Genomic DNA, 55,550 nt, shown 5'->3' with positions numbered 1-55,550 from the left:
GGCTGACGCACCCGACCGCAAACTCTATCTCGGCCCCAAGCTGCGGGTGCTGCGCCGCGAGCTGGGCCTCAACCAGACGCAGATGGCGGAGGAACTGGGCGTTTCGCCGAGCTACCTCAACCATATGGAGCGCAACCAGCGGCCGCTGACGGCGCAGATGCTGGTGCGGCTGGCCAATACCTATGACATCGACATTCGCGACTTCACCGCCGCAGCGACGGACGGCGCATCGGGCGACCTCGCAGAAATCCTGTCCGACCCGCTGGTGCGCGACATCGGCATCGCCCGGGACGAAGTGCTGGACGTCGCGGAAAATTACCCCGGCGTCGGCGAAGCGATCGCGCGCTTCTACCGCGCACTCACCGACCTGCGGCGGGTGCCGGGCGACCTGCCCATGCGCGAAGGGAGCGCGCCGCTCCTCGCGCCGCTCGACTGGCTGCGGGAGACGATTGCCAAAGCGGGCAATCATTTCGCCGAACTGGACGCGGGCGCAGAACGGATCGCCGCCGACCTGCCCGAAGACCCCGCCCTGCTCCAGCACGCCTTGCGCCAGCGGCTCAAGGACCGGCACGGCATGGCGACACAGGTGATGCGCGCGGACCTGATGACCGGGACGCTGCGCCATTATGACATGCACCGGCGGCGGCTGATGCTCAGCGAGCGTCTGGCGGCATCGGGGCGTCTCTTCGCCCTTGCCTATCATCTGTGCGGGCAGGAACTGGCGGACCTGATCGCGGCGCAACTGGCGCGGGCCGCGCCGCCCGACGAAGACAGCCGCAGGCTGGCGACCATTGCGCTGACCAACTATGCCGCCGCCGCGCTCATCATGCCCTATGACCGTTTCCGGCAGGCGGCGGAGCAGAGCCGCTACGACATCCCGCTGCTGTGCGACCGGTTCGGGGTTTCGGGGGAACAGGTGGCGCACCGGCTGACGAGCCTCGGGCGCACGGGCGCGCGGGGCATCCCCTTCTTCCTCGTCAAGCTGGACCGGGCGGGCATCGTCTTCAAGCGGTTCGACGGCGACGCCTATCCCTTCGCCCGCTTCGGGGGCACCTGCCCCCGCTGGGACGCGCATGCGCCGCACGGGGCGGGCGAAATGCGGCGGCAGCTCATCGAAACGCTGGAGGGCAGGCGCTTCTTCACTCTGTCCATCGGCCTTGCGCGCCAAACGCCGGACGCCCGTTCGGCGCCGGTGATCGCTTTGGGATGCGAGGCGAAACATGCCGGGCGCATCGTCCATGCCGACGGCATCGACATCGAGCGCGCGGAAGCGACCGGGATCGGTCCGACCTGCCACCTGTGCGAGCGGCGCGACTGCCCCGACCGGGCGCTGCCGCCGGTGACGCGCGTCATCGACCTGCACGGCTATGAGCGCACGGTCGCGCCATTCCCGTTCCGCCGGGTCTGAACCGGCGGCGTTCACTCATATCTGCTGTGAAGAAATGGTGACCCCTACGGGAATCGAACCCGTGTTTCAGCCGTGAAAGGGCCGCGTCCTAACCGCTAGACGAAGGGGCCGCTGCGCACGCCGCCGTGGGGCAGCGCGGTGAAGCGAGGGGGCAATTACGGGGAGACGGCACAGGGGTCAACCCCCCAGTGAAGAAAATGACTGCGGCTTCCCGTGCGCCTCAGTCCGCCCAGGCGGCATCCTCCAGATGAAGCTCGGCGGCGGGGCGGCTGCCCCAGTCGTCGATCTTCGCCTTGCCCGCGACCCAGAGCCGCCGGTCGTGCGGCGCGCCGAGGATCGCCTGGCCGAGATCGGTTTCCGCCTGCCGGAAGGCGATGGTCTTGATCGAGCGCCCGTCGTCGCCCGCCATGACGGCGCGCAGATGACCGTTACCCACGACATCGGCCCTGATGACGCGCATCGGCCCGGCGGCGATCAGGGGAGCGGGCCAGCCCGCGCCATAGGGACCGCCCTGTTCGATCGCGGCGACGAAATCGGGATTGACCCCGGCGGGCGCAAGCACCGCGTCGATCAGGAGTGCGCGGTCGTCGCGCGCCTTCGCCACCGCAGCGGAGAGCCGTTCGTCGAGATAATCGGCGAGCGCGTCCACCCGGTCCGCGGCGACGGTCAGCCCCGCCGCCATCGCGTGACCGCCGCCCGCGACCAGAAGGCCGTGGTCCTTCGCCGCCAGCACCGCGGCGCCGAGGTCCACGCCGGAAATGGAGCGGCCCGACCCCTTGCCCAAGCCCGCTTCGTCGAGCGCGATGACGATGGCGGGGCGGCCCGCCTTTTCCTTGATGCGGCCCGCGACGATGCCGATGACGCCGGGATGCCAGCCTTCGCCCGCGATCACGGCGACGGCGCGGTTGCCCTGCGCGGCGAGCAGCGCTTCGGCCTGTTCCTGAACCGTCGCTTCGATGGCGCGGCGTTCCTCATTATACTGGTTCAGTTGCTCGGCGATGCGCGCGGCTTCGGCGGGATCGCTCGTGGTGAGCAGGCGCACGCCAAGGTCCGCCTGCCCCACGCGCCCGCCCGCATTGATGCGCGGGCCGAGCGCAAAGCCGAGATCGTGGCAGAGCGGCGCGCGGGTGAGGCGGCTGGCGTCGATCAGCGCCGACAGGCCGACATTGCGGCGCTTCGCCATCACCTTCAGCCCCTGCGCCACGAAGGCGCGGTTGAGACCCTTGAGTTGCGCCACGTCCGCCACGGTGCCGAGCGCGACGATGTCGAGCAGGTCCATGAGCGCGGGTTCTGCCCGCTGCGCGAACCAGCCGCGTCCGCGCAGCACGCGCACCAGCGCAGCGCCGAGCAGGAAGGCAACGCCCACCGCCGCGAGGTGGCCGTGACAGGCGGCGTCGGGATGCTCGTCGAGCCGGTTGGGATTGACGAGGGCGAGCGCCTGAGGAAGTTCGCTCGCGCATTTGTGATGGTCGACCACGACGACATCGACGCCCGTCGCGCGCGCCATCGCGAGCGCTTCGAACGCCTGCGCGCCGCAGTCGACCGTGACGATCAGCGTCGCGCCCTCCCCCGCCAGCCGCACCAGCGCTTCGCCCGAAGGACCGTAGCCTTCCATCAGCCGGTCGGGGATATAGGGCCGCGCATCGAGGCCAAGGTCGCGCAGCAGGCGGATGAGCAGAGCCGCGCTGGTCGCGCCGTCCACGTCATAGTCGCCGAAGATGCGGACATGCTCTTGGCCCTGCACCGCGTCGGCGAGGCGTTCGGCCGCCGCGTCCATGTCGCGGAAGAGGCTGGGGTCGGGCATGAAGGCGCGGATGGTGGGATTGCGGTGCGCCTCGACCGCCTCGCGCGTGCAGCCGCGCGCCAGCAGCAACTGCGTCACCAGATCGTCGGGCAGATAGGCAGGATCGCGGCCGTCGGCGGCCCCGCCGCGCCAGCGCCACGGCTGGCCGCCGATCGACCGGGAGATGTTGAGGGCAAAGGTCATCGCCATCCTCTACCCCCCTGTGAGTCGGGAGGGAAGCGCCGTAAATCATGTCGCGGGCGGAACCGTGGCAACATCTTGCGCGTATTGGCTCTTGGCCGGGCATGAACATAAGCGCGGCGCGAAAAGGGGCTGCGCGACGTGACGATGGGACGACAGGCTTATCCTGTCCGGCGACTGCTGGGCCTGTTGCTGATCGGAATGTCCCCCCTCCCCCTGATGGCGCAGACGCTACCCCCGCCAGCGGCGCAGGCAGGCGAAGCGGAAGAGCCGATCCTGCCCGACGACCAGTTCGATGCGCGCCTGCCGAAAGTAGAGGGCGGCGATCCGGGCGCGCCGCTGCCGTCGATAGATAGCTGGATGGACCGGCAGATGCCGCAGCAGTCGAGCGTGCCCACCGCCCTGCCGCCCGCCATCGAACCGGCGGAGGAGAGAGAGCTGGCGCAGCCGCTGCAACCGCTGGGCAGTGTGACCGTGCCGGACAACGCCGCGCTGGGCGACGACCCGAACGAGAAGCTGCCCGAAATCCGATATGCCACGAGCATCGAAGGGTTCGGCAGGACCGGCCTTGAGGACGAGTTTCGCGGCGAATCTGCGCTGATCGACGGAAAAGGCCGGGCGGACACCGCCGCCATGGTGCAGGCGCGCGCCGACGAGGACGAGAAGCTGGCCGTGAGGCTGCTCTATTCCGAGGGCTATTATGATGCGACCGCGCTCGCCAGCCTCGATCAGACGGGTGAAGGGACGCTGAAGGCCGTTGTTACAGTGACGCCGGGCAAGCGCTATAAAATCGGCAATATCGTCATCACCGCGGCGCCCACGGTGCCGCCCACGCTGGTGCGCGACAGCCTGCCGCTCAGGACCGGCGACTATATCGTGGCGGCGAATGTGGAGAGCGCGGAGGCGAATGTCGGCGTCAGGCTGCCGGAGAAGGGTTATCCCTTCGCCAAGGTGGGGCAGCGGGATATCTTGCTCGATCCCGCGACCGTCACCGGCGACTATACGCTGCCCGTCGATGTCGGGCCGCGCGGCAGTTTCCGCAGGATCGCGACGCGGGGCGAGAAGCAGGCGTTCGGCGCCGACCATATGGAGGTCATAAAGCGCTACAAGCCCGGCGAACTTTATGACAGCCGCAAGGTCGACGACCTGCGCAAGGCGCTGGTGGCGACGGGCCTCTTTTCCAGCGTGGCGGTGGAGCCGGTGCGGACCGGGGAGCCGGGACCGGACGGGACCGAATATGTCGACCTGATGGTCGATCAGGAAGCCGGGCCGCCGCGCACGCTGGCGGGGGAAGCGGGCTATGGCACCGGGCAGGGATTCCGCGCGGAAGGGACGTGGACGCACCGCAACCTCTTCCCGCCCGAAGGCGCGGTGATCGCGGGCGCGGTGATCGGCACGCAGGAACAGGGCGTGTCGGGCACGTTCCGCCGGTCGAATGCGGGCAAGCGCGACCGGACGTTCCAGACGGGCATCACGCTCAACCACCAGAATTATGCCGCCTATGAAGCCTTCACCGCGGGCGTGAAAATCGGCTGGTCGCGCCAGTCGACCCCGATCTTCCAGAAGCGCTGGACCTACAGCTATGGCGCGGAGATCCTGGGCACCAACGAACAGGTGGTGGTCGATCCCGCGACGGGGGCGAAGGACCGGCGCACCTACCTCATCGGCGGGCTGCCGCTCCAGATCGGCTATGACCGCTCCAACGATCTGCTCAATCCCACGAAGGGCTTCCGCGCCAATCTGCGTGCGGAGCCGGAAGGCTCGTTGCAGGGCAATTTCTCCCCCTATCTGCGCGCGACATTCGACCTTTCGGGCTATTATCCCGTCGCAGGCGGGATCGTGATCGCGGCGCGCACGCGGCTCGGCACCATCAGCGGCGTGGCGCGGGACGATGTCGCGCCATCGCGGCGCGTCTATGCGGGCGGCGGCGGATCGGTGCGGGGCTTCGGCTTTCAGGAGCTGGGGCCGAAGGACGTGAACAACGACCCCATCGGCGGCCGGTCGGTCAACGAGTTCGCGGTCGAGGGCCGCTATCGCTTCGGCAATTACGGCGTCGTCGCCTTCGTCGATGCGGGACAGGTCTATGAAAGCCAGATCCCAAGGTTCAGCGACATGCGCTACGGCGTGGGCGTCGGCGGGCGCTTCTACACCAATTTCGGGCCGTTCCGCGCGGACATCGCGATGCCGATCAACCGGCAGCCGGGCGAATCCAAGTTCGCCATCTATATCGGCATAGGGCAGGCCTTCTGATGGCGCAGGACGACACCCCTCCCCCCGCCCCGGCCCCCGACGAGGTCGTCGTGGTGCGCGGGAAGCGCCCGCTGTGGCAGAAGATCGCCATCGGCGTCGCGGGCCTGATCGCCGCGCTGGTCCTGCTTACGGGGGCGCTGCTGCTCGGCCTCAATACGCAGCCGGGCAAGCGCTTCCTGATCGGGCAGATCGCCGCGCTGCAACTCGAATCCGGCATGAAGATCGAGGTCGGGCGGATCGAGGGGTCGGTCTATAGCGATATGGTGATCCACGACCTCGTGCTGCGCGATCCCAGGGGCGTATTCGCAGTCAGCCCGCGCGTGCATATGGTGTGGAAGCCGTTCCGATATGTGAACAACCATATCTCCGTCAGCCTGTTGGAAAGCCCGCTGATCGTGCTGGCGCGCAGCCCGCAGTTCAATGTGACGCAGAGCGATCCCAACGCACCGATCCTGCCCGATCTGGACATCGACGTCGACCGGCTGAAGATCGCCCGCTTCGTGCTGGCGCGCCCGGTGATCGGGCAGAAGCGCGAGATCGCCATCGACGGCGTGACCCATATCGCGGACGGGCGCGCGCAACTGTCCGCCAGCGCCATCGTCGACAGCGGCGACCGGTTGCAGGCGAAGCTGGACGCGGTGCCGTCGCAGAACCGCCTCGCGATGAGCGGGACGCTGACCGCGCCGAAAGGCGGCGTCATCGCCGCCATGTCCGGCTTGACGGATGGCGTGACCGCGACGCTCGACGGGCGGGGCACATGGCAGGCGTGGGACGGGAAGCTGGTCGCGACCAGCCCGAAGGGAGAGCTTGCAAGCTTGTCGCTGGCGGCGCGGTACGGCAATTTCGCGGTCAGAGGCCCGCTGCGTCCGGGGCTGGTGTTCGCGGGCACGGTCGGCCGGCTGACCGCGCCGCAACTCGACCTCGACCTACTGGTGGGCCTCAACGAACGGCGCGCCAACATCAGGGGCACGCTGCGTTCGCCCGCGCTGGCGGCGGAGGCGCAGGGGCTGATCGACCTTGGCGCGAGCCGGTTCAGCGCCCTGCGGATCAATGCCGCGCTGCTGACCCCAGGCGCGATCATGGAGAAGGTGCGCGGGCGCGACGTGCGCGCGTCGGTGATCCTCGACGGGCCGATGGCGACGCCTTTCGTCGACTATGACATCACGGCCAGAGCGCTGGCGTTCGATGCTACCGGGATCGAGAATCTGAAGGCCAGCGGGCGCGCGGTGATCGACAGCGACCGCATTCGCATTCCGGTGAGCGCGACGGCCAGCCGCGTGACCGGCCTCAACGCGGCGGCGGGCGGCCTGCTCAACCGGCTGCGGGTGAAGGGCGACTTCGCCTATGCGGGCGGGAAGCTCATCAGCGACAATCTGAAGATCGACAGCGACCGGGTGGATGCGACCGCCATCGTGCTCGCCGACCTCGACAACGCCATCTATCGCGGCGCACTCAAGGGGCGGGTTAACGACTATAAGATCGACGGGGTCGGGATCGTCAACCTCAACACCGATGTGAAGCTGGTGCCCGGCCCGCGCGGCGGCTTTGGCCTTTCGGGCCGGTTCGGCGTGCGCACGGCGCGGTGGGAAAATGCGTCGGTCCGCGATTTCCTGGGCGGCAATGCGGTCGCGAGCGGGCGGATCGGCATGACGCCCGAGGGCAGGTTCACGCTCGAAGGCCTCAAGGGCGCGGCGCCAAACTTCACCATCCGGTCGGGGTCTGGCAGCTATGACACGGACGGGCGGATCGCGTTCGACGCGACGGCATCGTCGCGCCAATATGGGCCGCTGGCGCTGACCGTGCGCGGCACGATGGACCGTCCGCAGGCGGTGCTGCGCGCGGCGCGGCCCAATGTCGGCGTGCAACTGACCGATGTCGTCGCGAAGCTGAACGGCGAGGCGGCGGGATACCGGCTGGAAGCGACGGGCGGGTCGCCCTACGGCCCCTTCTTCGCCAATGTGCTGATCCGCACCGCCAAGGGTCCGCTGACCATTGATGTGACCAAGGCGCGCTTTGCCGGGGTCGACATGAACGGCCGCCTCCAGCAGAGCGCCACCGGTCCCTTCACCGGGCAGCTTGCCATGAACGGGTCGGGCATTAGCGGGCAGGTCCGGCTCGCCGCCGTGGGCAAGGTGCAGGGCGTTGACGTGAACGCGACCGCCAGCAACGCGAAACTGCCGGGCGAGGCCGATGTCGTCATCGGCCGGGCCATCGTCACCGCGTCGCTGCTGCTGACCGAGCAGCCCCAGATCCGCGCCGACGCGCAGATCGCCAATGCGGCCTATGGCGACTATGTCGTGCGCAAGGCGCGGGCGCGGGTCGACTATCGCGGCGGGCGCGGACAGGCGCAACTGGTGGCGGACGGATCGAGCGGCGTGCCCTTCTCCATCGCCGCCAACGCCGCGCTGCGCCCCGACCTCTATGCCGTCGCCCTGCAGGGGAGCGCCGCCAATATCGGCTTTCGTCTGGCGCAGCCCGCGATCGTCCGCGTCGAGAAGGGCGGATACCGGCTCGAACCCGCGACGCTGGTGCTGCCGCAGGGCAAGGTCGATCTGGCCGGGCGCTTCGGCGACGCGACCGCGATGCAGGCGCGGTTCAAGGATTTCGACCTCGCCATCGCCAACATCGCGGTGCCAGGCCTCGGCGTCACCGGGCGCGCAACGGGGAGCCTGGACTTCGCGCAGCAGGGCAGCGGCTTTCCCACCGCGACGACGCGCATCGCCATCTCCGATTTCCGCCGGTCGAGCCTGACCGCCGTGTCCAACCCCGTGTCGATGGCGATCGAGGGCAAGCTGTCTTCGGCGGGCGGCGACCTGCGCGGGCTCATCCGCCGGGGCAATACGACGCTGGGGCGGTTCGTGGCGACGCTGGCGCCTCCCGGAGCGGGCGCGGGCTGGGCCGGGCAGTTGCAGAATGCGCCATTTAGCGGCGGCATCCGCTATGCCGGTCCGGCGGACGTGCCCTTCTCCTTCGCGGGGCTGGCCGACCAGACGCTGCGCGGCGGGATCGCCATCGCGGCGGACTTTGGCGGGCGGCTCAACGATCCGCGCCTCAACGGCGTTGTGCGGGCCAATGCGCTGACCTACGACAATGAGACGTTCGGCACGCGAGTGACGCAGATGCGGCTCGACGGACGCTTTACCAACGACCGGCTGGAGCTGCGCAACTTTTCGGGCCGCGCGGGCGACGGCACGGTGCAGGCGTCGGGCACGGTCGGGCTGGCGGCGGCGAGCGGCTTTCCCATCGACATTACAGCGAAGCTCGACCGCGCGCGGCTGGCGCGGAGCGAGGCGATCACCAGCGTGGTGAGCGGCACGCTGTCGATCACCAACAGCGCGGCCAATGGCGGCCTCATCAAGGGCGACCTGCGCCTGCCCGAGACCCGTTATCGCGTGGCGTGGCAGGGCGGCACCGAAATCCGGCAGTTGACCGGCGTGCGGCGCAAGGGCGACGGCAGCGACCCGCTCGCCGCGCGCACGGCCGCGCGTCAGGCGGCGGCGGCGCCAGCGGTGTGGAAGCTCGACATCCGGGTTCGTGCCGACAACGAAATCTACGTCACGGGCATGGGGCTGGATTCGGAATGGAAGACCGACATGCGCGTCACCGGCACGACCGCCGCGCCGCGTGTTTCCGGGCGGCTGGAGGTGCTGCGCGGGCGCTACAGCTTCTCGGGCCACCAGTTCAATCTGGATGAAGGCGTCATCAGCTTCAACGGGCCGATGACCAATCCGACGCTGAACATCGAGGCGACGACGCGGATCAACACGGTGACGGCGGGCATAAGCGTGACCGGCAGCGCGCAGCAGCCCGACATCAGCTTCATTTCGACGCCGACGCTGCCGCAGGACGAAATATTGTCGCGCATCCTGTTCGGCGACAATGTCGCCAACCTGTCGCCGATCCAGGCGGTGCAGCTTGCCGCGGCACTCAACGGGCTGCGCGGCGGGAGCGGCGGCCTCAACCCGATGGGCAAGCTGCAGGGCGCGTCGGGCATCGACCGGATCGGCATCGTCAGCGGCGACGAGGCGACGGGACGGGGCACGAGCCTGGCGGTCGGGCAGCATATCTCGAACAATATCTATGTCGAGGTGGTGACGGATTCGCGCGGGTTCACGGCCACGCAACTGGAGATCGCGCTGTCGCGGACGCTGAGCCTCTTGTCGAAGACGGGGACCAACGCCGGGTCTTCGGCGAACCTGCGCTATTCGAAGGATTATTGAGGGCGCGTCAGGCGGGCGTGACGGTGATCGACTGGGCGTTCATCGTCGCGCTGCCGAACACGGTCATGAAGGCGATGTCGGTCGCGTCGCGCCCGACCGCGATCCGCACCATCGTTTCCACCGGCGCGAGGCCGGTCGCATCGACGATGTGCCATGCGCCGTCGAGCCAGACTTCGACCACGGCGTGAAAATCGGGCGGGGAAAGGCCGAGGGCGTAGACCGACACGAGCCGCGCGGGAATGTCGCGCGAGCGGATGAGCGCGGCGGTCAGATGGGCATAGTCGCGGCATACGCCCTGCCGGGCGAGGAAGGTGTCGGCGGCGGTCGTCGCGCCCGTTGAGCTGCCCGAGACATAGGAGAGGTGGGTGCGGACCCAGTCGACCAGCGCCTGCACCAGCGCGCCGCCGTCCAGACCGCCGAACTGGGCGGAGGCGAAGCTGACGAAGCGGTCCGCCTCGCAATAGCGGCTGGGCCAGATAAAGGGCAGGACGTCTTCGGGCAGGCTGGGGAGAGGGCTGCGCGACAGGCGGGTCAGATCGACCGGGGGGCGGACGACATCGACGACCGAGCGGTAGCGGCTCAGCATCCGGCCGGTGCCGGTGCGGGTCCAGGTGCGGCGGCCGATGCCGCTGCCGCCGAACCTGTTGGTCAGCGGGCCTGCATTGTCGATGACATGGGTCTGCTCGACGATCTGCTGGTCCGGCAGGGCGGCGGCCTCGACCGCGAGCAGCACCTCGGTCGGTTCGGGAAACTCATAGTCGAGGATCGCTTCGATCGCGACGCGCATGAAGGGGGTGTCCGCTATGTCAGAGGGGTGCCGAATCGGGTGGCGCAGTCAGCATCGGGGGGCGGCGGCGCGCTGGCAAGGGGCAAGCGTCCGCACGCTTAGCTTCGCATATTTCCCGCATCTTTTGTTCTTTCGTTGCGCTGGCGCGATCCTATCGGAAACATGGTCCGTGCCGCACTCATGACGATAAAAGGCCCGCGGCATGAAGGACATGCGGCGGGCCTTTTCGGAATGTGATGCGCAAGGCGGGCGGAAACCCGATGCCCCTTGCCGGATGATCCGTCCGGCGCGGGGCGACGGGCCTATTCGCCATCATCCTCCGCATCGGGTCCGGTCATCATGCCTTCGGCGACTTCCTCGGTCTTGCCCCGGATCGCCTTTTCGAGCCTGTCGGCCATTTCGGGATGCTCGCGCAGGAAGGTCTTGGCGTTTTCCCGCCCCTGCCCGATGCGAACCGAATCGTAGGAGAACCACGCGCCCGACTTTTCGACCATGCCGGCCTTCACGCCGATGTCGAGCAGTTCGCCGATCTTGGAAATGCCCTCGCCATACATGATGTCGAATTCGACCTGCTTGAAGGGCGGAGCAACCTTGTTCTTGACGACTTTCACGCGGGTCGTGTTGCCCACGATGTCGTCGCGATCCTTGATCTGGCCGGTGCGGCGGATGTCGAGGCGGACCGACGCGTAGAATTTGAGCGCGTTGCCGCCGGTCGTGGTTTCCGGATTGCCATACATCACGCCGATCTTCATGCGCACCTGGTTGATGAAGATCACCATGCATTTGGAACGCGAGATGGAGCCGGTAAGCTTGCGCAGCGCCTGGCTCATGAGGCGCGCCTGAAGGCCGACATGGCTGTCGCCCATCTCGCCCTCGATCTCCGCGCGGGGGACCAGAGCGGCGACCGAGTCGACCACCAGCACGTCGATGGCGTTGGAGCGCACCAGCGTGTCGACGATCTCCAGCGCCTGCTCGCCGGTATCGGGCTGCGACACGATCAGTTCGTCGATGTCGACGCCCAGCTTCTTGGCATAAGCGGGGTCGAGCGCATGTTCGGCGTCCACGAAGGCTGCGGTGCCGCCATTTTTCTGCGCTTCGGCGATGGCGTGAAGCGCGAGCGTCGTCTTGCCCGAGCTTTCCGGGCCGTAGACTTCGATGATCCGCCCCTTGGGCAGGCCGCCGATGCCGAGCGCGATGTCGAGGCCGAGCGAGCCGGTGGAAATCGCCTCGATCTCCATCTTCTCGCGGCTGCCCAGCTTCATCGCGCTGCCCTTGCCGAAGGCGCGGTCGATCTGCGCCAGGGCCGCATCCAGTGCTTTCTGTCTGTCCATGTTTCCCGTCTTCTTGGAATCGATGAGTGAGAGCAGTGCAGTCATCGGCCGGTCCTTATGTCAGGCGGGCGTGCGATTCGCCGCGTCGTGCCGATGATGTATCCTTTTTGTTCTACCGGAACAAGAGGGGAACGGAAATTTCCTATTTCCCCGTCCCGCCCGTTGCTTACTGGCCCAGAATCTTCTCCAGCGCGCGTTCCACAGCGCCGATGGTGAAGGGCTTGGCCAGCGTCGGGCGATCCGCATGGCTGGCGGGCAGATCGTCCGCCATGCCGCCGGTCGCGAAGACGAAGGGGATCGCCTTTTCCGCGAGGATGTCCGCCACCGGCCAGCTTTTTTCGCCCTGGAGATTGCAGTCGATGAGCGCCGCGTCGAACCCGCCTTCGCGCGCATGGGCGCAGGCTTCGTCGACGCTCGCCGCCAGCCCATGCAGGCGATAGCCGAGCGCGTCGAGATAATCTTCCAGCATCATGCCGATCATCGCTTCATCCTCGACGATCAAAATGCTCTTCCCGTCCGCCATGCCGTGCCTGTTCCTTGTTTAACAGTCGAATCGCTAGCGGATCGCGGCACGCTTGCACAGTGCCATGATGGCATCGGCGCGCAGAAGCCGTCCTATTCGGCGACGACAGGCGCGCCCATGGCGTCGCGCGCCGCCTCCGCCAACTGGCTGACGGAAAAGGGCTTGGGCAGGAAGGCGACATTGGCGATGTCGATCGACTTGCGCAGTTGCTCCTCGGCATAGCCCGACATGAAGAGCACGGGGAGGTCTGGATGCGTCTGCCGCGCCTTCGCCACCATCGACGGGCCGTCCATATTGGGCATCACCACGTCGGAGATGAGGAGGTCGATCGCCTCCCCGCCGTGCAGCACTTCCAGCCCCTGTTCGCCGTCATTGGCGGTCAGCACCTTGTAACCCTGCCGCGTCAGCGCGCGTTCGGCGACGGCGCGGACCATGTCCTCGTCCTCCACCAGCAGGATGGTGCCGGTGCCCCATGTCTCCGCACGGCGCGAGGGCGCGGGCGCGACGGCGGGCGCTTCGGCATCGGCGCCGGTGTAGACGGGCAGGTAGATGACGAAGCTCGCGCCCCGGCCCAGATCGGATTCGGCGAAGATATAGCCGCCCGACTGTTTGACGATGCCGTAAACGGTGGAAAGGCCAAGGCCGGTGCCTTTCCCCAGTTCCTTCGTCGTGAAGAACGGCTCGAATATCTTGGCGAGGATGTCGGGCGGGATGCCAAGGCCGGTGTCGGACACGCGCAGCGCGGTATAGTCCCCGGCGGGCAGGATCTGCTGGCGCATTTCACGCACCTTGATCGCGGGGACGGCATAGGTCTGGATGTTGAGCGTGCCGCCTTCGGGCATGGCGTCGCGCGCGTTGACCGCGAGGTTGACGATCACCTGTTCCAGCTGGCCGGGGTCGGCGCGCACGGGGCCGAGATTGCGGCCATGGGTGACTTCGAGCCGCACATTTTCGCCGAGCAGGCGGTTGAGCAGGTTGGACACGTCGGCGACGATGTCGGGCAATTGCAGGGTCTGCGGGCGGAGCGTCTGCTGGCGCGAGAAGGCGAGGAGCTGGCGGGTGAGACCGGCGGCGCGGTTGCTGTTGGACTTGACCTGCTGAATATCGTCATAGTCGCTGTCGCCGGGCGTATGGCGCATCAGCATCAGGTCGCAATGGCCGATGATCGCGGTCAGGATGTTGTTGAAGTCATGCGCGACGCCGCCCGCAAGCTGGCCGATGGCCTGCATCTTGGTCGCCTGCGCCACCTGCCGCTTGAGCTTGCTTTCCTCGCTATTGTCCTTGAGGGAAAGGAGCACCGCCGCTTCGCCGAGGCCGCGCACGCCCGCGAGGCTGAGCGCGATGGGATCGTCGGGATTGTCGCGCATCCGGACCGCGATGTCGCCGGACATCTGCGGCCCCACGGCGAAACGGCGCACCGCGTCGGCGACCGCCGCCTGATCTTCCCTGACGACGAGGTCGCCGGGATAGCTCGGCTTTTCGCCCGGCTTGATCCCGGCGGCGCGGGCGAAGGCGTTGTTGACGAAGAGGATGCGCCCGTCCCGGTCCGCCATCGCCAGGCCGAAGGGGAGGAGCGAGAGGAGGGTTTCGATGTAGGAGAGCGCGGAAGTGCCCCCGCCCCCGCCCGGCTCGTCGATGAGGAGGAGGAGCATCGGACCGTCCTGCGCCGACGATTGCATGCCGTTGGGCTGGGCCGCGCGCTTGAGCGGAACCTGAAGCAGGCGGAGCGGCAGGCCGCCCTGCTCTTCGCGCGCGAGGAAAAGGCGGCCCTTGTCATCGACGCGCATCTGGGCGGCGAAGTCGCGTCCGGTGATGTTGGCGTCGATGCGTCCGGCCGCGCGCAGCAGGAAGGCGCCGTTGGCGGCGCGGATGCGCCCTTCCCCGCCGATCATCGCCGCCATGATGCCCGCTTCGCCCAGTTGCCGCCCCGCTTCTCCGGTCAGGAAACGGTGGACATCGTCGAGCGCGCTCGGCTGGCGGACGGGGGTGAAGCGCCAGAGAAGATAATCTTCGGTGCGGCCCGTGCGCGCGGCGTCCACGTCGAGGCGGAGCGCGCCCTGCACCATGCCTTCGTGCACCGCTTCGCCATCGCGCCACGCGGAGCGGGCGACGGCGGAGAGTGCTTCGGTCAGGGCCGGGTCGGCGGTGACGCCGGGCGGGGCGGGATAGCCGGGGAACCATTCGCCGTAGAGGTCGCTGGCGCAGACCAGCCGCCCGGTGCGGTCGGTGACGGCGATCGCCATGCTGGACGCATCGGCGGCGGCGCGGGCGACGGTCCAGTCGGGCGTCGCGTCGGGCGAAAGTTCGGCGGCGGGAAAGAGATGGCGATACCAGACCATCAGCGCGGCGGCGGTCAGGATCGTCGCGCCGAACCCGGCGGCAAGCGGCAGGCTGCCCGCGGCATAGAGGACGAGGCCCGCCGATGTGAGCGCCGCCGCCAGCAGCAGCGGCAGCGCGAGGCGGGATCGCGGCGCGACCGCCCAGGCTTCTTCACCCCGTTTCAAACCCATAAGCCGCAAACCACCCGGAGCCGGACAGCGCCTGCGCTCAGACGCTCGCCTTCCCCAATGCGCTGCTTTGGTGGACCTTGCCAATCCTCAATTTGCGCGCCTGCCATTTGCGGCCCATGCGGTGACGCCAGAACCAGTCGGCGATGACATAGCCGACCACCGCCGACACCAGCGAGATGAGGAAGAGGCCGAGCAGCATGGCGGGCGCGGCTTCGGACAGGAGCCAGCCGGTCCACTGGCGGATACTGGCATGGCCGTCGACCAGTGCCATGAAGCCCGACGCGTCGGCGCTGCGGCCCAGCATCCAGTTGCCGAGCCACACCGACGCCATGAGGATGAGCGGCGTCGTCGCGGGATTGGAGAGGAAGGTCATGGCGGCCGCGACCGGGATGTTCGCGCGGAAGGGCAGCGCCAGCAGCGCCGCGCCCGCGATCTGGATGCCGGGGATCAGCAGGAAGATGCCGACGAAGAGGCCGAGCGCCACCCCGCGCGGCACCGAGCGGCGGGTGAAGCGCCAGAGCGAGGGTTCGAGCACGCGGTGCGCGACCGGCGCGAGCACGCGGCTCTGCTCCAGCGATTCGCGGGTCGGGCAATTGGCGTGCCACCAGCGGGTCAGGCGGCTCATCAACCGTGCGCCTTCATGATGCGCTGCTGGTCGCGTTTCCAGTCGCGTTCCTTGATCGTTTCGCGCTTGTCGTGGTTCTGCTTGCCCTTGGCCAGCGCCAGTTCGACCTTCACCTTGCCGCGGCTGTTGAAATAGAGCGACAGCGGCACCAGCGTCATGCCCTTGCGTTCGACCGCGCCGTGCATCCGCGCGATCTCGCGCTCGTGCAGCAGCAGCTTGCGAGGGCGTTTGGATTCATGGTTGAAGCGGTTGCCGTGGCTGAATTCGGGGATGTTGCTGTTGACCAGCCACACCTGGCTGCCCTTCACCTCGGCATAGCTGTCGGCGATATTGCCCTCGCCAAAGCGCAGCGATTTGACTTCGGTGCCCTGCAGGGCGATCCCGGCTTCGAACACGTCCTCCAGGAAATATTCGAACTTCGCGCGCCGGTTTTCGGCGACGATCTTCTTCTTGTCGAAGGTTTCGGGACGGGGGCGGGCCATGTATCGGTTCAACTCATTTCATCATATAAGCGCGCGCGGCGCTCAGACCAGTCCCGCAATCTCCAGCGCCCGGTCCACCGCCGCCCGGCTCGATTCCGAAGGCCAGGTGATCGGCAGGCGAACGTCGCCCGGCATGTCGGGGCGGACCCGCGTGAGGGCATATTTGACAGGACCGGGTGAAGAATCGCTGAACAGGGCATCGTGCAGGGGATAGAGACGATCCTGAAGCGCCAATGCGCCATCCCAGTCGTGGCTGGCGCAGGCCGCCTGAAAGTCGGCGCACAGGCGCGGCGCGACATTGGCGGTGACGCTGATGCATCCCTTTCCGCCCATCGCGTTGAAGCCCAGCGCCGTTTCGTCATTCCCCGAAAGCTGGCAGAAGTCGGCGCGGCAGGCGAGACGCTGCGCGGTGACACGCCCCAGATTCCCGGTGGCGTCCTTGATCCCGACGACCGACTGATATTCTTCCGACAGGCGATGGATCACCGGCACGCCGATGTCGGTGATGGTGCGGCTGGGCACATTGTAGAGGATGATGGGCAGGTCGCAGCGTTCGGCGAGGAAGGCGAAGTGGCGGTAGACGCCCTCCTGATTGGGCTTGTTATAATAAGGCGCGACCACCAGCGCCCCGTCCGCCCCGGCCGCCTGCGCCGCGAACATATGTTCGAGCGCGATGCGCGTGTCGTTGGAGCCGCAGCCCGCGATCACGGGCACGCGCCCGGCCGCCTGATCGACGCAGATGGCGATGACGCGGTTATGCTCCTCCACCGTCATCGTCGCGCTTTCGCCGGTCGTGCCGCAGGGCACCAGCGCGCTCGATCCTTCCGCAATCTGCCAGTCGACGAAGGCGCGAAAGGCTGACTCGTCCACCCGCCCGTCGCGAAACGGGGTCACAAGAGCGGGAATCGAGCCGGAAAACATCAATTTACTCCTTCAATTCTCCGGGCGGAGAGGGCATGATCGAGCTTTCGAGGCGCTATAGCGCGTCGTTCACGGCCTGATAAGGATGCAATGGGGATAATGTCCAGCATGCGCGCCTCATCCCATGTCGAAAGTTACCTCATCCGGATGCCGATTATCGCCCTGTTGCTGATGACCGCAGGCGCTGGCGCGCAGACCGAGACGGTGCAGCCGGTTCCGCCCGGATATGGCTCCCCCGGCGGCGCGACGGTCCAGCCGCTTCCGGCGCAGGACAGCGGCCCTTCCCCCTGGCAGCAGGCGCAGAGCCGCGTGGGCATGGCGCAGGACGCCGGGATCGTCGGCACCATCAACACATGGCGCGCGCTCCAGCAGAGCGATGGCCTGGGCTTTTCCACCTATTCGAGCTTCCTGATCGCCAATCCCGGCTGGCCGGGGGAGGACCGGATGCGGCAGCTGGCCGAAACGGGGATCAATCCCGACAGTTTCGATCCGGCGCAGGTCGTCGCCTTCTTCGCCCGCTATCCCGCGCGCACGGCGACGGGCCATGCGCGCAACGCCGTCGCGCTGATGCAGATGGGGCGGATGGGCGAGGCGCGGGTCGCGGCGCGCAGCGCGTGGATCGGCGGGTCGCTGTCTCCGGCGGACGAGGCGCGGCTGCTCTCGCTATTCGGGAGCGGCCTTACGGTCGCGGATCACGAGCAGCGCGCCGACGCGCTGCTGTGGGCCAATGACATGGCGGGCGCGATGCGCATGATTGCCTATGTCAGCCCCGCGCGGCAGCCCGTGTTTCAGGCGCGGATCGCCTTCCGCCGCAAGGCGCCCGAGGCCGCAGCGCTGATGCAGGCGGCGGACGCGGCGGGCGCGGTCGACGCAGGCTATGCCGCCGACAAGGCGCTGTGGCTGCGCGATACCGGCAACTGGATCGGGGCGCGGCAATATCTCGCCAACCGCCCGGCGGCGACATACCGCCCCGCCAATGCCGAGAAATTCTACGAAGTGCTGCTGGGGCAGGCGCGGGCGTCGGCCAACGATGCGCAGTGGAGCTTCGCCTACGCCATCGCCAGCCGGATCGACGATGCGGTGCCGCCGGGCACCGACCTGTCCAGCCAGCCCATCGGCGTGCGCGACGATTATACCAGCCTTGCCTGGCTGGCGGGGAGCACGGCCTTCTACAATCTCAACCGCCCCGCCGACGCGGTGACGATGTTCCGCGCCTACGCCAGTGCGGCCAAGTCGCCGCAGACGCGGTCCAAGGGCTATTATTGGGCGGGGCGCGCCGCTCTGCTGGCGGGCGATGCGGCAAGCGCCAACAGCTATTTCACGCAGGCGAGCGTCTATCCTGACCAGTTCTACGGCCAACTGGCGCTCGAACGGCTGGGCCGCCCGATCCCGCCGCCCTCCACCGTCGAGCGCGCCGCGCCCATCTCCGCCGCCGAGCGCGCGGCGTTCGAGGGCCGGTCGGTCGTGCGCGCGGCGCGGGCGCTGGGGCAGATGGGTTACTGGGAGGATCAGAGCAAGTTCGCCCGCGCCATCGCCAACAATGCCGACAGCGACGCCGACCACAGCCTCGCGGTCGAACTGGCGGAGAGCCTCGGTCGACCCGACATGGGCGTGATGGTGGGCCGACGCGCCGTATCCAGCGGCCTTACCGGCTATGGCACCAGCGCCTTCCCGCGCGTGCCTGTGCCGTCCGAAGCGCAATATAACTGGACCATGGTCCATGCCATCGCGCGACAGGAAAGCCAGTTCGACAAGCAGATCGTCAGCCATGCCGGCGCGCGCGGCCTGATGCAGTTGATGCCCGGCACCGCGCGCGAGCAGGCGGGGAAGCTAGGCATGAGCTACAACCCTGCGTCGCTCAACGAACCGGGCTACAACATCATGCTGGGGTCCGCCTATTTCCAGCGGATGCTCGACTATTATGGCGGCAGCTACCCGCTGGCGGTGGCGGCCTATAATGCCGGACCGGGCAATGTGAACAAGTGGATCGCCGCCAATGGCGACCCGCGTCTGGCGGGCGCGGACATGCTGCGCTGGATCGAGAATATCCCGCTCTTCGAGACGCGCAACTATGTCCAGCGGGTGCTGGAGAACGCGGTCGTCTATGAAGCGATGAACCCGGAGCGGGCGAAGTTCCGGGGCACGACTGCCGTGCTCAGCCGCTATCTGGGCAAATCGACTCCGGGGTGACGGGCGGAGGCGTTCGGATTAAAGCGCGGCGATGACCGTCCCCTACCCCAATTACATCACGCCTGAAGGCTTTGCGAAGCTGCGCGCCGAATATGATCATCTGCTGGGCGTCGAGCGTCCAAAGATCGTCGAGGTGGTGAGCTGGGCCGCGGGCAATGGCGACCGCAGCGAGAATGGCGACTATCTCTACGGGCGCAAGCGGATGCGCGAGATCGACGGGCAGTTGAAGCGCCTGTCGAAGAAGATGAAGGACGCCAAGGTCGTCGATCCGCGCCAGCAGCCCAACAGGAGCCGCGTCTATTTCGGCGCGACCGTCACCATCGCGGACGAGGATGACAACCGCCGCACCGTCACGCTGGTCGGCAACGACGAGACGGATGTGGACGCGGGCCGCATCGGCTGGGCATCGCCGATGGCGCGCGCCCTGCGAGGCGCGGCGGTCGGCGACCTGCGCCGCGTCCGCCTGCCCGCCGGGGAAAAGGAATATGAGGTGATGGCGATCGCCTATCCGGCCTGAATCGGCGATCACTGCCGGCCAATATCATGGCTTCGCACGGAAATCGTGATTTGCGCGGAAGCCGTGATACCGCCATCGTTGCGCTGGACTTAAAGGAAAGGCGAGCGGATGCGACTGGTGACGGCGCTGGCCATAGGCCTGGCAGGGATGATGGCGACCGGGGCGGGAAAGGCGGATGATCCGCTCACCCGTCCCATCGCGCCGGAAAGTTCAAAACGCTGGCTCGCGCCGCAGACGCCGGTGCGGCTTTACGGCAACAGCTATCTGGTCGGCTTCGGCGGGCTTAATGTCGCGCTGATCCGCACCAGCGCCGGCCTGATCCTGATCGACGGCGCCGTGCCTCAGGCGGTCGCGGATGTGGAGGCGAATATCCGTCGCCTTGGTTTTTCCGTCCGCGACATCAAGCTGATCCTCAGCACCGAGCCGCATTTCGACCATGCCGGCGGCATCGCGGCGCTGGCGCGGGACAGTGGCGCGAGAGTGATCGCCAGCGCGGCGGGCGCCGCAGTGCTGCGACAAGGCGGAGGCGATCCGGACGATCCCCAGGCGGCCTGGCTGGAGCACTTCCCCGGTGTCGCCCGCGTGCGCACGGCGCGCGACGGCGAGGTGATCCGGCTGGGGGATGTCGCAGTCACGGCAATCGCCACCCCCGGTCATACGCTGGGCAGCATGAGCTGGCGCTGGAGGAGTTGCGAGGGGAAGGCGTGCAAGACGATGCTCTTCGCCGCCAGCCTCAATCCGGCGGCAGCGGACGGGTGGCGCTTCGCGGACCCGGCGCATCGCCGCTTCGTCGAGGCTTTCCGTTCCAGCATCGCGACGATGAAGGCGCAGCGCTGCGACATCGTCATCGCGTCCCACCCGCTTGAAGGCGATGCGGAACGGCGCAGACAATTGTCGGCACGGCGCGCGCCCAACCCCTTCGCCTATCCTACGCCGTGCCTCGCCTATGCCGAGCGAGCGGAGGCGGCGCTTGCTCGCAAGCTTGCCGAATAACCTATTCGTGCGGGCGTAGCGCGCGGTTCAGGCTGTCGAGCACAGCGTCGATCGGTTCGGTCACGGTGACGCTGCGCCCTTCGCCGAAGCGGATGCGGGTGCCGTCGCTCACCTGCGTGACGAAGGTGACCTGAGCGGGATTGATCGCGGTTTGCGTCCGGTCGGTGCCGACGAACATCACGAGCATGGCGTCCTCTCCTTCTTATGGAGGATCAGACTAGCGCGGTTGCGGCGGGACGCCAGCGGAGAATCGCGCGCCGGGATGTCAGGCCGCGCCCATCGCCGCGATGAAGCCGCCTGCCCGCCGTTCGAGCTGATGCGCCTCGCCTGCAAGCCGCCCGGCGACGTCGCGCATGTCGCGCGCCGTGGCGATGCGGAGCTGTGCGGTGTCGCTGATCTGCCGTGCGCCCGCGCGGATGTGGGTGCTGGCGGACCCGGCCTCCGCCACGCTGTCGGCGATGGCGCGGCTGAAGGCGCTTTGCTGGCGCACCGCTTCGAACACGGCGGCGGACAGCCGGTCGGCGCGCGTCATCGTCGCGTTCATATGCGCCTGCCCCTCCGCCACGTCGGCGATGGCGGCGCGCATATGGTCGATCCGCCCGCCGATGGAGGCCGCCGCGCCGCGCGTCTGCTGGGCGAGCGCCTGCACTTCGCGCGCGACGACGGCGAAGCCCTGTCCCGCCTCACCCGCGCGCGCCGCCTCGATCCCTGCGTTGAGCGCCAGCATGCTGGTCGCGCGGGCGATGCTGTCGATGAGGGCGACGACTTCGCCCACCTGATCGGCTTCGGCCTGCAGGGCTTCGCTGCGGGCAAGGCCTGAGCGGCTGCGCGCGGCGGCTTCTGCGATGGCGGTGCCAGCATCCTGCGCTTCACCCTCCATCGCCGCGAAAAGCTGGGCGAGATCCGCGCCGCCCGCCGCGAGTTCGGCAAGCCGCTCCGCCGTCTGCGCCGCGGCCACGGCCATGGCGGCGCTGTCGGCGCTGTCGGCGCTGGCGTGGGATGCGGCCTGCGTCGCGAGCGCGGACAACTGGTCGGCCATCGCCGCCATGCCGGTGATCATCGCGGCGATATCCTGCCGGAAGGCCGCGCTTTCACGCGTGATGCGCTCGGCCCGGTCGGCGCGCGCCAGCGCGACCCGCGCGTCGCGCTCGGCGGAGAGGCGCAGCAGCAGCGCGCTGCCCAGCACCCCGGTATAGCGGCCCGCGTCGGTCACGATCAGCCCTTCGCACCCCGCCCCCTGCGCCGCGAACAGGTCGACCAGCGCTTCCACGCTGTCGGTCCGCTCGACCGTCGGGCAGGGCTTCACATGGTCGTCGAGCCGCCCGCCGAAACTGGGGTTGCGCAGAAGGGCGTGGCCGAAGGGATTGAACAGGATACGGCGCATGTCGCGCTCGTAGATCGCGCCGGCCGGGCGTCCGTGGCTGTCGAGCACGGGCAGGAGGCGGAGCGCCGAATCCTGCTGGAACCGGTCGACCGCTTCGCTGAGCGGCTGGCCAAGGCGCACGACGGAAGACGCGCTGCCCCGATGCAGGGCAGCGATGAGGGGACCGTCGGGCGGAGCGATGCGGGCGGCAGGGAACATGCCGCCTGCCTAGCGGGACAATGGTAAACGAGGCGTTAGGATTTGATGACAGTTCCGTGACAAACCCACATTTTCCGCGGGTTTCAGCTTTTTCCGGGGCGATAGCCGAAGGCTTTATGCGCAAGCTCGACGACCGCCGGATCGGCGGCGGGGAAATCCATCGGCACCAGCGCTTCCAGCCGGTCGGCGACCGTCTTCAACGCGGCGATGCGCCCGGCCTTGCGATGGTTGTTGTCGATCACGTCCCATGGCGCGCGCTTGCTGTCGGTCTTTTTGAACATGGCGTGCATCGCGTCGAGATAGTCGGCGCGGCGGGCGCGGTTGCGGTAATCGTCCGCGCCCGTCTTCCACCGCTTCCACGGCGTGTCGAGCCGCTGGGCGAGCTGTTCGTCCTGCGTTTCCTGTGTGATGTGGACGAAGAGCTTGATGAGGTTGGTGCCCGCGTCGATCTGCTGCGCCTCGAACGCGTTGATTTCGTCATAGGCGCGCTTCCAGTCCTTTTTCGGACAGAAGCCCTCGACCCGTTCCACCAGCACGCGGCCATACCAGCTCCGGTCGAAAATCGCGATGTTGCGCCCGGCGGGCAGGCGCGTCCAGAAGCGCCAGAGGAAATGATGGTCGCGCTCGATCTCGCTCGGCGCGGCGATGGGATGGACCTGATAATAGCGCGGGTCCCAGTCGGCAGTCATCCGCTTGATGATGCCGCCCTTGCCCGCCGCGTCCCAGCCCTCCAGCAGGATGACGCTGCGCCGGTCGTGGAGGATGTGCGCGACCTGAATCTTCGCCAGCCGCTGCTGAAGCGCGGCGAGATCGGCGTCATAGTCGCCCCTGTATTTCGCGCCGGTCTCGTAATCGGCAAGGTCGATGGTCATGGGCGCGTCCTTTCCCTCATGCGCCATGCTGGACCTGTGGCCCGCACGGCGTAAAGGGAAAAACTCACGCCTTCGCCTGCGGCTCCACGACGCGGATATGGAGTTCGCGCAACTGCTTCAGTTCCGCCTGTGACGGCGCGCCCATCAGCAGGTCTTCGGCGCGCTGGTTCATCGGGAAGAGGGTGATCTCGCGCAGATTCTGCGCGCCGCACAGCAGCATCACGATGCGGTCCACGCCCGCGGCCATGCCACCGTGGGGCGGCGCGCCATATTGGAAGGCGCGGTAGAGGCCGCCGAAACGCTCCTCGACATCGGACTGCGACAGGCCCACCAGCTCGAACGCCTTGACCATCGCCTCGGGCGACTGGTTGCGGATCGAACCCGACGCGATCTCATAGCCGTTGCAGACCATGTCATATTGATAGGCTTTCAGCGTCAGCGGGTCTTGCGTGTTGAGCGCCTCCAGCCCGCCCTGCGGCATCGAGAAGGGGTTGTGCGCGAAGTCGAGCTTCTTCTCGTCCTCGTCATATTCGTAGAAGGGGAAGTCGACGATCCAGCAAAGGTCGAACCGGTCCCTGTCGATGAGGTCGAGCTGCTCGCCCACGCGGATGCGGGCGAGACCGGCGAGCTTTGCCGCCTGCGATTCCTTGCCCGCCGCGAAGAACACGCCGTCATTGGGACCAAGGCCGAGCGCCGCGATAAGCTTCGCCGTCGCTTCCTCGCCATGGTTCTTGGCGATGGGGCCGCCGGGCACGCCATCCTTGATGTTGATATAGCCAAGGCCCGAATAGCCCTCGCCCCGCGCCCAGACGTTCATGTCGTCGAAGAATTTCCGGCTGCCCGCGCCCGCGCCCGGTGCGGGGATCGCACGGATGACGCTGCCGCTTTCGACGAGCGACGCGAAGATGCCGAAGCCGCTCCCATGGAAATGTTCGGTCACGTCCTGAATGAGGATCGGGTTGCGCAGGTCGGGCTTGTCGCTGCCATATTTCAGCATCGCTTCGGCGTGGGGGATGCGCGGGAAGCTGCCCGCCGGGGTCACGGGCTTGCCGTCGGCGAACGCCTCGAACACCTGGGCGATCACCGGCTCCATCGTGTTCCAGACGTCTTCCTGCGTCACGAAGCTCATTTCCAGGTCGAGCTGGTAGAATTCGCCGGGCAGCCGATCGGCGCGCGGGTCTTCGTCGCGGAAGCAGGGGGCGATCTGGAAATAACGGTCGAAGCCCGCAACCATCAGCAACTGCTTATATTGCTGCGGCGCCTGCGGCAGGGCGTAGAATTTGCCGGCATGGATGCGGCTCGGCACCAGAAAGTCGCGCGCGCCTTCCGGGCTGGAGGCGGTCAGGATCGGCGTCGAATATTCGGTGAAGCCCGCATCCTCCATCCGGCGGCGCATGTCGCGAATGACCTGGGTGCGCTTGACGATATTGGCGTGTAGCGTCTCGCGCCGCAGGTCCAGGAAGCGGTAGCGCAGGCGGATATCTTCGGGATAGTCCTGCTCGCCCGCCACCGGCAGGGGCAGTTCGGCTGAGGTCGAAAGCACCGTCACGCAATCGGCCACGATCTCGATCTCGCCGGTCGCCATCCTGGAGTTGATCGCTTCGGCCGTGCGCGCGACCACCTTGCCCTCGATCGTGACGACCGATTCAAGGCGCAGGGTTTCGAGGATCGTCAGCGGATCGCTGTCCGCCTTCGCGACGATCTGGGTGATGCCATAATGGTCGCGCAGATCGACGAAGAGCACGCCGCCATGGTCGCGCTTGCGGTGCACCCAGCCCGACACGCGAACCTCGTTCCCGACTTCCGCCTTCGTCAGGGCGCCGCAGGTGTGGGTGCGATAGGCGTGCATGGCGTTTTGATCTTTCAGTGGCGTTTTACGGAAATGACAAATTGGTGCAGCCCCGCTATGGCCAGTGCGTCGATGGTTCGACGAGCCTGCCGGGGAGCGGGCCAGCCCATAATAAGATCGAAGACCATATGCAAATCCATCCGCTGATTACCGACAGCAAGACGCTTTCCGATTTCTGCGCCCGCATCGCCCAATCGCCCTACATCGCCGTCGATACCGAGTTCATGCGGGAAAACAGCTATTGGCCCGAGCTGTGCCTGGTGCAGGTGGCCGATCCCAATGAGGCAGCCGCCATCGACCCCAAGGCGCCGGGTCTGGACTTGAAGCCCCTGCTCGATCTGCTGGTGGACAATGAGGATGTGCTCAAGGTCTTTCATGCCGGCGGGCAGGATATTGAGATCGTCCACAACCTGACCGGCAAGACGCCGCATCCGATGTTCGACACCCAGATCGCGGCGATGGCATTGGGGCTGGGCGAGCAGATCGGCTATGGCAATCTGGTCGATGCGTGGATGGGGGTGCAGCTCGACAAGGGCGCGCGCTTCACCGACTGGGCGCGGCGGCCGCTCGACAAGAGGCAGATCGACTATGCGATCGGCGATGTCACTTACCTGATCCAGATTTTCCCCAAGATGCTGGACGAACTGCGCAAGACCGGGCGCGGCGACTGGCTGGATCAGGAGATGGAGCGGATCAGCGATCCGTCCAATTACGAGAATGACCCGCAGCAGGCGTGGCAGCGCGTGCGCATCGCCAGCAAGAAGCCCGACGTGCTCGGGCGGCTCAAGGCGCTCGCCGCATGGCGCGAAACGGAAGCGCGCGACAAGAACCTGCCGCGCGGCCGCATCGTCAAGGACGAGACGCTGGCGGACATGGCCAGCCATCCGCCGCGGAACCAGGAAGACCTCGGCAAGGTGCGCGGGCTTTCCGCCACATGGAAGACCAACGACATCGGTGCGCGGCTGATGAACGCACTGGCGAAGCATCAGCCGCTTTCGCGCGACGAAATGCCCGACCGCGAACCGCGCCGCCCGGGACTGGGCAAGGACGGGGCGCTGGTCGCGGACCTGCTCAAGCTGCTGCTCAAGATCCGGTCGCGCGACATCAATGTGGCGGCGCGGCTGATCGCGCGGACCGACGACATCGACGCGCTGGCGGCGGGCGTGCGCGAGGGGCTGTCGATCCTCGAAGGCTGGCGCTACGAGCAGTTCGGGCGCGATGCGGTCGATCTGGTCGAAGGGCGCATGGCGTTCGCTGTGAAGAACGGGCGGCTCAAGATGACGCGCACCGAATGAGGAGAGCGGCGATGCGGGGGACGATGGCGACGGGATGCCTGCTGGCGCTGGCGGCCTGCACGGCGGGCGAGAGGCCGGCGACACCGCCCGCCGCCGCCGAAGGGGCGTGCCGTGATGAGGGACTCGACCGCTTCGTCGGGCAGAAGGCCAGTGCGGAGACGGGTGCGGCGCTGATGGCGGCGTCGGGCGCGCGGACGCTGCGCTGGGGCGGTCCCGGCATGGCGATGACGATGGATTTTCGCGCGGATCGGCTGACGGTCAGCTATGACGAGGCGATGACGATCACCTCCGCGCGGTGCGGGTGAGCGCCCCCCCTCCGTTCGCTTCGAGCCTGTCGAGAAGCGTCGGATGCAGTGCGATTGTTTTTCGACTTCGCTCGAAACGAACGGGCCTAGCGTCTGCGTCATGACCGCTGCTGCCGACATCGCCATCCGTGTCGCACGCGCCGCGTTCAACCGGGCGCTGGCGGAGGGCGACCTTGCCGCCATCGGGCCTCTGCTCGCCGCCGATGCCGTGATGGTGACGGGCACGGACAGCGCCGTCATCGCCGGACGCAAGGCGCAACTGATGGCGTGGAAGCGCGAGTTCGCGGCGAAGGACCGCATGGTCTACACACGCACGCCCGACAGGATCGTCGCGTCTCCGGTCGAGCCGGTCGCGATGGAGCATGGGCGCTGGCAGGGCAGCGTCGGCGGCGCGGTGCAGGCGTCGGGCGACTATAGCGCCAAATGGCGGGAGGCTGGCGGGCGCTGGGTGATCGAGGCCGAAATCTATCTGACGCTAGTGGCCCGAATCTGAAGTTCGTCGCATTACCGGGCAAGGCTGAACGAACTTCAGATTCATCAGGGCCACTAGCAAATTTCTGATTCTAGTGTGGTTTATGGATTTGAAATACGCCCGCCCTTTGGCCGCAAATGTAGCGTATTTCAAATCCACCACACTAGCCTGACCGGTCAGCGTTTCCAGCGCGCCCAGATGGCGGTGGGCAGAGCGATACCGCGCGCTTCCTCCCGCACCGCCAGTTCGCCCGCTTCCACCGTGCCGGGAAGGTCCGCGAACGCCTGACGCAGCAATTCGCCGATGGCGAGCGCGGACATGCGAACCGCGTAGACGGTCAGGAACAGGAAGCGGCTGTCGGCGTCGAGCAGCGCGCGGCAATTGGCGATGAGGCCGGGCAAATCTTCCTCCAGCCGCCAGACTTCGCCATCGGGACCACGTCCATATTTGGGCGGGTCGAGCAATATGCCGTCATAGCGCCGACCGCGCCGCCCCTCACGCGCGACGAACTTCGCCGCATCCTCGACGATCCAGCGGACGGGCCGGTCCTCCATGCCCGACAGCGCGGCGTTGGCGCGCGCCTGCGCCACCGATTTCTTTGACGCGTCGACATGCACCATCTTCGCCCCGGCCGCGGAAAGGCCCAGCGTGCCGACGCCGGTATAGCCGAACAGGTTCATGACTTCGGCGTCGGGCTTGTCGGCGATGGCGGCGCGCAGGTCGTCCCATATCGGCGCCATGTCGGGGAAGAAACCGAGGTGGCGAAAGGGCGTGCAGCTCGACTGGAAGGTGACTTCGCGCCATGTGAGCGGCCAGCCTTCGGCAGGCACCGGCTTTTCGTAGAACCAGCGGCCCCCGCCCTCCTCGTCGGAGCCGGGGACGAATTCCGCGTCGGCGCGCCAGTCATCGCGCGCGGGCGCCCACATCGCCTGCGGTTCGGGGCGGATGAAGCGGAAGCGGCCATAACGCTCCAGCTTGCGGCCATGGCCCGAATCGAGCAGGCCATAGTCGGCCCAGGGTTCGCCGATCAGGGTCTTGAGTTCCATCTATCGGTCCGTTCGTGTCGAGCGAAGTCGAGACACGTGCTCGTCCGGCTCTCGACTTCGCTCGAACCGAACGGTGATTGTCACGTCCGCGGAGTCGCACGCCCGGCGACATAGGCGGTCACCGCCTCGAACGTCGCGGGGAGCTTCGCATAGCTTTCCTCGCGCGCGAACAGGTCGCCGACGCGGCCCGGAACCGGCGGGCGGATGCCGATGGCGCGCTCTACCGCATCGCGGAACTTGGCGGGATGCGCGGTCGCCAGCGTGACGACCGGGATCGAGGCATCGACCTGCGCCTCGCGCGCGGCGGCAAGGCCGATGGCGCTGTGCGGGTCGATCACCTGCGCCGCTGCGTCATAGGCCCAGCGCATCGCCATGGTCATGCCGTCCGCATCGACGCGCGCGGAGGAGAAGAGATGCGCCGCCCCTTCGCGCTGAGCATTGGTGAGGCGCATCGCCCGGCTGCCCTCGAACCCGCGCATCTGTTCGGCAAGCGCAAGGCCATCGCGGCCGCCCGCGTCGAACAGCAGCCGCTCGAAATTGGAGCTGACCTGAATGTCCATGCTGGGCGTCGCGGTCGGCACCACCTGCCCCTGGCTGTAATCGCCTTCGGACAGGGCGCGGTGAAGGATGTCGTTGACGTTGGTCGCGACGATGAGCTTTGCGACGGGCAGGCCCATCTTCGCCGCGACATAGCCTGCGAACACGTCGCCGAAATTGCCTGTGGGCACCGAAAAGGCGACTTCCCGCTCCGGCGCGCCAAGGCGCACGGCGGCGTAGAAATAATAGACGACCTGCGCCATCAGTCGCGCCCAGTTGATGCTGTTCACTGCCGACAGGTTGAAACGGCGCGAGAAGTCCGCGTCGTTGAACATCGCCTTCACCAGCGCCTGCGCATCGTCGAAGCTGCCGTCGATGGCGATATTATAGACGTTGGGCGCGAGCACGGTGGTCATCTGGCGGCGCTGCACGTCGGACACGCGGCCTTCGGGATGGAGCATGAAGATGTCGATCTTCGCCCGGCCCGCCACCGCGTCGATCGCCGCCGATCCGGTGTCGCCCGATGTCGCGCCGACGATGGTCAGGTGATCGTCGCGGCGCGACAGGAACCGTTCGAACAACTGGCCGAGCAGTTGCAGCGCGACATCCTTGAACGCCAGCGTCGGGCCGTGGAACAGTTCGAGCAGCCAGTGCTGGTGATCGAGCTGGACCAGCGGCGTCACCGCCTGATGGCTGAAGCGACCGTAGGCGGCGGTGCAGAGATCGCGCAGTTCGTTTTCGGTGAGCGCACCGGCGACGAAGGGAGCCATGACCCTGACCGCCGTTTCCACATAGGAGAGGCCCGCCAGCGCGCGGATCTGGTCGGGGGTGAAGGCGGGCCATTCGCCCGGCAGGTAAAGGCCGCCATCGGACGCAAGGCCCGCCAGCGTCACATCCTCGAACCCGAGCGTCGGCGCGCTCCCTCTGGTGCTCTGATACTGCATGATGGGCAAGCGCGGTAACGCCCGGCTCGGCCATCGGCAAGCAATTAAGGCTTTGGCGGACCCCCAGCGGCAATATTCCGCCTCCGCAGCGCCAATATGTAGATGATGGCGGCGACGGCGGCGAAGAAGAACCACTGCACCGCATAGGCGAGATGGTTGTTGGGGATGTCATCGACGCTGGGCGGGGCGAGCGGTTTGAGGCCGGGCGGCGCGGCAGCGGCGATGAGCATGGGCCGGAGCGGCGGCGCTTTCCCGGCGATGCGGGTCAGCAGCGCGCGATGGTCCGGCTCTTCGCTGATCCAGCCGCGCACCGGGCCGCCGGTCCATTGCGGCCTGTCGTCCGGCTTCTGCCCGACGCCGATGGCGACAAGCACGCCCGGCCCTTCCGCGCCGGTCGCGCACTGGGCGATGTGGCGATAGCCGGTGGAGCCGTCCGCCGCGCGGCCCGCCTCCACCTGCCAGCCGACGACACGCAGGCAGTTGACCGAGGAGGGACGGAAGAGGATGGCGGGATCGACCGGCGGCAATCGGGGGAAGGCGATGGAGGGCCGGGCGGGGTTGGCCGCCGCGAAGGCGAGCGCCTGCGCCTTTTCCCCCCGCCGCTGCAACTGCCAGACGCCAAGGCCGATCATGACGGCGATCGCCAGCAGGACGACGAGGGTGGGGAGGACAGGCACGGATCGGCGGGCATCGCTCATGCCCGGTTCCTACCCTGCGCCGGCGCAAAAGAAAACGGCCGGCGCATCGCTGCACCGGCCGTTCGTGAAATCAGGGACCGGGCGATCAGCCGCCGTGCACTTCGGCGCCCCAGCCGCCCCAGACATAGACGGCGACGAAGAGGAACAGCCACACCACGTCGACGAAGTGCCAATACCAGGCGGCGGCTTCGAAGCCGAAATGCTGGCGCGGGGTGAAGTGCCCCTTATAGGCGCGCACGAGGTTCACGATCAGGAAGATCGTGCCGACGAGGACGTGGAAGCCGTGGAAGCCGGTCGCCATGTAGAAGGCCGAGCTGTAGGGGCTGCCGCCGAAGCCGAAAGGCGCGTGAGCATATTCATAGGCCTGGATGCTGCTGAACAGCGCGCCCAGGATGATCGTGCACCACAGCCCCTTGATGAGGCCGTCGCGGTCGCCATGGATCAGCGCATGGTGCGCCCAGGTGACGGTCGTGCCCGAGCAGAGCAGGATCAGCGTGTTGAGCAGGGGCAGCTCGAACGCGTTCATGACCTCGATCCCCTTCGACGGGAACAGCCCTTCGATGGGCGCGAGCGCGCTCGGGAACAGGGAGAAGTCGAAGAAGGCCCAGAACCAGCCGACGAAGAACATGACTTCGGACGCGATGAACAGGATCATGCCGTAGCGCAGGTGAAGCTGCACCACCGGCGTATGGTCGCCCGCATGCGCTTCGGCGATGACATTGCCCCACCAGCTGAACATGGTGAAGAGCACGCCTGCAAGGCCGATCAGGAAGACCCAGCCGCCGCTTGGCCCCATCGCGTCGGGATGCATGAACATGATCGCGCCGAACGCCATCACCAGCGCCGACATCGAGCCGAACAGCGGCCAGATGCTGGGCGGGAGAATATGATAATCGTGGGTCTTTGCGCCTGCCATGACCGGTCTTCCCTGCTCCTGTGATCGTGCGTGCTTAGCTTGCCTTCTTGTCCTGCTCAACAGGATAGAAGGTATAGCTCAAGGTGATCTGTTGCGTGTCCTTGTTGTCGGGGTCGTCGAGAATCCTGGGATCGACATAGTAGATGACGGGCATCCGCACCTCCTGCCCCGGCTGCAGCGTCTGCTCGGTGAAGCAGAAGCACTGGATCTTGGTGAAATAGGCGCCCGCCTGCGTCGGCGTGACGTTGAAGGCGGCGCTGCCGGTCACGGGCTTGTCCGACATGTTCTTCGCGATGAAGATCGCCATGTTCTTCGCGCCCACGGTGATGGTCTGGGTCGGATGTTCGGGCCGGAACTGCCAGGGCATGCCCGGCGCGACGTTCGAATCGAAGCGGATCGACATGGTGTGGCCATACGCCACCTTCACATGCGACGCGGCTTCGGCCCGCTGCGTCGTGCCGCCGAAGCCGGTCCGTTCGCAGAAGATGCGATAGAGGGGCACGGAGGCGAAGCCGAGCGCGAGCATGGTGAGGCCGACCAGCGCGGCGGCCATCATGGTCCGGCGGTTGCGGCGGTCGCGGTCGAAGGGGGAAGGCGGAAGAGTGGCCATCAGATTGCGTGACTCGCGCCGATCTTCGCCAGCGTGATCGCGAAGAAGAGAATGACGAGGAAACCGAGGATCAGCCCGGTGACGATGGCCCGGCTTTTCTGCCGGGCGCGGATCAGCTTTTCCTCCTCGGGCGTCATGCCAGCACCCACCGGTCGGCGACCACTGCCCCGAACAGCAGGAAAAGATAGAGGATCGAATATCTGAACAGCCGCCGTTCCGGCGCCATCCTCGCGGGATCGCTCTCGCGGCGGCGGTAGACCTGGAAGGCGAGGACGGCGAACAGAGCCGTGCCCGCCAGCGCGACGGTGCCGTAGATCACGCCGGTCAGGTTCAGCACCACCGGCGCGAGCGCGGCGACCGCCATGATCGCGGTGTAGAACCAGATGTGCCGCCGCGTGGCGACCTCACCGGACACGACCGGGAGCATCGGGATGCCGGCGGCGGCATAGTCCGTCTTCACGAACAGGGCGAGCGCCCAGAAATGGGGCGGCGTCCAGAAGAAGATCAGCATGAAGAGCGCGACCGGCAGCGCGCTGACGTCGCCCGTCACCGCCGCCCAGCCGATCACCGGCGGAAAAGCGCCCGCCGCGCCGCCGATGACGATATTCTGCGCCGTCCGGGGCTTGAGCCAGATGGTGTAGACGAAAACGTAAAACAGGATCGAGACGGCAAGCACGATGGCGGCGAGCCAGTTGGTCGCCATGCCCATCAGGATCACGGAGAAGAAGGAGAGGCCAACGCCGAAATGCAGCGCCGCGTGCCGCTCCATGCGCCCGGCGGGGAGCGGGCGGGAAGCGGTGCGCTTCATCTTGGCGTCGATGTCGGCTTCCCACCACTGGTTGAGCGCGGCGGCGGCGCCTGCGCCCAGAGCGATGCACAGGATGGCGGTGAAGGCGAGGACAGGGTGGATGGAACCGGGCGCGGCGAGAAGGCCGCATAGGCCGGTGAACACGACCAGCGTCATCACCCGCGGCTTCGTCAGCGCGACAAAATCCCGCCAGTGCGCGGGCATGGGCGCGGCGCGGGCGTCCGTCAGCATGGTGGCAGGCAGGATCGGCGAACTGGCCATCATTTCCTCTTGCATCGGACGGCCGCCCTCCGGCGCGCGGCCCGATTGTGGCAATCGGGCAGCCTGTCGCCGTTCGACCGCTGCCCGCTCGCGCGGATGCCCGGACGATCCGGGCATCCTGTCTGTTACTCGACGACCGGAAGGGTCTCGAACTGGTGGAAGGGCGGCGGGCTGGGCAGGGTCCATTCCAGCGTCGTCGCGCCCTCACCCCACGGATTGCCTTCCGCCTTGCGGCCCGCGAACAGCGACCAGAAGACGTTCACCAGGAAGATGATGACGCCCACGGCCATGATCTCGTAGCCGAAGGAGGCGACCTTGTTCCAGTAGGCGAAGGCTTCGGGATAGTCGGGGTAGCGGCGCGGCATGCCCGACAGGCCCAGGAAGTGCATCGGGAAGAACAGCAGGTTCACGCCGACGAAGAACACCCAGAAATGCAGGTGGCCGAGGAACTCGTTATACATGCGGCCCGACATCTTCGGGAACCAGTAATAGAAGCCCGCGAAGAGCGAGAAGACCGCGCCCAGCGACAGGACGTAGTGGAAGTGCGCGACGACATAATAGGTGTCGTGCAGCACGTCGTCGACGCCGCCATTCGCCAGCACGACGCCGGTGACGCCGCCCACGGTGAAGAGGAAGATGAAGCCCAGCGCCCAGACCATCGGCGTCTTGAAGCTGATCGAGCCGCCCCAGATGGTCGCGATCCACGAGAAGATCTTGATGCCGGTCGGCACCGCGATGACCATGGTGGCGGCGGTGAAATACATCTTCACATTGACCGACATGCCGGTCGTGAACATGTGGTGCGCCCACACGACGAAGCCGACGACGCCGATCGCGACCATCGCGTAGGCCATGCCGAGATAGCCGAACACCGGCTTGCGGCTGAAGGTCGAGACGATCTGGCTGACGATGCCGAAGCCCGGCAGGATCATGATGTAGACTTCGGGATGGCCGAAGAACCAGAAGAGATGCTGGTAGAGTTCGGGATCGCCGCCGCCCGCCGCGTCATAGAAGGTGGTGCCGAAATTGCGGTCGGTCAGCAGCATGGTGATGGCGGCGGCCAGCACGGGCAGCGCCAGCAGCAGCAGGAAGGCGGTGACGAGCACCGACCAGACGAACAGCGGCATCTTGTGCAGGGTCATGCCCGGCGCGCGCATGTTCAAAATGGTGGTGATGAAGTTGATCGCGCCGAGGATCGACGAAGCGCCCGCGATGTGGAGCGAAAGGATCGCCATGTCGACCGCCGGACCCGCCGAACCGCTGGTCGACAGCGGAGCGTAGACGGTCCAGCCGGTGCCCGCACCGTTGCCGGTGCCGCCGGGCACGAAGCTGGAGCCGAGCAGCAGCAGGAAGGCGGGGATGAGCAGCCAGAAGCTGATATTGTTCATCCGCGGGAAGGCCATGTCCGGCGCACCGATCATGATGGGCACGAACCAGTTGCCGAAGCCGCCGATGATCGCGGGCATCACCATGAAGAAGACCATGATGAGGCCGTGCGCGGTGATGAGCACGTTCCAGAGGTGATAGGCCTGATCCAGCGTGGCGTCGGGACCGTCCATCATCTGCGCCCAGCCGTGGAGATACTGGATGCCCGGCTGCGCCAGCTCGGCGCGCATCAGACCCGAGATCGCGCCGCCGATCAGACCGGCCATGATCGCGAAGATCAGGTAAAGGGTGCCGATGTCCTTGTGGTTCGTGGACATGAACCAGCGCTGGAAGAAGGCGGGCTTGTGATCGGCATCGTGGTGATCGTGGGCGTGATCGCCGTGATGATCGGCTGTGATGGTGGTCATGACTTCAGAACCCCTGGATCAGATCTTGGCCGGCGCGCCGGCGGGCGCGGCTTCGGCGGTCTTGGGCTGCGCCTTCACGGTGCCGCCCTGCGAGAGCAGCCACTGGTCGAACTGCGCGGGCGGCAGCGCCTCGATCGCGATCGGCATGAAGGCATGGCGCGCGCCGCACAGTTCCGAGCACTGCCCGTAATAGACGCCCGGCTTTTCGATGAATACGCTCTTTTCGTTGAGGCGTCCGGGCACGGCGTCCATCTTGAGCCAGAGCGAGGGCACCGCGAAGCTGTGGATCACGTCCGCGCCGGTGATGATGAGCTTGATCGGGCGGCCGACCGGCAGCACGAGGCGGTTGTCGGGCGCGAGGAGATAAGGCTCGCCATTGGCCTTCGCCTTGTCTTCGGGCAGCAGGTTCGAAACATATTCCGGCACGCCATTGTCGGGATATTCATAGCCCCAATACCACTGATAGCCCGTGACCTTGACGGTCAGCGCATCCTTGGGCGCGGGCTTGTACTGGTCGGCGAGCAGGCCGATGGAGGGCACCGCGATGGCCAGCAGGATGATGACGGGGACGACCGTCCAGAGCACTTCGATCAGCGTGTTGTGCGAGGTCTTCGACGGCACCGGATTGGCGCTGCGGCGATAGCGCACCATGACATAGAGCATGAGGCCGAGCACGAAGAGCGAGATGATGGTGATGATCGGCACCAGCATCACATCGTGCAGCCAGCGGGCGGTGTGGCCGGTGGGGCTGAACTGTTCCTGGAGCGTGATTTCGCCGGGGCGCGGCATGCCGATGCCTTCGGTCGGCTTCATGCGCGGCGGCGCGGCGACCTTGGCTGCGGGTGCGGCTGCGCTCACATTCGCGACATTGGCGTCGGCCGAATCGGCGGGCGCACCGACGTCGGAAGATTTGGGATCGGCGTCCACGGGCGTCGCCAGCGCCGTGCTGGCGGATTCATTGCCCTGCGCATGGGCCGCGCCGTGCATTCCGAGCGCGGGCGCGAAGGCCAGTAACCCCGCAAGAACGAGCGATTTCACCTTGTTCATAACGTCTTCGTACCCCTAACCCCTTGGCGCCGCTGCAACGAAGACGCACTCCACATGCGCTTTGGCCCCTCGCCCGTCCGGTCTGCCGCGGCTTATAAGCAGGCTTTTCCGATGCCTCAAGCGCTGATGGAGCAGATTTTCTTCGCTGTTGCAACGCATGTCCGCGCCGCCTATTCGGCACTTCCGCGCACAGGGGCGCGATCATGGCGGGCGCGCATCGCGCGCCGTGCGGATTTTTGGGCGGCGAGGCAGCGACTTCATGCTGGCCTGCGCGGCATGGATGACAGGACGGACGACAGGGCGGCATGACTGACGAGGACATTTTGGCGGAATTCCGGGCGGCAGGGGCGCTGCTCGAAGGGCATTTCATCCTCTCTTCGGGCCGCCGCAGCGCCAATTATCTGCAATGCGCGCGCGTGCTCATGAATGCCGAGCGCGCCGGTCGGCTCGCGCGCGCGGTGGTGCAGAAGCTGCCCCGCGAACTGCGGCAGGAGATTGATCTGGTCGTGTCCCCGGCCATGGGCGGCCTCATCATCGGGCATGAGGTCGGGCGCGCGCTGGACAAGGACGCAGTGTTCCTCGAACGGCCCGAGGGCGTGTTCGAGCTGCGCCGTGGCTTCGCCATCGCGCCGGGGCAGAAGGTGCTGATGGTCGAGGATGTCGTGACGACCGGCCTGTCCTCGCGTCAGGCGATCGAGGCGGTGGAGAAGGAAGGCGGCGTCGTCATCGCCGAAGCCGCGCTGGTCGACCGGTCGGCGGGCGAAGTGGACCTTGGCGTCCCCTTCTACCCGCTCGTGTCGATCAACTTCCCGGTCTATGAGGCGGACGCCGTGCCGCCCGAACTCGCCGCCATCCCGGCCATCAAGCCGGGCAGCCGGAAGTAGCAGGGGCCATGAGCGCGCCGCTCCGCCTCGGGGTCAATATCGACCATGTCGCCACCATCCGCAACGCGCGCGGGGGCGCGCATCCCGATCCGGTGAAAGCGGCGCTGCTGGCGGTGAAGGCGGGCGCGGACGGCATTACAGCGCATCTGCGCGAGGATCGGCGGCATATCCGCGACGAGGATATAGCGATGCTGATGGCGTCGCTCGACGTGCCGCTGAATCTGGAGATGGCGGCGACGCAGGAGATGCTCGACATCGCGCTGCGGCACAGGCCGCACGCCGCCTGCATCGTGCCGGAAAAGCGTGAGGAGCGCACGACCGAGGGCGGGCTGGACGCTGCGGGGCAGATGGCGACGCTCAAGCCGATCGTCGCGAAGCTCACGCAAGCGGGCATCCGCGTCAGCCTGTTCATCGAAGCGGACCCGGCGCAGATCGAGGCGGCGATGACGCTGGGCGCGCCGGTGGTGGAATTTCACACCGGGGCTTATGCGCATCTGGACGGGTCGGCGCGCGCCGCCGAGCTGCGTCGCATCGCCGATGCCGTCGCTCTTGCGACGAAGAACGGGATCGAGCCGCATGCGGGCCATGGCCTGACCTTCGACAATGTCGGCCCCGTCGCCGCCATTCCGCAGATCGCCGAACTCAATATCGGCCATTTCCTGATCGGCGAAGCGATCTTCGGCGGCCTCGAAGCGAGCATCCGCGAGATGCGGCGGCAGATGGATCTGGCGCGGTGACGAGGATGTTTAGGTGATAATCGGCCTTGGATCGGACCTCTGCAATATCGAGCGTATCCAGAATTCGCTCGACCGGTTCGGCGACCGCTTCGTGCAGCGCGTCTTCACCGATGTAGAGCAAGCCAAGGCCGCCCGCCGCCCGTTCACCCGCGCGGGCACGCTCGCCAAGCGATTCGCGGCCAAGGAGGCTTTTTCCAAGGCGGTGGGCACCGGCTTCAAGGCGGGCGTGTTCATGAAGGACATCGGCGTCGTCAACGCGCCGTCGGGCGCGCCGACACTGGCGCTGACCGGCGGAGCGAAGGCGCGGCTCGACGCGATGATCCCGGCGGGGCATAAGGCGGTCGTTCACCTGACGCTCACCGACGATCATCCATGGGCGCAGGCCTTCGTCATCATCGAGGCGCTGCCGCTTTGAGCGAGACGCAGCCTCCAGAAGAAAGCGCGCCCGTGACGGCCATCGACCAGCCCGACGCCCCGCCCATCGCCCAGCAGCAGGCCGCGCCCGAAGACAGGCGGATCAACTGGTGGCAGGAGGTCAAGAGCATCACGCTGCTGATCCTCGCCGTGCTCGCCTTCCACAGCTTCGTCGCCAAGCCCTTCTACATACCGTCCGAATCGATGATGCCGGCGCTGCTGACCGGCGACCGGCTGGTGGTGAGCAAATTCCCCTATGGCTGGTCATACGTTTCGCCCAGCTTCCATCCCCTGCCCTTCCTCAAGGGGCGGCTGCTCGGTCGCCTGCCCGAGCGCGGCGACATCGTCATCGTCAGCCCGCAGAACCGGCGCGAGGATTATATCAAGCGCGTCATCGGGCTGCCCGGCGACATTGTGGAAGTGCGCGGCGGTCAGGTGATCCTGAACGGCACCCCGGTGCGGCAGCGGATGCTGAAACCGCTGCGCATCCCGGTCGATGGCAACGCCCCCTGCCCGCCGATCCAGTTCCCCGGCGCGCTGGTCACGGACGCATCGGGCAAAAGCTGGTGCGAACTGCCGGTGCGGCAGGAAATCCTGCCCAACGGCAGGAGCTACACCATCATCGACACCGGCCCGAGCGCGCTCGACTGGTATGGGCCGGTGCGGGTGCCCGCCGACCATGTCTTCCTGATGGGGGACAATCGCGACAACAGCGCCGACAGCCGCGCGCCGCTGGAGGAAAACGGGCTTGGCGGGCCGGTGCCGTGGGAGGCGATCGGCGGGCGGGCGGAGTTCATCACTTTCAGCCTCGACGGTGACGCGACGTGGAATCCGCTGAGCTGGCTCCATGCCTTCCGCAGCGGCCGGGCGGGGAACAGCCTGCGCGCGGCAGGCGTTACTCCCGCGCAATAACCGCCGCCCGGCGTCCGGGGCGGACGCAAGGGGGCTGCCATGACCGACACGCCGAGCCATGTCGAGGAACCCGGCCCCAGCGACCTGCGCAGCCCGCTCGCCCAGCATGAGATGAAGCGCGCGGGCGTATGGTTCGCCATCGCCGTCGCCATTGCGCTGGTGGTCGTGCTGGCGCAGCCGCTGCTGCTGATCCTCGGCGCGCTGGTGCTGGCGACGATGATGGACGGCGGCACGCGGCTGCTGGGCCGGATTCTGCCGATAGGGCGCGGCTGGCGGCTGGCCATTGTGCTGATCGGCGCGGTGCTGTTTCTCGCCTATACCGTCTATCTCACCGGATCGAGCCTCGCCGCGCAGGCGCAGGCGATGCGCACCATCGTCGAAACGCAGGTCGCGCGGATCGGCGGATGGATGCAGCAACTGGGCGTCACGACGACGCCCAACGATCTGAAAGGCCTGGCGCAGCAGGCGCTGGGCAGCATCGGGCGCGTCACCAAAGCTGTGGGCACGGCGGTGGGCGCGATCACCGCCGGGGTCATGATGCTGGTGCTCGCCATCTTCATCGCCATCGAACCCAAGCTCTACGAGCGCGGCGTCGCGTGGATGATGCCGATGGACCGGCGCGCGCATTTCTACCGGATCGCGGACAAGATGGGCGGCACGCTGCGCCGCCTGATGTTCGGGCGGCTGATCGGCATGACGGTGGAGGGCGTGGGCACATGGCTGCTGCTGTGGGCGGGCGGCGTGCCGATGGCGGGACTGCTCGGTATCCTGACCGGCCTGCTCGCCTTCCTGCCCAATATCGGCTCCATCATATCGGGCGCGCTGATCGTGCTGGTGGGCTTTTCCGCGGGGACGAACACCGGACTTTACGCGGTCGGCGTCTATCTCGCCGTGCAGATCGTCGATGGCTATCTGATCGTGCCGATGGTGGCGCGGCGGGCGGTCGACCTTGCGCCCGCGCTGGTGCTGGCGGCGCAGATCCTGATGGGCGCGCTGTTCGGGATCATGGGGCTTTTCCTCGCCGATCCGCTGATTGCGATGATGAAGGTTTATCTGGAGGAGCGTTCCCGCGCGCTCGACGCCGAACATCGGTCGAAGAAGACGGGCGTCCTCAGGAGCTGAAACCCGCTATGAGGTGGCGTGCGGCGCGGTGCGCTTTATGGTAGGGTGGCGACAGGAAGAGGAGTGAGGCGGAGCCATGGCAATCGGGCTGGATCGGGAAAAGAAGCTGCATTTCGACATGTCGAACGTGGGCCTGCGCGCGCATGCGACCGCGGCGGGCCTACTCCAGCTCTGTCAGGAATTAAGGCACGCCGGGATATTGGACGAACCGGCCATCGAGCGGATCAAGAATGCGATCGCCTGCGACATCGAAGTGTCCGCGCCGCGATCCGTCGCCACCGTCGCGTTCCGCCGCGATATCAAGACGCGGCTCGACCGGCTGTTCGCGGGCGAAGAGAAGCTGGGGAGCGCCGACGCGCTGTCCTTTGCCTCCAATCCGGACGAGCCGTCCTGAAGACATGAAAAAGGGGCCGGTGATGCGGCCCCTCTTCATTTCCCACGGCTCTGTTCGATCAGTGGCCGGGCTGCGGCGCGATGCCCTGCTGCTGCATCTGCTGCTGGAGCTGCATCAGTTCCGCCTTCGACTTGAAATCGTGCAGCGTCACGTCGAACACCAGCACCGATCCGGCCGGGATCGGACCCGCCGCCTGATCGCCATAACCGAGCTGCGGCGGAATCCAGAGGCGGTATTTGCCGCCCTTCTTCATCTTCTGCAGACCTTCGGAGAAACCGGGGACGACACCGTCGATGGGCATCGGCGCCTGCGGATTCTCGTCGAAGACGGTGCCGTCGAGCAGGGTGCCCTTATAGCCCACCAGCGCGATGTCGGTCGTCGTCGGGCTGGGACCGGTGCCTTCCTCCAGCACTTTATACTGGAGGCCCGATTCGGTCGTCACCACGCCGCTCGCATGGCCGTTCTGGACCAGAAAGGCGGCCGGCGACGGCTCCACGCCCTGCTGCCCCGCCCAGGCGAGACCGCCCGCCGCCAGTGCGACCAGCGCCACGCCGATCCACAGGCGGGTCAGCGAACCCTTGGCGATGGGACGAAGGGGAACGGCCGTCGTGGACATGGGAGCGTGCTCGCGATGAAAAGCAGGGAAATCGGCGGTGACGAAGCGGCGCGAAGGCCGCCCGCGTCAGGACAGCGTCTTAACGGACGCCGTCACGCTCGGCGCGCTTGCGCTCCATCTTGCGGGCGCGGCGGACCGCAGCGGCCTTTTCACGGGCGCGCTTTTCCGACGGCTTCTCATAGTGACGGCGCAGCTTCATTTCGCGATACACGCCCTCGCGCTGCAGCTTCTTCTTGAGCGCGCGAAGAGCCTGGTCGACATTGTTGTCGCGAACGATGATCTGCATAAGTCCGTCAATCTCCAATCGAAAACGGACGGTTCGCCGGGACTTGTCTGTCCTTCCCGACGGGCCGCCCGAATAGCAAAGCCAGTGAGTCGTCGCAGGTCACCCTGCGCCATGTGCGGCGCGCCCTACCAGCGGTCCCCCGCAAATTCAAGCCCCGTGGCGGAAATCTCGACTTTCCCGGCGACTGTGGCAAAGTGGCGGCATAGAAAAGATGGAGAAGGATCGCCATGGCCACCGCCGCCAGACAATCGGAAATGTCCGCCGCCGAATGGGAAGCGCGCCAGCAGCTCGCCGCCTGCTACCGCATATTCGACCATATGGGCTGGTCGGAACTCATCTATAATCACATCACGCTGCGGGTGCCGGGGGAAGACCATGCCTTCCTCATCAATCCGTTCGGCCTCACCTATGCCGAGGTGAAGGCGTCGAACCTCGTCAAGATCGACATTGACGGTCATGTGCTGGATGGCAGCCCCTATCCGGTCAACCGCGCAGGCTTCACCCAGCACAGCGTGTTCCACCGCCACCTGCCCGACGCGCATTGCATCATCCATACGCATACGACGGCGGGCATGGCGGTCAGCAGCTGCGCCGAAGGGCTGCGCCCGATCAGCTTCTACGCCGCCGCCTTCACCGGCCAGATCGCGCATCATGATTTCGAGGGCGTGACAATCCGCCCGGAGGAAGGCGAGCGGCTGATCGCCAATCTGGGCACGAAGCGCGTGATGCTGCTGCGCAATCATGGCACGCTGGTGATGGCGGAAAGCCTGCCCGAAGCGTTCCTGAGGCACTGGCTGCTCCAGCGCGCCTGCGAGATTCAGGTGGCGGCCGGCGCGGCGGGAACGCCGATGAACATCCCGCCCGAAGTGATCGCCGTGCACCAGCGCGACCTTTCCGGCGTGCAGTTGCCGACGGGGCCGGGTGTGCCCGACTTTCAGGCAATGGTGCGGACCATCGACCGGATCGACCCGAGCTGGCGGGATTAGCTATTGCCCCCCCTGTCCTCAGGGGCAATCTTGATCGAGATTGTGGACAGGGGGAGCGCGCGAACCTATCGTGAACAGATGGCGCAGATTTCCACCCGGCAGAAACTGGAAATCCTCGCCGACGCGGCGAAATATGATGCCTCCTGCGCATCGTCGGGGACGGCGAAGCGCGACAGCCGGGGCGGCAAGGGGATCGGATCGACCGAAGGCATGGGCATCTGCCACGCCTATGCGCCCGATGGCCGGTGCATCTCGCTGCTCAAGATCCTGCTGACCAATAGCTGCATCTTCGACTGTCATTATTGCATCAACCGCCGGTCGAGCGACGTGCGCCGCGCGCGCTTCACCGCGCAGGAAGTCGTCGATCTGACGCTCAGCTTCTACCGCCGCAACTATATCGAGGGGCTGTTCCTTTCCTCGGGCATCATCCGTTCGTCCGATTACACGATGGAGCAACTGGTCGAGGTCGCGCGGTCGCTGCGCGAGGATCATGATTTTCGCGGCTATATTCACCTCAAGACAATACCCGACGCCGACCCCGAACTGCTCACCCTTGCCGGGCTGTATGCCGACCGCCTCTCGATCAATGTCGAACTGCCGACCGAAACGGGGCTGAAGCGGCTCGCGCCGGAAAAGGATGGCGGGCGGATCGAAGGGGCGATGGGCCAGCTCAAGGACGAAATCGAGGACAAGCGCGACGCGAAGCGCAAATATCGGCACGCGCCCAAATTCGCCCCCGCCGGCCAGTCCACGCAGATGATCGTGGGCGCCGACGCCGCCGACGACCGCGCCATCATCGCGCGGGCGAGCAATCTATACGACCGGCACAAGCTGCGCCGCGTCTATTACAGCGCCTTTTCGCCCATCCCTTCGCCGAGCGCCGTGCTGCCGCTGAAGCGCCCGCCGCTGATGCGCGAGCACCGGCTTTACCAGTCCGACTGGATGATCCGCTTCTACGGCTATGACGCGACCGAGATCGCGGCGGCGACGGACGAAGCGACCGGCTGCCTGCCGCTCGACATCGACCCCAAGCTCGCCTGGGCGCTCAACCATCGCGCTGCCTTTCCGGTCGACGTCAACCGCGCGCCGCGCGAGGCGCTGCTCCGGGTGCCGGGGCTGGGCGTCAAAGCAGTGGATCGCATCCTGATGAGCCGCCGCCACCGCCGCCTGCGGCTCGACGATGTGGCGCGGCTCACCACTTCGATCCGGAAGCTGCGCCCGTTCCTGATCGCGGCGGACTGGCGGCCGGTGGCGCTGACCGACCGGGCCGACCTGCGCACCCGTCTGGTCCCGCCGGCGAAACAGCTCGACCTCTTCACATAAGGGTTGATCGCCGTGCCGACTCGTGAAATTCTCCGGTCTGGGTCTTGAGAGGAGATGGGTCTTGGCGACCGCACTCGGCAGTCGCGCGACGTCGCGCAAAAGCTTCGCCAAACGGATCAGCACGCATCTGGCGTTCGCGCTGGTCGCATTCTGCCTGTTACAGATCGGCATCGTCGCGAAAATGGGCGGATCGCTGGTCCTGCATCTGGGCATCATCGTCGCCATCGGCGGCTATGCGCTGGCGGCCCGCGCGCTGGAGCATCGCTGGCAGATGCTGGAACAGGGTGGCCTGTCGCAGGGCGGCCTCGCCCTGCGCTTCCGCCGCGACGTCGCGCAGCTCTGGACGGCGAGCATCGTGGGCGCGCTGCTATGGATACCCGTCGCGATCATCTATCGCTTCCTCTTCGGGTAGCGCCGGACCCAAAAGCCGCGCCTGTCGTTCTCCCCTGCAAATCCCAGAGGAGAAGCCCCATGGCCAAAGCCAGTATTTTCGACCGCCTGAAACAGGATCATGACAGCCACCGTCAGCTTTTCGCCAAGATGGACGAGGCGAAGGATGACAACGACCGGCTGGAAAAGCTGTTCGACCAGTTCAGGGTCGAGGTGAAGGCGCACGCCGCCGCCGAGGAGGAAACCCTCTACGCCACCATGCTCGCCCGCCCCGACCTGCGCGAGGACGCCCAGCACAGCGTGTCCGAGCATAAGGAGATCGAGGATTATCTGGAGGAGATGGAAAAGCAGGCGTTCAACGGCAAGAAATGGCGCGAAACCTTCGCCCAGCTCAAGAAGCGCTACCTCCACCATATCGAGGAGGAGGAAGAGGAGATGTTCCCGGACGCCGCGAAGGATCTGTCCGACAAGGAGGAAAAGGCGCTGGGCGAGAAGTTCGCCGAGCGCAAGCCTGCCGAACTGGAGCGGGCGCAGGCAGAGGATTGACCCCTACCCGCTGTGCCTCGAAAGCCGATGTATCGCGTCGCCCTGCCCGCCCCTGACGATTTCGACGGCTGGCGGGCAGCGGCGCGGCGGCTGGCGACGGCAGGGGTGGAAGCCGCCGATGTGACATGGAGCGTCGGGGATGCGCCGGGCGACCTGTTCGGGGGCGATCCTCTGCCGCCCGAGCCGCTGCGATCCGCTTTCTCCGTGCCGCGCAGCTTCGTGGAACTGGCCGAAAAGGCGATATTGCATCGCGAGGATGAGCGGTTCGGTCTGCTTTACGCCCTGCTGGTGCGGGTACGGGACCGGCCGGGCGCGATGGAGGACAAGGCAGATCCGCTGCTGCGCCGCGTCGATGGGCTGGCGAAGGCTGTGCGGCGCGACATCCACAAGATGCGCGCCTTCGTGCGGTTCCGCGAGGTGGAGGACGGCGAGGAGTCGCGCTTCGTCGCCTGGTTCGAGCCGGAGCATCATATCGTCCGCGCCAATGCGGGATTCTTCGTGCGGCGGTTCGCGACGATGCGCTGGTCGATCCTGACGCCGGAGATCAGCATCCACTGGGATGGCGAGACGTTGTCACAGGGGCCGGGCGCCACCCGCGCCGATGCGCCGGATGGCGACGCGGTCGAGGCTTTGTGGAAAGGCTATTATGCCGCGATCTTCAACCCGGCCCGGCTCAAGACTGGCGCGATGCTGTCCGAAATGCCCAAGAAATACTGGCGCAACCTGCCCGAAGCCGCGCTCATCCCCGACCTGATCGCCGGAGCGCAGGCGCGCGAGGCCGCCATGATCGCGACTGCGCCGCTGCCCGAAAAGCCGCAGAAGCGGCAGGGCAACGCCGCGACCGTCTGGGCGGCCATCCGTGACGAGGCGATGGCGTGCACGCGCTGCCCGCTCTACCGGGATGCGACGCAGACCGTGTTCGGCGAAGGGCCGCTCGACGCGGCCCTGTTCTTCATCGGCGAGCAGCCGGGCGATCAGGAGGACGTTGCCGGGCGTCCCTTCGTCGGTCCCGCCGGGCAGTTGTTCGACGCAGCACTGGCGGAGGCGGGCGTCGATCGCTCGCGCGCCTATGTCACCAACGCGGTCAAGCATTTCAAATTCGTGCGGCAGGGCAAGCGGCGGCTGCACCAGTCGCCGGATGCTGGCGAGATTCAGGCGTGCCGCTGGTGGCTGGGGCAGGAAATCGACCTGATCCGGCCCCGCGTCATCGTCGCGCTGGGCGCGTCGGCGGCGCGCGCGATGCTGGGCAAGGCGGTGACGATCAGCCGGACGCGCGGCTCCGCCATCGGGCTGGAGAGCGGAGCGGAAGGGTGGGTGACGGTGCACCCGAGCTACCTCCTCCGCCTGCCCGACGAGGCCAAGCGGGCCGAAGAGCGGGCGCGCTTCGTCCAGGAACTGCGGATGATCGGGGCGCGGGTGAAGGCGCTCGCCTGACGCCTATTTCCGCAGCAGGAACACCGCATGTTCGGCGAACAGATTGGCGTTGGCGTGGGTCGTTTCGCGGTCGCCCTTCAGGAACCACTGCCCGTCGATATGCCAGCCCCGCTCCTTCACCAGCGCGCGGAAATCGTCTACTGTCACATGATGGATGTTGAGCGTGTCATACCAGGTGTCGGGCAGCAGCCGCGTCACCGGCATCCGCCCCCCCCACATCAGCGACAGCCGCCCGCGCCAGTGCGCGAAATTGGGGAAGGACACGAACGCCTGCGCGCCGATGCGCAGCAGTTCCTCGACCACCAGATCGGGCCGCCGCGTCGTCTGGAGCGTCTGGCTCAGGATCGCATAGTCGAAGCTGGCGTCAGGATAATAGCCAAGGTCGGTGTCGGCATCCCCCTGCACCACCGACAGCCCGCGCGCGACGGCGGCGGCGACGTTCGAGCCGTCGATCTCCAGTCCGCGCGCATCGGCATTCGCATTGTCGCGCAGCGCCGCCATCAGCGCGCCGTCGCCGCACCCCACGTCGAGCACCCGCGCGCCCGGCCGCACGGTGCGGGCGATCAGGGCGAGGTCGGGGCGCAGCGTGCCGCTCATGCGCGACCGCCGCGCAGGAAGCCGTCGACGACGCGGTTCAGCTCCGGGCTTTCCAGCAGGAAGGCGTCGTGGCCGAACGGGCTGGAAAGCTCGACGAAGCTCGCCTGCGCGCCGCTGGCGTTGAGCGCATGGACGATGATCCGCGATTCGGCGGTGGGATAGAGCCAGTCGGTATCGAAGCTGACGAGGCAGAAGCGCGCTTTCGTGCCTGCGAAGGCCTTTGCGAGGCCGCCGCCATGATCCTCGGCAATGTCGTAATAGTCCATCGCGCGGGTGATATAGAGATAGGAATTGGCGTCGAACCGGTCGGTGAAGCTCAACCCCTGATGGCGCAGATAGCTTTCCACCTGAAAATCGGCGTCGAAGCCGAAAGTCTTGGCATCGCGCGCCTGAAGGCGCCGCCCGAATTTCTCGGTGAGGCCCGCTTCGGACAGATAGGTGATGTGCGCCGCCATGCGCGCGACGGCGAGGCCCGCGACCGGCGGTTGCCCGTCGGCATAATAATCGCCGCCGCGCCAGTTGGGATCGGCCATGATCGCCTGCCGCCCGACTTCGTGGAAGGCGATGTTCTGCGCGCTGTGCCGCGCGGTCGAGGCGATCACGACGCAGCGCTCCACCCGGTCGGGGAAGAGCGTCGGCCAGGTCAGCGCCTGCATTCCGCCCATGGACCCGCCGATCACCGCCGCCAGCCGGTCGACGCCCAGATGGTCGAGCAGAGCCGCCTGCGCCCGCACCATGTCGGCGATGGTCAGCACCGGAAAGCGCATGGCAAAGGGTTCGCCGGTCGCGGGATCGAGGCTCGCCGGACCGGACGATCCCATGCAACTGCCGATGACGTTGGAGCAGACAATGAAGTGGCGCGCCGGATCGACGGGCTTCCCCTCGCCCACCATGCGCCACCACCAGCCGGGCTTGCCTGTTACCGGATGGTCGGACGCGACATATTGGTCGCCGGTCAGCGCATGGCAGATGAGGATGACGTTGGACCGGTCCGCGTTCATCTGCCCATAGGTTTCATAGGCGATATCGACGGGGCCGAGGCTCGCGCCGCTCGACAGGGCGAGCGGTCCGGGCAGGCGCGCCTGCCGGCGCAGGCCGAAACGGCTGTCGTCGCTGAAAGGGAGGCTCGCCATGATGGCGCGGGGCTAGGACCGGCGCGCTTCGCTGTCAATCTGGCCAATCAATCTGGCCGCCGATCTGGTGCCCTGAAGAGAATGGCCCTAGGGGGTCGGCATGATCGAATCCGACCGTCCCAGCATCGTCGCCTATGGCTCCCTGCACCCCTATCTGAACGAGGAGCTGGCGCGGCGCTTCACCGTTCATGCGGTCGATCCGGACAGCGATCCGTCCGCGCTGCCCGATGCCGTGCGGCAGGCGCGGGCGCTGGTGAGTTTCGGGCTGGTGGGCGCGCCCGCCGCCATCATGGACGCGCTGCCCAGGCTGGAACTCATCGCGATGTTCTCTGTCGGCTACGACAAGGTGGACATCGGCCATGCCCGTGCGAAGGGCATCCGAGTCACCAACACGCCAGACGTGCTGACCGACGACACCGCCGACCTTGCCGTGGGCCTGCTCTACGCCACGGTGCGCAACATGGTCGCCAATGACGCACTGGTGCGGCGGGGCGACTGGGCGCGGGGCAGCATACCGGCGCTGGCGGGCCGGGTGACGGGATCGCGGATCGGCATATTGGGCCTTGGCCGCATCGGTCGCGCGATCGCCGCGCGGCTGGAGGCGGCGGGCGAAATCCTCTACCACAACCGGCGGGAAGTGGCGGACGCGCCCTATCGCTACGTCGCCGACCGTATCGCCTTCGCGCGGGCGTGCGATGTCATCATGGTCGCGACTTCGGGCGGACCGGAAGCGGCGAGCCTGGTCGACGCGGAGATGCTCGACGCGCTGGGACCGGACGGCGTCATCGTCAACATCAGCCGGGGCCGCGTGATCGACGAGGATGCGCTGGTCGCAGCGCTGGCGGAGCGGCGCATCGCGGGCGCGGGCCTCGACGTGTTCGTCAACGAACCGCATGTGCCGCAGGCACTGCTGACGATGGAGCATGTCGTGCTGCAACCCCATCAGGGCAGCGCCACACGGCACAGCCGCCGCGCGATGGCGGACATGGTGCTGGCCAATCTCGACGCGCATTTCGCCGGAAAGCCGCTCCCGACGCCGGTCGTCTGAGGAAGCGGGCTTCCCAAGCAGGCGCCCGCGCGATAGGCTGCCGACCATGCTGCTGATCGTGGGAACCATCCGCCTGCCCGCCGCCAATCTGGAGGCGGCCCGTCCGTTCATGAAGAAGATGGTCGAGGCCAGCCTCGCGGAGGATGGCTGCATCGAATATAATTATGCCGAAGATGTGATCGAGCCGGGCCTTATCCATGTCCAGGAATTATGGTCGGACCAGACGGCGTTCGACCGGCATGTCGCCACCGCTCACCTCGCCGAATGGCGCGCCGCCGGAGCGCAGCTCGGGATCGGCGACCGCAAGCTGCGGATGTATGAGGTCGGGGCGTCGCGCCCGCTCTAGCCCCAGCGCCGCAGGTGCGGGCTTTGCCTTTTTGCGTCCAGCCGCTAAAGCCCGGCCCCATGACAAAACCGCTTCCCAAGGACTGGATTCTCGGCATCTCCGCCTATGTGCCGGGCAAGTCGGCGGCCGACGATGGTCGCCCCCTCATCAAACTTTCCGCCAATGAGAACCCGCTCGGCACCGGGGAGGCTGCGCGCGCGGCCTTTCTGGCGGCGACGGCGGACATGGCGACCTATCCCGACCCGTCGGCCGCGAAACTGCGCGAGGCGATCGGCGCGCATCACGGCCTCGATCCCGAGCGGATCATCTACGGCACCGGGTCGGACGAACTGCTGCATCTGGCCGCGAGCGCCTATGCCGGGCCGGGCGACGAGGTGCTCTATGTCCGCTACGGCTTTTCGGTCTACGACATCGCGGCGCGGCGCGTGGGCGCGACGCCGGTGGTTGCGCCCGACCGCGACTATGCGACCGATGTCGATGCGCTGCTCGCCAGCGTGACGGATCGGACGAAGGTCGTGTTCCTCGCCAATCCCAACAACCCTACCGGCACGATGACGCCCCGTGCCGAAATCGCGCGGCTGCACGCAGGGCTGCGTCCCGACATCCTCTTCGTCCTCGATCAGGCCTATGCCGAATATCTGGACGCGGACGAGGATGACGGCGGCCTTGAGCTGGCGAAGAGCGCGGCCAATGTGCTGGTGACGCGCACCTTCTCGAAAATCTATGGCCTTGCCGCCGAACGGATCGGCTGGGGATATGGCAGCGCGGAGGTGATCGACATTCTCCACCGCATCCGTGCGCCCTTCAACGTGACGACCGCCGGGCAGGCCGCCGCCATTGCCGCCATCGCCGACACGGCATGGGTGGAACGCAGCCGGTCGCACAATGCGCAGTGGCGCGAGTGGCTGGCGGGCGAGGTCGCCGCCCTGTCCAACCACGGCCTGCGCGCGGTGCCGAGCCGGACCAACTTCCTCCTCATCCTGTTCGACGGCAGGCTGACCGCAGAAGCGGCGATGAAGGGGCTGTGGGACGAAGGCTATGCGACACGCTGGCTGCCGGGACAGGGGCTGCCCAACGGGCTGCGCATCACCATCGGCACCGAAGAGCAGACGCGCGCGGTCGCGGCGAAGCTGCGCGCCATGGCGGAAGCGGCCTGATCGCGATGCTGCCTTTCGCCCGCATCACCGTCATCGGCCTTGGCCTTATCGGCTCGTCACTCTGCCGCGCCATCCGGGCGGAGATGCCGACCGTCCGCGTCACGGGCCATGACGCGAACCCCGCGGTGCGGGAAACGGCGCGGCGCATCGACCTTTGCGACGATGTGACCGACACGGCGGGCGCGGCGGTGACGGACGCCGACCTCGTCATCCTGTGCGTGCCCGTCCGCGCGATGGGCGCGGCGGCGGCGGAGATCGCCGACGACCTGCCCGCCGACTGCATCATCAGCGATGTGGGATCGTGCAAGGCGGACGTGCTGGCGCAGCTCGACGCGGCGCTCCCCGGCCGCACGATCATTCCCGCGCATCCGGTGGCGGGCACGGAGAATAGCGGACCGGAGGCCGGGTTCGCCACCCTGTTCAAGGGCCGCTGGTCGATCGTCACGCCACCCGCCGGCGCCGACCCCGCCGCCGTCGAGCGCGTCGCCGAACTGTGGCGGCGCGTGGGGGCGCAGGTCGAGACAATGGAACCGGCGCATCATGATCTGGTGCTCGCGGTGACGAGCCACCTGCCGCACCTCATCGCCTACACCATCGTCGGCACGGCGAGCGACCTTGAGAATGTGACGCAGAGCGAGGTCATCAAATATTCGGCGGGCGGCTTCCGCGATTTCACCCGGATCGCGGCGTCGGACCCGACCATGTGGCGCGACGTGTTCCTGGCGAACAAGGACGCGGTGCTGGAGATGCTCCAGCGTTTCTCGGAGGATCTGTCGGCGCTCCAGCGCGCGATCCGGTGGAACGACGGCGACGCACTGTTCAACCTCTTCACCCGCACCCGCGCGATCCGCCGGTCGATCATCGAGCAGGGGCAGGACGACGCGAAGCCCGATTTCGGGCGGTCTCACTAGTTTCAGGGTGCTTGTAGATCTCCTTAATTACGGGATGATCTTTATACTCGGTCGGAATTACGTGTTGCCGCTGAAACCCAGCCTTTAAAGGCATAAGCCTGCTGGCGCTGCCATTCGGCGCGCCTGTAGGTGGCATTACAAAATCCCCGTCTCACCAAACTTCAGTAAAATATGTGCCGGTCACTTTAGGTTTCGCATTCGCCAGAATTTCGTATAAATTCCTGTGAATGAATACGCCTGATCTATTCACGTCGCGAAACATGGCGAGGCCGAGAGCTTCGTCGCGCATGACGATGTTCAATGGTTGCGCGCTGATTCCACCAAGAAGATGCTGATACGCCACTATGGAATTGGCCCAATCGATCCCCTTTATGCTGAGAGTAACATCGGCTACCCAGTAATCGTCTCGAACCAGATTCCCTTCCAGAGTCTCTATCCGCAAAGGCAGGGCTTCGATTGCACCAGGAGCATGCTCATCGAGCATCGACTTCAACCTTGAGGATAATACATAGAAATATCCGTGTACCCAGAAGTCAGGATATCTTCGGGCTTTTCCCTTAACCTGCCATATTGGAGGCGGACAGCCTTTCAGTCCTTTGCCGTCACCATAAAAGCGCGCGAACATTTCTGGTTCATTGATATATCTGGCGTCCAGCAGTTCGCGTGGCATCACCTGCGAACTGCGAAAATGAAACCAGTCGCTTGATAAAGGTGGATAACTCACAGGTGGATGCACCACGAAACGCTCGTCTTCCGGTAGATTTTGAGGAGGGACAGGATCAGCGCTCGGGGGCAGCGGAGTGTCGCCGGGTATATATATCTGTCGAGTTAGCTTGCTCATATAAACTACACCGTTTCATCAGATAAACAGCGTTGAATAAGAAGTCAGGCGGAATAGAAATCCCTTTCGTCGACGCAGCCTAGCCCGCGTTGAGCGCGTTGATGGCGGCGTGGACCTTCGCTTCGACTTCCTTACGGTCGAGGCCGGGCGGGATCATCTCGCCCACTTTGTAGGTGATGGTGCCCGCGCGCTTGAGGAAACGCCCGCGCGGCGAGACGCGCCCGCTGTCGATGGCGATCGGCACGACCGGCAGGCCGAGCAGGCCGTAGAGGCCCGCGAAACCCGACTTGAGCGGCGGACGCTCGCCATGGGGGACGCGCGTGCCTTCGGGGAAGAGGCAGATCGCCCGGCCCTGCGCCGTCGCTTCCCGCGCGGCGGCGCGCAGGGTGCGCAGCGCCGTCGCGCCCGCGCTGCGCTCGATGGGGATGAGGCCATAGCGCCGCGCGATCCCGCCCCACAGCGGAATGTCCAGCAGCTCGCGCTTCGCGGCGATGGCGGGCCGGTCGAACAGGCAGAGCATGTCGATGGTTTCGAACATGGATTCATGCTTGACGATGTAGAGATAGGGGCCGTGCGGCAGGTCGCCCTGCACCACGACTTTCTGGCCCAGAAGCCAGCGCGCGCAGCGGCGGTGGAAGCGGCTCCAGGCGGTCGCGATGGCCTGCACCGCGCCGGGCGCGGTCCAGCCGAGCAGCATCGCCGTCAGCACGAAACCGAAGCTCCCTGCATAGAAGACGATCGCGAAGAGAAGCGAGCGGATCGCAGTCACGGGCAAGGCTTTCAGATGCCGATCAGCGCGGCGAAGCGCCGCAGCAGATATTTATTATATTCGCGCATCAGCATCGTGAGGCTGGGGCGGCTGGGCACCGCGTCGTAGACGATGCTGACGCGCGCGGGCAGCGCCTGCCGCAGTTCCAGCGCGGCGCGGCGCATGTGCCAGTCGGTCGTGATGAGCCGCACGGTGCGATAGTCCCGCCGCTCCAGCCAGCGTGCCGTCTCGATGCCGTTGGAGCGGGTGTCGATGGCTTCGCGACCCAAGGTGATGCAGCAGGCGAAGAGCTTTTCGGGCGCCTTATATTGCGCGGCGAGTTCGGACGGGCGGACGGCACGGTCGACGCCGGAAATCAGCATCCGCTTGGCCGCGCCCTCTTCCATCAGGGCGAGGCCACGGTCGATCCGTCCCGCTCCGCCGGTCAGCACGACGATGGCGTCCGTCTCCCGCCCGTCGAGCGGCTGGGGCAGGAGGATCGCGAACCAGGCGAAGCCGAGCATCCACGCGAGCAGGCTCAAGGCGGCGAAGCGGACGATCACAGCATCCGCCCCAGCGCGCGCAGCACGGTCCAGCGCGCGGTCAGCATCGCCAGCGCCACGCCCGCCACCGGCAGCAGCGCGAGGGCGATCCAGCCCCGCGCGTCGATCCGCACCGCGCCGAGCAGGTCGGACCCCGCCGCCGTCAGGCGCAGGCCGATGAGCAGGAGGACCAGCACGGCGGACACGAAGCCCAGCGCGCTGCCGAGCAGGGCGTCGAGACCGATGCGCCGCTGGAACAGGCGGGCGATCTGCACATCGGTCGAGCCCATCAGGTGCAGGACGTCGATGGTGCCGCGATGGCTGTCATGCGCGCCGCGCGCCGCCAGCACGACGACCGCGCCGGTCGCGAGCGCCATCAGGACGACGACGCCGAGCGCCAGCCAGCCGAGCGCGCCCAGGAGACCGGCGAGCGGCGCGAGGAAGGCGGCGTGCGGCTCCACGCGCAGTTTCGGGGACAGGCCAGCAAGCGACCGGCGCAGCGCCGCCACCTTTGCTGCGGCATCGCCCGGCGTCAGCGTCACGTCGATGAGCGCGGGCACCGGCAGGTCGCCGCTGGTGGCCGCATCGCCGAGCCATGGGCGAAGCTGCTCCGCCAGCGCGGCGGGATCGACCGGCGTCGCGGTGCGCACGTCGCGGGAGGATCGCAACGCCTGCAATGTCCGCGCCGCCAGCGCCGCGCGCGCCTGCGGATCGGCCTCGACCACCTGAACGCTCGCCCGGCCCGCAAGGTCGGCGCTGAGCGCGCGCACCGCCGCGCCAAGGCCGATGCCGGCGGCGGCGGACAGGACGGTGAGGAACATCATGATCGCGATGATCCACGGCATCGGTCCTGCGACGCGGCCTTCGGGCAGCAGGCGATGGCGGGCGATGGCGGCCGCCTTGCGCTGGGGGCTGGCGATCATGCGTGCCGGTCCTGCGGACGCGGCGGATAGCGCAGCATGCCGGTGGGATCGGCGAGCCGCCCCTTGTCGAGCCGCATCATCTGCGCGCCTTCGACCTGTGCGATCAGGGGCAGGTCGTGGGTCGCGACGACGATCGTGGTGCCAAGGCGGTTGAGCGCTTCGAACAGGGTCAGGAGGCGGCGCGCCATGTCGGCGTCGACATTGCCGGTGGGTTCGTCCGCGACGAGGATTTCGGGCCGCCCGATCACCGCGCGGGCGATGGCGACGCGCTGCTGCTCGCCGCCCGACAGGGTGGCGGGCCGCGCTTCGCCCCGGTCTCCAAGGCCCACCCAGTCGAGCATTTCGGCGACAGGCGCGGCGACCTCGCTCTCCTCCATGCCGGCTACCCGCAGCGGCAGGGCGATATTGTCATAGGCGGAAAGATGCGGGACGAGGCGGAAGTCCTGAAAGACGACGCCGATGCGGCGGCGGAAGCCGGGCAGGCGCTTGCGGGGCAGCGTTACGACATCCTCGCCGAACAGGCGGATGACGCCCCGGCTGGGCCGCTGGGCGAGGTAGAGGAGTTTCAGCAGCGATGTCTTGCCCGCGCCCGACGATCCGGTCAGGAAATAGAAGCCGCCGCCCGCCAGCGAGAAGCTGACATCGGAGAGGGTTTCGCTGTCCAGACCGTAGCGCAGCCCCACATTTTCGAACTGGACGATGGCGGACATGGCGTGAAATTGCGCGCAGCGGCGCTCCCTGGCTCCCCGATAGCCAAGCCATGGCACAGCCGCCCGCCCGCCGTAAAGCCCGCCCGCGCAATCGCGCGAGTCGCATGCCCATTCTTGCCGCTTGCGCGCGAGTCCGTGACATGCCTATGAAGCGTCATGATCCTGGTGTGCCCCAATTGCGCGACGCGCTATGTCGTGCCGGACAGCGCCGTCGGCGCGAATGGCCGCCAGGTCCGCTGCGCGGCGTGCAAGCATAGCTGGTTTCAGGAACCGGCGGTGCTGCCCGAACGTGAAACGGTGGCGGAGATGGCGGCAGCGCCCGTCGCCGCGCCGCCGCCCGAGCCGGTGGCTCCGCCAGCACCGCCGCCTCCCCCTCCCCCGCCGCGGGTCCGGGAGGAGGAGCCTGTAGCGGAAGAGATAGCGGCTGCACCAGCGACGGCCGATGCCATCGAAGAACCCGCTGAAGCGGCCCGCGACCATCGGTTCGACGACATTTACGCAGGCGCGCCTGCGGCGGCTGACGAGGATGACTGGACCTTTCCGGCCGACCCGCCGGCGAGACCGCGCCGCAATCGCCTGAAGCTCCTGACCTGGGCGGCGGTGGCCTTCTTCATCGTCGTGGGCGGCGCTGCGGGGGCGCTCAGCTATTTCGGGCCGCCGGGCTGGATGGTGTCGATGGGCCTCTTTCCCGAAGAGGGCGATCCTGACCTGCTCTTTTACCTTTCCAAGCCCGCCGAACGGCGCAAGCTGCCGACCGGGGAGGAATATTTCGCC

Annotated in this window: 55 protein-coding genes and 1 tRNA gene (2 of these 56 cut by a window edge); 25 read left to right on the top strand and 31 right to left on the bottom strand. The window is 67.0% G+C overall.

The window, feature by feature from the left end; genetic code table 11:
* Positions 1–1,408, top strand: the 3' portion of a protein-coding gene (locus SAMIE_RS18780; RefSeq protein ID WP_066696034.1) for a helix-turn-helix domain-containing protein. 2 nt of this gene lie to the left of the window's left edge; the window shows 1,408 of its 1,410 coding nt (coding positions 3–1,410); the start codon is cut by the window's left edge — 1 of its three bases falls inside, at position 1; its stop codon occupies positions 1,406–1,408.
* Between the two features lie 35 nt (positions 1,409–1,443).
* On the opposite strand, the gene SAMIE_RS18775 is transcribed toward SAMIE_RS18780, so the two are convergent.
* Positions 1,444–1,518, bottom strand: a tRNA-Glu gene (locus tag SAMIE_RS18775).
* A gap of 110 nt (positions 1,519–1,628) precedes the next feature.
* Positions 1,629–3,395: a single-stranded-DNA-specific exonuclease RecJ gene (gene recJ / locus SAMIE_RS18770; RefSeq protein ID WP_066696765.1), complete on the bottom strand. Its 1,767-nt coding sequence runs from the start codon at positions 3,393–3,395 to the stop codon at positions 1,629–1,631.
* Positions 3,396–3,539: 144 nt separating this feature from the next.
* Here recJ and SAMIE_RS18765 point away from each other — a divergent pair, with 144 nt between their 5' ends.
* Together SAMIE_RS18765 and SAMIE_RS18760 are read left to right on the top strand one after the other, a co-directional pair.
* Entirely contained in the window at positions 3,540–5,642 is a 2,103-nt protein-coding gene (locus tag SAMIE_RS18765; RefSeq protein ID WP_066696031.1) for an autotransporter assembly complex protein TamA, read from the top strand.
* Positions 5,642–9,862 carry a translocation/assembly module TamB domain-containing protein gene (locus tag SAMIE_RS18760; RefSeq protein WP_066696029.1) on the top strand — a complete coding sequence of 1,407 codons (4,221 nt, stop codon included), beginning with the start codon at positions 5,642–5,644 and terminating at the stop codon, positions 9,860–9,862. The genes SAMIE_RS18765 and SAMIE_RS18760 overlap by 1 nt, the downstream gene beginning before the upstream one ends.
* A gap of 7 nt (positions 9,863–9,869) precedes the next feature.
* On the opposite strand, the gene SAMIE_RS18755 is transcribed toward SAMIE_RS18760, so the two are convergent.
* From SAMIE_RS18755 to dapA, 7 genes are all read right to left on the bottom strand, one after another.
* The gene (locus SAMIE_RS18755) at positions 9,870–10,649 is read right to left on the bottom strand and encodes a transglutaminase-like domain-containing protein (protein ID WP_066696027.1); all 780 of its coding nucleotides are present in this window, start codon (positions 10,647–10,649) and stop codon (positions 9,870–9,872) included.
* Positions 10,650–10,951: 302 nt separating this feature from the next.
* Complete coding sequence (recA, locus tag SAMIE_RS18750; RefSeq protein WP_066696025.1) at positions 10,952–12,025, bottom strand: recombinase RecA; 1,074 nt, start codon at positions 12,023–12,025, stop codon at positions 10,952–10,954.
* A gap of 121 nt (positions 12,026–12,146) precedes the next feature.
* A complete protein-coding gene (locus tag SAMIE_RS18745; RefSeq protein ID WP_066696023.1) occupies positions 12,147–12,503 on the bottom strand; it encodes a response regulator in 357 nt (118 codons plus the stop codon).
* Positions 12,504–12,595: 92 nt separating this feature from the next.
* Complete coding sequence (locus SAMIE_RS18740) at positions 12,596–15,013, bottom strand: hybrid sensor histidine kinase/response regulator (protein WP_066696021.1); 2,418 nt, start codon at positions 15,011–15,013, stop codon at positions 12,596–12,598.
* Positions 15,014–15,050: 37 nt separating this feature from the next.
* Complete coding sequence (locus tag SAMIE_RS18735; RefSeq protein WP_408641250.1) at positions 15,051–15,638, bottom strand: DUF2062 domain-containing protein; 588 nt, start codon at positions 15,636–15,638, stop codon at positions 15,051–15,053.
* Positions 15,638–16,120 carry an SsrA-binding protein SmpB gene (smpB, locus tag SAMIE_RS18730; RefSeq protein WP_066696017.1) on the bottom strand — a complete coding sequence of 161 codons (483 nt, stop codon included), beginning with the start codon at positions 16,118–16,120 and terminating at the stop codon, positions 15,638–15,640. The genes SAMIE_RS18735 and smpB overlap by 1 nt, the downstream gene beginning before the upstream one ends.
* A 42-nt stretch (positions 16,121–16,162) precedes the next feature.
* Positions 16,163–17,041 carry a 4-hydroxy-tetrahydrodipicolinate synthase gene (gene dapA / locus SAMIE_RS18725; protein WP_066696012.1) on the bottom strand — a complete coding sequence of 293 codons (879 nt, stop codon included), beginning with the start codon at positions 17,039–17,041 and terminating at the stop codon, positions 16,163–16,165.
* A gap of 147 nt (positions 17,042–17,188) precedes the next feature.
* On the opposite strand from dapA, the gene SAMIE_RS18720 reads away from it, so the two are divergent.
* From SAMIE_RS18720 to bla, 3 genes are all read left to right on the top strand, one after another.
* Positions 17,189–19,231: a lytic transglycosylase domain-containing protein gene (locus SAMIE_RS18720; protein ID WP_408641268.1), complete on the top strand. Its 2,043-nt coding sequence runs from the start codon at positions 17,189–17,191 to the stop codon at positions 19,229–19,231.
* Positions 19,232–19,262: 31 nt separating this feature from the next.
* Positions 19,263–19,748 carry a transcription elongation factor GreB gene (gene greB / locus SAMIE_RS18715; protein WP_066696006.1) on the top strand — a complete coding sequence of 162 codons (486 nt, stop codon included), beginning with the start codon at positions 19,263–19,265 and terminating at the stop codon, positions 19,746–19,748.
* Positions 19,749–19,856: 108 nt separating this feature from the next.
* Positions 19,857–20,741: a subclass B3 metallo-beta-lactamase gene (bla, locus tag SAMIE_RS18710; RefSeq protein WP_066696004.1), complete on the top strand. Its 885-nt coding sequence runs from the start codon at positions 19,857–19,859 to the stop codon at positions 20,739–20,741.
* A 1-nt stretch (position 20,742) separates the two neighbouring features.
* Here bla and SAMIE_RS18705 read toward each other — a convergent pair whose 3' ends face one another.
* From SAMIE_RS18705 to aspS, 4 genes are all read right to left on the bottom strand, one after another.
* On the bottom strand, positions 20,743–20,928 hold the full coding sequence (locus tag SAMIE_RS18705) for a hypothetical protein (RefSeq protein WP_066696002.1): 186 nt from the start codon (positions 20,926–20,928) through the stop codon (positions 20,743–20,745).
* Positions 20,929–21,006: 78 nt separating this feature from the next.
* Positions 21,007–22,323 carry a methyl-accepting chemotaxis protein gene (locus SAMIE_RS18700; RefSeq protein WP_066695999.1) on the bottom strand — a complete coding sequence of 439 codons (1,317 nt, stop codon included), beginning with the start codon at positions 22,321–22,323 and terminating at the stop codon, positions 21,007–21,009.
* Positions 22,324–22,406: 83 nt separating this feature from the next.
* Positions 22,407–23,195, bottom strand: a complete 789-nt coding sequence (locus SAMIE_RS18695) for a polyphosphate kinase 2 family protein (RefSeq protein WP_066695997.1) — start codon at positions 23,193–23,195, stop codon at positions 22,407–22,409.
* Positions 23,196–23,259: 64 nt separating this feature from the next.
* Positions 23,260–25,044: an aspartate--tRNA ligase gene (aspS, locus tag SAMIE_RS18690; RefSeq protein WP_066695989.1), complete on the bottom strand. Its 1,785-nt coding sequence runs from the start codon at positions 25,042–25,044 to the stop codon at positions 23,260–23,262.
* Between the two features lie 128 nt (positions 25,045–25,172).
* Here aspS and rnd point away from each other — a divergent pair, with 128 nt between their 5' ends.
* The 3 genes from rnd (at position 25,173) to SAMIE_RS18675 (ending at position 27,137) form a co-directional block, all read left to right on the top strand.
* Positions 25,173–26,339 carry a ribonuclease D gene (rnd, locus tag SAMIE_RS18685; protein WP_066696764.1) on the top strand — a complete coding sequence of 389 codons (1,167 nt, stop codon included), beginning with the start codon at positions 25,173–25,175 and terminating at the stop codon, positions 26,337–26,339.
* 11 nt (positions 26,340–26,350) lie between these two features.
* Positions 26,351–26,644: an I78 family peptidase inhibitor gene (locus SAMIE_RS18680; RefSeq protein ID WP_066695987.1), complete on the top strand. Its 294-nt coding sequence runs from the start codon at positions 26,351–26,353 to the stop codon at positions 26,642–26,644.
* A 100-nt stretch (positions 26,645–26,744) separates the two neighbouring features.
* On the top strand, positions 26,745–27,137 hold the full coding sequence (locus tag SAMIE_RS18675) for a nuclear transport factor 2 family protein (RefSeq protein WP_066695985.1): 393 nt from the start codon (positions 26,745–26,747) through the stop codon (positions 27,135–27,137).
* Between the two features lie 155 nt (positions 27,138–27,292).
* Here the strand turns inward: SAMIE_RS18675 and SAMIE_RS18670 are convergent, their stop codons facing one another.
* The 9 genes from SAMIE_RS18670 to coxB all read right to left on the bottom strand — a co-directional run bounded on the left by SAMIE_RS18670 (position 27,293) and on the right by coxB (position 35,776).
* Entirely contained in the window at positions 27,293–28,162 is an 870-nt protein-coding gene (locus SAMIE_RS18670; RefSeq protein WP_066695983.1) for a class I SAM-dependent methyltransferase, read from the bottom strand.
* 80 nt (positions 28,163–28,242) lie between these two features.
* Positions 28,243–29,643: a threonine synthase gene (gene thrC, locus SAMIE_RS18665; protein ID WP_066696762.1), complete on the bottom strand. Its 1,401-nt coding sequence runs from the start codon at positions 29,641–29,643 to the stop codon at positions 28,243–28,245.
* 44 nt (positions 29,644–29,687) lie between these two features.
* Complete coding sequence (locus SAMIE_RS18660) at positions 29,688–30,341, bottom strand: SURF1 family protein (RefSeq protein WP_066695981.1); 654 nt, start codon at positions 30,339–30,341, stop codon at positions 29,688–29,690.
* An 85-nt stretch (positions 30,342–30,426) separates the two neighbouring features.
* A complete protein-coding gene (locus SAMIE_RS18655) occupies positions 30,427–31,257 on the bottom strand; it encodes a cytochrome c oxidase subunit 3 (RefSeq protein ID WP_066695979.1) in 831 nt (276 codons plus the stop codon).
* 34 nt (positions 31,258–31,291) lie between these two features.
* Positions 31,292–31,867, bottom strand: a complete 576-nt coding sequence (locus SAMIE_RS18650; protein WP_066695976.1) for a cytochrome c oxidase assembly protein — start codon at positions 31,865–31,867, stop codon at positions 31,292–31,294.
* Positions 31,867–32,004: a hypothetical protein gene (locus SAMIE_RS23480; protein ID WP_162849095.1), complete on the bottom strand. Its 138-nt coding sequence runs from the start codon at positions 32,002–32,004 to the stop codon at positions 31,867–31,869. The genes SAMIE_RS18650 and SAMIE_RS23480 overlap by 1 nt, the downstream gene beginning before the upstream one ends.
* Entirely contained in the window at positions 32,001–32,939 is a 939-nt protein-coding gene (locus tag SAMIE_RS18645; RefSeq protein ID WP_408641249.1) for a heme o synthase, read from the bottom strand. Before SAMIE_RS18645 ends, SAMIE_RS23480 begins: the two co-directional genes overlap by 4 nt.
* A 122-nt stretch (positions 32,940–33,061) precedes the next feature.
* The gene (gene ctaD / locus SAMIE_RS18640) at positions 33,062–34,729 is read right to left on the bottom strand and encodes a cytochrome c oxidase subunit I (protein ID WP_066695974.1); all 1,668 of its coding nucleotides are present in this window, start codon (positions 34,727–34,729) and stop codon (positions 33,062–33,064) included.
* Between the two features lie 18 nt (positions 34,730–34,747).
* Positions 34,748–35,776, bottom strand: coding sequence for a cytochrome c oxidase subunit II (gene coxB, locus SAMIE_RS18635; protein WP_066695971.1), 1,029 nt, complete (start codon positions 35,774–35,776; stop codon positions 34,748–34,750).
* A 305-nt stretch (positions 35,777–36,081) separates the two neighbouring features.
* Here coxB and pyrE point away from each other — a divergent pair, with 305 nt between their 5' ends.
* The 6 genes from pyrE to SAMIE_RS18605 all read left to right on the top strand — a co-directional run bounded on the left by pyrE (position 36,082) and on the right by SAMIE_RS18605 (position 40,239).
* Entirely contained in the window at positions 36,082–36,660 is a 579-nt protein-coding gene (gene pyrE, locus SAMIE_RS18630) for an orotate phosphoribosyltransferase (RefSeq protein WP_066695966.1), read from the top strand.
* 8 nt (positions 36,661–36,668) lie between these two features.
* Positions 36,669–37,397, top strand: coding sequence for a pyridoxine 5'-phosphate synthase (locus tag SAMIE_RS18625; RefSeq protein ID WP_066695964.1), 729 nt, complete (start codon positions 36,669–36,671; stop codon positions 37,395–37,397).
* Between the two features lie 13 nt (positions 37,398–37,410).
* The gene (gene acpS, locus SAMIE_RS18620) at positions 37,411–37,812 is read left to right on the top strand and encodes a holo-ACP synthase (RefSeq protein ID WP_066695961.1); all 402 of its coding nucleotides are present in this window, start codon (positions 37,411–37,413) and stop codon (positions 37,810–37,812) included.
* On the top strand, positions 37,770–38,723 hold the full coding sequence (gene lepB, locus SAMIE_RS18615) for a signal peptidase I (RefSeq protein ID WP_066695958.1): 954 nt from the start codon (positions 37,770–37,772) through the stop codon (positions 38,721–38,723). Before acpS ends, lepB begins: the two co-directional genes overlap by 43 nt.
* Positions 38,724–38,762: 39 nt before the next feature.
* A complete protein-coding gene (locus SAMIE_RS18610; RefSeq protein WP_066695955.1) occupies positions 38,763–39,845 on the top strand; it encodes an AI-2E family transporter in 1,083 nt (360 codons plus the stop codon).
* Between the two features lie 76 nt (positions 39,846–39,921).
* Positions 39,922–40,239, top strand: coding sequence for a hypothetical protein (locus SAMIE_RS18605; RefSeq protein ID WP_066695952.1), 318 nt, complete (start codon positions 39,922–39,924; stop codon positions 40,237–40,239).
* 58 nt (positions 40,240–40,297) lie between these two features.
* On the opposite strand, the gene SAMIE_RS18600 is transcribed toward SAMIE_RS18605, so the two are convergent.
* Positions 40,298–40,855 (bottom strand): FKBP-type peptidyl-prolyl cis-trans isomerase, encoded by a 558-nt coding sequence (locus SAMIE_RS18600; protein ID WP_066695949.1) that lies wholly within the window; start codon positions 40,853–40,855, stop codon positions 40,298–40,300.
* Between the two features lie 79 nt (positions 40,856–40,934).
* Positions 40,935–41,141 carry a 30S ribosomal protein S21 gene (rpsU, locus tag SAMIE_RS18595; RefSeq protein ID WP_021226581.1) on the bottom strand — a complete coding sequence of 69 codons (207 nt, stop codon included), beginning with the start codon at positions 41,139–41,141 and terminating at the stop codon, positions 40,935–40,937.
* 227 nt (positions 41,142–41,368) lie between these two features.
* Here rpsU and SAMIE_RS18590 point away from each other — a divergent pair, with 227 nt between their 5' ends.
* The 5 genes from SAMIE_RS18590 to SAMIE_RS18570 all read left to right on the top strand — a co-directional run bounded on the left by SAMIE_RS18590 (position 41,369) and on the right by SAMIE_RS18570 (position 45,820).
* Positions 41,369–42,127, top strand: coding sequence for a class II aldolase/adducin family protein (locus SAMIE_RS18590; RefSeq protein WP_066695947.1), 759 nt, complete (start codon positions 41,369–41,371; stop codon positions 42,125–42,127).
* Between the two features lie 78 nt (positions 42,128–42,205).
* Complete coding sequence (locus SAMIE_RS18585; protein WP_066696758.1) at positions 42,206–43,450, top strand: putative DNA modification/repair radical SAM protein; 1,245 nt, start codon at positions 42,206–42,208, stop codon at positions 43,448–43,450.
* A gap of 61 nt (positions 43,451–43,511) precedes the next feature.
* Positions 43,512–43,862, top strand: a complete 351-nt coding sequence (locus SAMIE_RS18580; protein ID WP_066695946.1) for a hypothetical protein — start codon at positions 43,512–43,514, stop codon at positions 43,860–43,862.
* A gap of 59 nt (positions 43,863–43,921) precedes the next feature.
* On the top strand, positions 43,922–44,386 hold the full coding sequence (locus tag SAMIE_RS18575; protein WP_066695945.1) for a hemerythrin domain-containing protein: 465 nt from the start codon (positions 43,922–43,924) through the stop codon (positions 44,384–44,386).
* 27 nt (positions 44,387–44,413) lie between these two features.
* Entirely contained in the window at positions 44,414–45,820 is a 1,407-nt protein-coding gene (locus SAMIE_RS18570) for a UdgX family uracil-DNA binding protein (RefSeq protein WP_066695943.1), read from the top strand.
* A 3-nt stretch (positions 45,821–45,823) separates the two neighbouring features.
* Here SAMIE_RS18570 and metW read toward each other — a convergent pair whose 3' ends face one another.
* Both metW and metX read right to left on the bottom strand, forming a co-directional pair.
* Positions 45,824–46,417 carry a methionine biosynthesis protein MetW gene (gene metW, locus SAMIE_RS18565; RefSeq protein ID WP_066695940.1) on the bottom strand — a complete coding sequence of 198 codons (594 nt, stop codon included), beginning with the start codon at positions 46,415–46,417 and terminating at the stop codon, positions 45,824–45,826.
* Positions 46,414–47,550 (bottom strand): homoserine O-acetyltransferase MetX, encoded by a 1,137-nt coding sequence (gene metX / locus SAMIE_RS18560; RefSeq protein ID WP_066695937.1) that lies wholly within the window; start codon positions 47,548–47,550, stop codon positions 46,414–46,416. Before metX ends, metW begins: the two co-directional genes overlap by 4 nt.
* A 100-nt stretch (positions 47,551–47,650) precedes the next feature.
* Here metX and SAMIE_RS18555 point away from each other — a divergent pair, with 100 nt between their 5' ends.
* From SAMIE_RS18555 to SAMIE_RS18540, 4 genes are read left to right on the top strand one after another with little or no spacing between them, the layout of a single operon-like run.
* The gene (locus tag SAMIE_RS18555) at positions 47,651–48,598 is read left to right on the top strand and encodes a 2-hydroxyacid dehydrogenase (protein ID WP_066695934.1); all 948 of its coding nucleotides are present in this window, start codon (positions 47,651–47,653) and stop codon (positions 48,596–48,598) included.
* Between the two features lie 46 nt (positions 48,599–48,644).
* Positions 48,645–48,944 carry a putative quinol monooxygenase gene (locus tag SAMIE_RS18550; protein WP_066695931.1) on the top strand — a complete coding sequence of 100 codons (300 nt, stop codon included), beginning with the start codon at positions 48,645–48,647 and terminating at the stop codon, positions 48,942–48,944.
* A gap of 59 nt (positions 48,945–49,003) precedes the next feature.
* Complete coding sequence (gene hisC / locus SAMIE_RS18545; protein ID WP_066695928.1) at positions 49,004–50,101, top strand: histidinol-phosphate transaminase; 1,098 nt, start codon at positions 49,004–49,006, stop codon at positions 50,099–50,101.
* 5 nt (positions 50,102–50,106) lie between these two features.
* Complete coding sequence (locus SAMIE_RS18540; RefSeq protein ID WP_066695924.1) at positions 50,107–51,012, top strand: prephenate/arogenate dehydrogenase family protein; 906 nt, start codon at positions 50,107–50,109, stop codon at positions 51,010–51,012.
* Positions 51,013–51,163: 151 nt separating this feature from the next.
* Here SAMIE_RS18540 and SAMIE_RS18535 read toward each other — a convergent pair whose 3' ends face one another.
* From SAMIE_RS18535 to ftsE, 5 genes are all read right to left on the bottom strand, one after another.
* Entirely contained in the window at positions 51,164–51,853 is a 690-nt protein-coding gene (locus tag SAMIE_RS18535) for an imm11 family protein (RefSeq protein WP_126516903.1), read from the bottom strand.
* Between the two features lie 79 nt (positions 51,854–51,932).
* Positions 51,933–52,622 carry a lysophospholipid acyltransferase family protein gene (locus SAMIE_RS18530; protein WP_066695918.1) on the bottom strand — a complete coding sequence of 230 codons (690 nt, stop codon included), beginning with the start codon at positions 52,620–52,622 and terminating at the stop codon, positions 51,933–51,935.
* A gap of 11 nt (positions 52,623–52,633) precedes the next feature.
* Positions 52,634–53,164, bottom strand: coding sequence for a YdcF family protein (locus SAMIE_RS18525; protein WP_066695915.1), 531 nt, complete (start codon positions 53,162–53,164; stop codon positions 52,634–52,636).
* Positions 53,161–54,066: a cell division protein FtsX gene (locus SAMIE_RS18520; RefSeq protein WP_066695913.1), complete on the bottom strand. Its 906-nt coding sequence runs from the start codon at positions 54,064–54,066 to the stop codon at positions 53,161–53,163. The genes SAMIE_RS18525 and SAMIE_RS18520 overlap by 4 nt, the downstream gene beginning before the upstream one ends.
* The gene (gene ftsE / locus SAMIE_RS18515) at positions 54,063–54,776 is read right to left on the bottom strand and encodes a cell division ATP-binding protein FtsE (protein WP_066695911.1); all 714 of its coding nucleotides are present in this window, start codon (positions 54,774–54,776) and stop codon (positions 54,063–54,065) included. The genes SAMIE_RS18520 and ftsE overlap by 4 nt, the downstream gene beginning before the upstream one ends.
* Positions 54,777–54,932: 156 nt before the next feature.
* Between ftsE and SAMIE_RS18510 the strand changes: the two genes are divergently transcribed.
* Positions 54,933–55,550, top strand: partial view of a zinc-ribbon domain-containing protein gene (locus SAMIE_RS18510; protein ID WP_066695909.1) — the 5' portion only. Its footprint extends 213 nt past the window's final position; 618 of the gene's 831 nt are visible here — the first part of the coding sequence; the start codon lies at positions 54,933–54,935; its stop codon lies beyond the right edge, outside the window.

Source organism: Sphingobium amiense (genome assembly GCF_003967075.1).
Lineage (GTDB): Bacteria > Pseudomonadota > Alphaproteobacteria > Sphingomonadales > Sphingomonadaceae > Sphingobium > Sphingobium amiense.
This window is presented reverse-complemented; position numbering and strand designations above follow the sequence as displayed.

Excerpts from the sequence above, each read along its gene's own strand:
- recJ (WP_066696765.1), bottom strand. The coding sequence starts at position 3,395 with ATGACCTTTGCCCTCAACATCTCCCGGTCGATCGGCGGCCAGCCGTGG.
- SAMIE_RS18765 (WP_066696031.1), top strand. The coding sequence starts at position 3,540 with ATGGGACGACAGGCTTATCCTGTCCGGCGACTGCTGGGCCTGTTGCTG.
- SAMIE_RS18760 (WP_066696029.1), top strand. The coding sequence starts at position 5,642 with ATGGCGCAGGACGACACCCCTCCCCCCGCCCCGGCCCCCGACGAGGTC.
- SAMIE_RS18755 (WP_066696027.1), bottom strand. The coding sequence starts at position 10,649 with ATGCGCGTCGCGATCGAAGCGATCCTCGACTATGAGTTTCCCGAACCG.
- recA (WP_066696025.1), bottom strand. The coding sequence starts at position 12,025 with ATGACTGCACTGCTCTCACTCATCGATTCCAAGAAGACGGGAAACATG.
- SAMIE_RS18745 (WP_066696023.1), bottom strand. The coding sequence starts at position 12,503 with ATGGCGGACGGGAAGAGCATTTTGATCGTCGAGGATGAAGCGATGATC.
- SAMIE_RS18740 (WP_066696021.1), bottom strand. The coding sequence starts at position 15,013 with ATGGGTTTGAAACGGGGTGAAGAAGCCTGGGCGGTCGCGCCGCGATCC.
- SAMIE_RS18735 (WP_408641250.1), bottom strand. The coding sequence starts at position 15,638 with ATGAGCCGCCTGACCCGCTGGTGGCACGCCAATTGCCCGACCCGCGAA.
- smpB (WP_066696017.1), bottom strand. The coding sequence starts at position 16,120 with ATGGCCCGCCCCCGTCCCGAAACCTTCGACAAGAAGAAGATCGTCGCC.
- dapA (WP_066696012.1), bottom strand. The coding sequence starts at position 17,041 with ATGTTTTCCGGCTCGATTCCCGCTCTTGTGACCCCGTTTCGCGACGGG.
- SAMIE_RS18720 (WP_408641268.1), top strand. The coding sequence starts at position 17,189 with ATGCCGATTATCGCCCTGTTGCTGATGACCGCAGGCGCTGGCGCGCAG.
- greB (WP_066696006.1), top strand. The coding sequence starts at position 19,263 with ATGACCGTCCCCTACCCCAATTACATCACGCCTGAAGGCTTTGCGAAG.
- bla (WP_066696004.1), top strand. The coding sequence starts at position 19,857 with ATGCGACTGGTGACGGCGCTGGCCATAGGCCTGGCAGGGATGATGGCG.
- SAMIE_RS18705 (WP_066696002.1), bottom strand. The coding sequence starts at position 20,928 with ATGCTCGTGATGTTCGTCGGCACCGACCGGACGCAAACCGCGATCAAT.
- SAMIE_RS18700 (WP_066695999.1), bottom strand. The coding sequence starts at position 22,323 with ATGTTCCCTGCCGCCCGCATCGCTCCGCCCGACGGTCCCCTCATCGCT.
- SAMIE_RS18695 (WP_066695997.1), bottom strand. The coding sequence starts at position 23,195 with ATGACCATCGACCTTGCCGATTACGAGACCGGCGCGAAATACAGGGGC.
- aspS (WP_066695989.1), bottom strand. The coding sequence starts at position 25,044 with ATGCACGCCTATCGCACCCACACCTGCGGCGCCCTGACGAAGGCGGAA.
- rnd (WP_066696764.1), top strand. The coding sequence starts at position 25,173 with ATGCAAATCCATCCGCTGATTACCGACAGCAAGACGCTTTCCGATTTC.
- SAMIE_RS18680 (WP_066695987.1), top strand. The coding sequence starts at position 26,351 with ATGCGGGGGACGATGGCGACGGGATGCCTGCTGGCGCTGGCGGCCTGC.
- SAMIE_RS18675 (WP_066695985.1), top strand. The coding sequence starts at position 26,745 with ATGACCGCTGCTGCCGACATCGCCATCCGTGTCGCACGCGCCGCGTTC.
- SAMIE_RS18670 (WP_066695983.1), bottom strand. The coding sequence starts at position 28,162 with ATGGAACTCAAGACCCTGATCGGCGAACCCTGGGCCGACTATGGCCTG.
- thrC (WP_066696762.1), bottom strand. The coding sequence starts at position 29,643 with ATGCAGTATCAGAGCACCAGAGGGAGCGCGCCGACGCTCGGGTTCGAG.
- SAMIE_RS18660 (WP_066695981.1), bottom strand. The coding sequence starts at position 30,341 with ATGAGCGATGCCCGCCGATCCGTGCCTGTCCTCCCCACCCTCGTCGTC.
- SAMIE_RS18655 (WP_066695979.1), bottom strand. The coding sequence starts at position 31,257 with ATGGCAGGCGCAAAGACCCACGATTATCATATTCTCCCGCCCAGCATC.
- SAMIE_RS18650 (WP_066695976.1), bottom strand. The coding sequence starts at position 31,867 with ATGGCCACTCTTCCGCCTTCCCCCTTCGACCGCGACCGCCGCAACCGC.
- SAMIE_RS23480 (WP_162849095.1), bottom strand. The coding sequence starts at position 32,004 with ATGACGCCCGAGGAGGAAAAGCTGATCCGCGCCCGGCAGAAAAGCCGG.
- SAMIE_RS18645 (WP_408641249.1), bottom strand. The coding sequence starts at position 32,939 with ATGATGGCCAGTTCGCCGATCCTGCCTGCCACCATGCTGACGGACGCC.
- ctaD (WP_066695974.1), bottom strand. The coding sequence starts at position 34,729 with ATGACCACCATCACAGCCGATCATCACGGCGATCACGCCCACGATCAC.
- coxB (WP_066695971.1), bottom strand. The coding sequence starts at position 35,776 with ATGAACAAGGTGAAATCGCTCGTTCTTGCGGGGTTACTGGCCTTCGCG.
- pyrE (WP_066695966.1), top strand. The coding sequence starts at position 36,082 with ATGACTGACGAGGACATTTTGGCGGAATTCCGGGCGGCAGGGGCGCTG.
- SAMIE_RS18625 (WP_066695964.1), top strand. The coding sequence starts at position 36,669 with ATGAGCGCGCCGCTCCGCCTCGGGGTCAATATCGACCATGTCGCCACC.
- lepB (WP_066695958.1), top strand. The coding sequence starts at position 37,770 with ATGGGCGCAGGCCTTCGTCATCATCGAGGCGCTGCCGCTTTGAGCGAG.
- SAMIE_RS18610 (WP_066695955.1), top strand. The coding sequence starts at position 38,763 with ATGACCGACACGCCGAGCCATGTCGAGGAACCCGGCCCCAGCGACCTG.
- SAMIE_RS18605 (WP_066695952.1), top strand. The coding sequence starts at position 39,922 with ATGGCAATCGGGCTGGATCGGGAAAAGAAGCTGCATTTCGACATGTCG.
- SAMIE_RS18600 (WP_066695949.1), bottom strand. The coding sequence starts at position 40,855 with ATGTCCACGACGGCCGTTCCCCTTCGTCCCATCGCCAAGGGTTCGCTG.
- rpsU (WP_021226581.1), bottom strand. The coding sequence starts at position 41,141 with ATGCAGATCATCGTTCGCGACAACAATGTCGACCAGGCTCTTCGCGCG.
- SAMIE_RS18590 (WP_066695947.1), top strand. The coding sequence starts at position 41,369 with ATGGCCACCGCCGCCAGACAATCGGAAATGTCCGCCGCCGAATGGGAA.
- SAMIE_RS18585 (WP_066696758.1), top strand. The coding sequence starts at position 42,206 with ATGGCGCAGATTTCCACCCGGCAGAAACTGGAAATCCTCGCCGACGCG.
- SAMIE_RS18575 (WP_066695945.1), top strand. The coding sequence starts at position 43,922 with ATGGCCAAAGCCAGTATTTTCGACCGCCTGAAACAGGATCATGACAGC.
- SAMIE_RS18570 (WP_066695943.1), top strand. The coding sequence starts at position 44,414 with ATGTATCGCGTCGCCCTGCCCGCCCCTGACGATTTCGACGGCTGGCGG.
- metW (WP_066695940.1), bottom strand. The coding sequence starts at position 46,417 with ATGAGCGGCACGCTGCGCCCCGACCTCGCCCTGATCGCCCGCACCGTG.
- metX (WP_066695937.1), bottom strand. The coding sequence starts at position 47,550 with ATGGCGAGCCTCCCTTTCAGCGACGACAGCCGTTTCGGCCTGCGCCGG.
- SAMIE_RS18555 (WP_066695934.1), top strand. The coding sequence starts at position 47,651 with ATGATCGAATCCGACCGTCCCAGCATCGTCGCCTATGGCTCCCTGCAC.
- SAMIE_RS18550 (WP_066695931.1), top strand. The coding sequence starts at position 48,645 with ATGCTGCTGATCGTGGGAACCATCCGCCTGCCCGCCGCCAATCTGGAG.
- hisC (WP_066695928.1), top strand. The coding sequence starts at position 49,004 with ATGACAAAACCGCTTCCCAAGGACTGGATTCTCGGCATCTCCGCCTAT.
- SAMIE_RS18540 (WP_066695924.1), top strand. The coding sequence starts at position 50,107 with ATGCTGCCTTTCGCCCGCATCACCGTCATCGGCCTTGGCCTTATCGGC.
- SAMIE_RS18535 (WP_126516903.1), bottom strand. The coding sequence starts at position 51,853 with ATGAGCAAGCTAACTCGACAGATATATATACCCGGCGACACTCCGCTG.
- SAMIE_RS18520 (WP_066695913.1), bottom strand. The coding sequence starts at position 54,066 with ATGATCGCCAGCCCCCAGCGCAAGGCGGCCGCCATCGCCCGCCATCGC.
- ftsE (WP_066695911.1), bottom strand. The coding sequence starts at position 54,776 with ATGTCCGCCATCGTCCAGTTCGAAAATGTGGGGCTGCGCTACGGTCTG.